Here is a 57,671-nt window from a genome sequence, read left to right on the forward strand (position 1 = left end):
GCACAAGAAGTTTTACCAACACCTCTAGGACCTGTAAATAATAAAGCTTGTGCTAAATGGTTGTTTTTTATAGCTTTTTCTAACGTGTTTGTAATGGCTTGTTGCCCAACAACATCCACAAAATTTTGAGGACGGTATTTACGTGCAGAAACTATAAAATGCTCCATGTATTGAAATCTATTTAATTAAATAAAATTTTATGCATCAAATTAAATTCTAGTCAATTTTACAATTAAAAACAGTAAAATTTGTCTTGTTGATATTCTTTTTTAAACAAGTTTGAAGTTCCATTTTTATTGAAAAATCTCTCAAACTTACATTTAGAAAGTCATTATAAATTATAAATGCATAATTTAGATGTACAAAAATAAGTATCTATTCCAGTTTTTACAAGCAGGTTTGTTAAGAAAACACTAAAGTTGTAAACATGTTGTAAATACTTGTAATTTAATACGACTATAGTTGTAGTTTAAATTAAAGTTTTTAAAATTGTACTGAGAATATTAACGGTTGTTCTTGGTGCAATTTTTTATGAACACCTAAAATAGAATTAAAATGAATATTGTAAAGTCACTAACTTCCTTAAGTTTTTTATTATTATTAATTTCTTGTTTTGGCTTTACTGATACAAAACAAACCAATCAAAAAGCAATATATATTGCTAAAGAAAATACCAAAGTAGCTTATTTTGCAAGTGGTTGTTTTTGGTGTGTAGAAGCTATCTTTGAAAGTGTAAGTGGAGTAGAAGAGGCTGTTTCTGGTTATGCAGGAGGACATACTTTAAACCCTACCTACAATTCTATTGGAACAGGTAAAACAGGCCATTCAGAAACAGTAGCAGTATATTACAATCCTAAAATTGTATCTTTTAAAACTTTGGTAACGGTATTTTTTGGTTCTCATGATCCTACAACAAAAAATGGCCAACATCCAGATTATGGCTCTCAATACAGATCTATTGCTTTTTATACAAATGATGCTGAAAAAGAAATTATAAATGCTGCAATTATAAAACTAAATAAAGAAGTTTATGATGGAAAAATTGTAACTGAAGTTACAAAGTTAGACTCGTTTTATAAAGCAGAAGCATATCATCAAGATTTTGAACGTAGAAATCCAAACCAAGGGTATGTAAAAGCAGTTTCTATTCCTCGTTTAAATCGTTTTAAAAAGAGGTTTCCTGAGTTATTAAAAAAAGAGGAACACCATTCTGAAAACAAATAGCTTTTTAAGACTCCTTACATATTTAGGTTATTGAATGCTAAAATAGAAGGTTTCTTTGCTTTTATAGATGAAAATAAAAAAGACATTTTTTTTGAATGAAAAGAACTTTTAAGACAAGAAATTTTACAATATTTGTAGGATTTAAATAGCGATAGTTTTTGTTTAAAATGACAAGTTTTAGTTCTAGTAAATTAGATGAAAATATTTTGAGTGTGTCAATTTTTCGCTTTTAAATTTAATGAAAAAGTAATTTGTTTCATAATAATGAAATTGCTAAATCAATTTTAAAGTTTGATTGGCAATAACAATTCAATAAAAATGGCAAAAAGAGAAAATGATTCCTTTTCAATAGAAGATTTAATGAAAACTTTTATCAAGGAGAATAACTTGAGTAAAGGAATGCAGAAAATAAAAGTTGAAGAAACATGGGTAAAAATGATGGGTCCAGGTGTTGCAACACATACAACTTCTATTAAACTACAACACAAAACTCTGGTCATTCAATTAAGTTCTTCTGTTTTACGTGAAGAATTAAGCTACGGAAAAGATAAAATTATTAAAATGATGAATGAGGAAGTTGGAGATGAGGTGATTACTAAATTGATTTTAGTTTAGATGATTATAATAAATCAAAAAAAATCTTCAATAATATTATAAAACTTGATGCATTTTTAACAAGTCTTTTTTCTTGAGTCGCTTCATCAAAGAGCTTTATGTGTTTTAAGAGAGTGTTAGAGACATTATTTATCTACCAAACGTTGTATTTCAAATTCTACTCTTCTGTTTATTTGTCTCCCTTCATCTGTTTTATTGGTTGATAAAGGTTGTGAATTTCCAAATCCAAAAGATTGAATTCTGTTTTTATCTATTCCAGATTTTATCAAATAAGTTACTACAGATTTTGCTCTTTTTTCAGAGAGAATTTTATTGTAGCTATCGTTTCCTAAAGCATCAGTATGTCCTAAAATAGCAACTTTAGTATTTTTATTTGCACTTAAATAATCATAAATAATAGTAATCTCTTTTTTTGCAATTTCAGAGAGGTTAAAACTGTTAAACTCAAAATTTATATTTTGAAAAGCAACTTTTTTATTTAGTTCAATATTATTTTTAGTTATTATTTCTGATTCGTTTGTATCATCAATATTAATAGTTTGGTTGTTTTGTGATACAGAAACCATATCAATATAATAATAGCAGATGTCTCTTTTTTTTGCTCCTAAAACTTTTTTTAATTTGGTATCAACATTATTTTTAAAGTTACCAATTGTAATGTAATTTTCTCCTCCTTTTGCTATAATTTGTTTAGAAATTAGCGTCCAGTTATTTTTATCATCAAAAGTATTGCTGTTCACAATATCATTCATAGAAAAACTATCTGTTAGTTGATTTTTTATTTTATTAGGCATTATAGGTGTCCAATAAGGGAAAATAATCATTTTTTGAGTGAGCATAAAACTAATTTTTTCTAGTGCAAAATTAGATTTATCTGCTAAATTGATATAAAATGAAATGGTATATGCTTTTCCTTTTTTTAAAGGATTTTTAAAAGAACCCTGTATGTATTCTCTATAATCTTTTGGTGCATAGAAAAAAATACCAGCATAATTATCGCCAGATTTTGCTTCTTGATATCCGTTAAAATTAATAGGAATTCCTGTTTCTCCATTAGTACTACAAGCATTAAATAAATCTGTAGTTCCTAAGGAAGGAATAGACCAATTACGTACATTTTTATTAAAAGTACTGGCTTCTTCTACACAGGTTTTTGTAGTTTCGAAACTTGGGTTTTTAATTAAATTCTGAGCAGTAACTGGTACAGAAATAAATAGTATAAATAGGGTAATTAATTTCAAGTATGATTGATTATTCTATTTGTGATTTTATTCTTTCATCCAAATAATTTATAAAAGCGAATTTATAATTTATTGTTTAGAAAATAGTTAAAGAATAAAGTTAAAATTAATCAAAAAAAACTCGTAAGTTTTTTTCTTACGAGTTCTAGATTATGTAAACTAAAAATAATATTATTTTTAAAAATTACTGATGTATTAATTTCAATATTCATAACTAATATAAAAAAAACTTATAAGTTTCCTTACAAGTTTTTTTAAGATTTATTTAGTTAAAAGTTTTAAAATATCTTAAAACTGCTCTCTTCCAGAAAAGTGAAAATTTCCTTCAATTGCTGCATTTTCATCAGAATCAGAACCATGTACAGCATTTTCTCCCATAGAAGTTGCGTATAATTTTCTAATCGTTCCTTCTGCAGCATCAGCTGGGTTTGTAGCACCAATTAAAGTTCTAAAATCTTCTACAGCATTTTCTTTTTCTAAAATGGCAGCTACAATTGGTCCACGTGTCATAAACTCCACTAATTCTCCAAAAAACGGACGCTCATTATGCACAGCATAAAAAGTTTCTGCATCTGCTTTTGTCATTTGTGTTTTCTTTAAAGCTACAATTCTAAATCCTGCAGCATTTATTTTTTCTAAAATTGCACCAGTATGTCCGTTTTCTACTGCATCTGGTTTTAGCATTGTAAATGTTCTATTTGTTGCCATTTTGTTACTTTTTTATTTTCTTTTAGTTTTTGTGAAAGTAATCACAAATTCGCGGCGAAATTAAACAAAATTTTTAATAAAAGTGTATATTCGCATCTTATGATTTTAAAAGGTTTTACAGCGTTAAATAACTTTTTGGAAAAACCAAGAAACATAGTTGTTGTTGGGCATAGAAACCCAGATGGAGATGCTATGGGTGCTACATTGGCTTTAAAACACTATTTAGATAAAAAAGGGCATAGTGCAACAGTAGTTGTACCTAATGAATACCCTGCATTTTTACATTGGTTGCCAGGTTCTGAAACCACTTATCGTTTTGATTGGCAAAACACTCAATCTCAAAAAGCAATTAATGCTTCTGAAATTATTTTTCTTTTAGACTTTAATGCATTGCATAGAGTAGGAGATGATATGCAAAATACACTAGAAAAATATCCAAATGATTTTGCAATGATCGATCATCATCAACAACCAGATGATGTAAAATATATGTATTCTGATGTTACTATTTGCTCTACTTGCCAAATGGTATATCAATTTATAGAAATGAATAACGATTTAGATTTAATTGATGCAGCTATTGCAACTTGTTTATATACAGGTATTATGACAGATACTGGTTCTTTTCGTTTTAGAGCAACTACAAGTACAACCCACAGAATTATTGCAAATTTAATTGATAAAGGTGCACAGAATGATAAAATTCATAACAATGTTTATGATGCCAATTCTTACAATAGATTATTATTATTAGGGCAAGCACTAAGTAATTTGCAGATATTACCAAGTTATAATACAGCTTACATCACTTTAACATCCGAAGAAAAAAAACGTTTCGATTTTCAAAAGGGAGATACTGAGGGCATTGTAAATTATGCACTTTCTTTAAAAGGAATTATTTTAGCCGCAATTTTTATTGAAGATAGTGAACAAGGAATTATAAAAATTTCTTTTAGGTCTAAAGGTACTTTTTCTGTAAATAAATTTGCTAGAAATCACTTTAATGGAGGAGGACATGATAATGCTGCAGGAGGAAAATCTAATATTTCTTTGGCAAAAACAGTTACAAATTTTGTTAGCTTATTACCACAATATCAAACAGTATTAGAAACATCTTATGAGAATTAGCATTTTATTTTTTATAGGTATATTGTTGATTGGATGTTATGAAGTAACCCCAAGAAAACCCATCAATCCTAAGAAATCAACTACAATTTTAAAAGAAACAATTAAACAATCTAAAAGATTAAATAAAATTGAAGAAGATTATATTTTAGCACTTATTAAGGCAGACTCTACCAATACTTATCAAGTATCTCCCAATGGATTTTGGTATACCTATATCAACAAAAATGAAGAGAGTACAATAACGCCAAAAGAAGGAGATGTTGTTACTTTTCAATACAATATAACTGATTTACAGGGTGCTGTAATTTATAGTAAGGATTCTTTAGGGATTAAAAAAATGAGTGTAGATAAAGAAGATTTTATTTCTGGCTTACAAAGTGGAATAAAGTTGATGAAAATAGGAGAAACCATTACATTTGTAATTCCATCTTACAATGCTTTTGGTATTTCTGGCGATGGAAAAAAAATAGGAATTAATCAATCAATTAAAAGTACAGTAACATTAATCAATATAAATAATTAAGTAAAAATGAAAGTAATTAAAAGTGTATTAGTAGTTGCAGTTGTTGCATCAATGTTTTCTTGTGGAAACCAAGTAAAAGAAGTAAAAACTTTAGAAACAGAAATAGATTCTGTGAGTTATGCTATTGGTTTAACAATGTCTAGCCAATTAAAAAGTGGTTTTAAAGAAGTAAATGAAGCAGTGCTTTTACAAGCAATTAGAAATGGGTTAGATTCTACTAATTTATTAATAGAGATTAAAGATATTCAGCAAGTAATTAGCCCTTATTTTCAAAAAAAACAAGCTGAGCAAATGAAAGAGCAGCAAGAAAAACAAGCTAAAGAGGCTGAAGCTAATTTTGGAGAAAATAAAAAAGCAGGTGAAGATTTCTTAGCAGCAAATAAATCTAAAGATGGCGTTGTAACTACAGCTAGTGGTTTGCAATACATTGTTTTAAAAGAAGGAAAAGGTAAAAAACCTGCTGGTCCAACAGCTAAAGTTAAAGTACATTATCATGGTACTAATTTAGAAGGTAAAGTTTTTGATAGCTCTGTAGATAGAGGAACACCTGCTGAATTTGGTTTAAACCAAGTAATAAAAGGTTGGACAGAAGGTGTACAGTTAATGAATGTTGGTTCTAAATATAAATTCTTTATTCCACAAGATTTAGCTTATGGAGCACAAAATAAAGGAGCAGATATTAAGCCATTTTCTACATTAATTTTTGAAGTAGAATTGTTAGAAGTTAAATAATTATATTTAATGATAGGTCTAAAATATTTATTATTTCTGGCTATTACAATAACATCTTGTAAATCTGCTAAATATAAAGATTTACAAGATGGTATTTATGCTGATGTACAAACCAATGTTGGAGACATTTTGGTAACCTTACATGCACAAAAAGCACCTTTAACAGTGGCTAACTTTGTTTCTTTAGCAGAAGGTAATCATCCTAAAGTAGCAGGTTCTTTAAAGGGCAAACCTTTTTTTAATGGTATTCTTTTTCATAGAGTTGTTCCCAGTTTTATGATTCAAACAGGTGATCCTACAGGAACAGGAAGAGGAAATGCAGGATATCAATTTGCAGACGAGTTTCCTTTAGATTCTCTTGGTGGCTTAGTTTATAAGCATGATGATAAAGGTATTTTATCAATGGCTAATTCTGGTCCAAAAACAAACTCTAGTCAGTTTTTTATTACCCATAAAGCAACACCTTGGTTAGATAGAAAACACTCTATTTTTGGTAAAGTAACCAAAGGATTAGAAATTGTAGATAGCATTCAAAAAAATGATACCATTAGAAAGGTAGATATTATTAGAATTGGTAAAACTGCCAAAAATTTTGATGCTCCAACTGTTTTTATATCAGAAATTAAGGGGGCAGAGCAAAAGAAAAAGGAGTATGCTAAAAAGTTAGAAAGTATAAAAAAGGCTTTTTTAAAAGATCAAGGTATTGAAAAAGCTATAAAAACCAATTCTGGCCTAAAAATTTTAACATTGAAAGAAGGAAATGGTAAAAAATTTAACAGAGCAATTTCTACAACCATCAATTATAGCATTTCTTTAGCGTCAGGAAAACTAATTCAATCTACAGACAATACCTCAAAACCATTAGTGTTTATATTAGATAAACAACCAATGATTGCTGGTGTTAATGAAGCTCTTTTAGAGATGAGAGTTGGTGATAAAAAAAGACTTTTTATTCCTTATTATTTAGGATATGGAGAACAATCATATGGGCCTTTCCCAGCAAAATCAGATTTAGTATTTGATCTTGAAATTTTAAAAATAGGAAAATAGTTTGTTAGAAAAAATTATACACTTTGATAAAAACCTCTTAATTTTCTTAAATAATTTAGGAAACGAACAATGGGATATTATTTGGTTAACAATTACCAATCAATATTCTTGGACCCCATTATTTGTTTTTATTTTGTTTTTAACATTTAAAACCTTTGGATGGAAACGTGGAGGAATTGTAGTTTTATCTATGATAATATTGGTTGCATTTTCAGATCAGTTTACAAATTTGATTAAAAATACAGTACAACGTTTAAGACCAAATAATGATCCTGAAATAAACCATTTATTAAGAACGCTTATTAACCCTCAGAGTTATAGTTTTACATCTGGTCATGCATCAACATCAACATTTTTTTCAATGTATGTAATATTACTTTTTAAAGATAAATACAAATATATATGGTTTGTTTTATTTTGGCCACTATTGTTTGCTTACAGCAGATTGTATTTAGGCGTCCATTTTCCTATTGATATTTTAGTAGGTATTACAGTTGGTGTAACTTTTGCAAATATTTATTACTTCTTTTTTAAGAAGGTAGATAAAAAAATATTTACTTAATTTTTTTATTGTTAAAGTATAAATATTTTGTTGCATGATAATAGCCACTCAATAAACTATCCATTTTTTTGGCTCTTATTGGATTTTCTTTTTGAATATCTTTTATATCAGAAGTATTTAAGTTAAAAAGACCTGTTGTTTTACTAATCTTAGTTTTTGCATACAATAAGCTGTCTTGAATTAAGCCTGATGCAGGTTCTCCATTAAATTGATAATACACAAATGAAGACGATTTTTTAGGAATGCTATCTAATAAATTATTACCAAGAGTATAATTTGTGTGATTTACTTTCGCCAAATTTGCTAAGGTTGGAAATAAATCGATGAGTTTTCCATTTTTAGCAATCGTTTCACTTTTAACAAAATTTGGCCCATGAATAAAAAAGGGAACATGTTGCAATTCAATATTTAAATCATATTCTATTGTAAAGTTTTCAGTTCTTTTCATTGTTGTATTATGGTCACCAAAAAATGCAAATATGGTATTGTCATAATATCCAGATTTTTTAGCTCTCTCTAAAAATTTACCAATATTAAAATCTAAATATCTTAAAGCATTTAACTGAGCAATAGATTTAAAACCAGATTTATCTAATAAATCATCATTAATTTCAGTGTCCTTTAAAGGAGTAAAACTTCCTTTTTGATCTGGCACAGTAAAAGGCATGTGATTAGATGCTGTTTGAATATAGGCAATAAAAGGTGTATTTTCTTGGGATAATTTTTCTAATTCTTTATTAGATTCTTTAAATAATTCATAATCATCAATTCCCCAAACATCAGCCCTTTTTTCTGTTTGATAACTTCCTTCTTCAAATATTTTTAATCCTTTAATATTCGATTGAAAAACACTTCTAATATTTGCCCAATTGGCACTTCCACCTAAAAAGTATAACTTTTCATAGCCTTTAAATTGATCAAAAATAATTCGTTGATTTTGAATTAATGGGTTTCTAGAAGCTGTTCTAACAGATTCAATATCAGGTAAACCTGTTACACTAGCAAAAACACTTGCTGCTGTTCCAGATTTATGAACATAAAAGTTAGAGAATAATAAACTCTTTTTTATAATAGAATCCATTTTTGGAGTACTATTTATAGGGTTTCCAAAATAACTCATTGGTCTAACACCTACAGATTCCATCATTACAATTACCACATTTGGTTTTTTTGTAAATGTAGTATCAAATACCACTTTTCTTTCAAAAGAAATTTTATCTTTTGGCAGGTTTAAATAATCTGCTATAACAGGGTAATATTTGTTAAACTCCTCCATATCAACCCCTTCGTTTCTAAAGGCAAAACTATCAAAAAAGTATAATACAGGGTTTAGTGAAAATTGATTTACAGCATTTTTTTTAGAAAAAAAGGCTTCACTCCATCTTAGAGGATAATGTGAAATGCTGTTATAAATTCCGTAAGATAAAAGTAAAATTGTACCAATAAAATAAACCGCTTTTAATTTTTTTGTGATGTTATTTTTCTGATTAGAAAACCAAGAATAAACATAATTAATAAATTTGTAAACCAAAAAACAAAGTACTAATAACCCAAAGATACCTTTATAAACAGGATAACTTTCAACTAAAACTTGGCTAGATATTTTTAAGTTGCTCAAAAAACGGAGTGAAGAACCATCTAAACGAATGTTTAAATAATCATAATATCCAAAATCAAAAAGATAAAATAATGTCAACGTTAAATAGGCTAAAATTAAATAGATATTAGCAGTTATTTTATAAATTTTTCTTTGTAAAAAACGATAGTTAACAATTAAAATTAAAATTGCCAACGGAAAAATTGTGATCACAGCCAATTTTATATCAAAACGAATACCAAGTGCAAAAGCTTTTTGTAATTCTTTAGATGAAACTCCCTCTAATTGTGCAAAAAACTGATAAAAAATGATTCTAAATAGAAAAGCAAATACAAATAAAAATAAAAAATTTGTAAAAATGTATTTGATATAATTTGGTATTTTATTGACCATTGTTTGTGTTTAAGTGCACAAAGGTATTTATTTTATAATTATTTAGAATAAACTTTCTTTTTTAAAATGAAAAAGGAGAATAAAAAGTAGATTTTAAGTAAATTTGCAGCTAACAAACCTAGAAAACGAATATGAAAATATCATACAATTGGTTAAAACAATTTTTGCAGGTAGATTGGGAACCTGTTAAAACAGGAGAATTGTTAACCGATTTAGGACTAGAGGTAGAAGGAATTGAAACCAAAGAATCTATAAAAGGAAGCTTAAAAGGCATTGTTGTTGGTAAAGTTTTAACTTGCATACAACACTCAGGTGCAGATCGTTTAAAAGTAACAACTGTAGACTTAGGTTTGGCAGAACCTGTACAAATTGTTTGTGGTGCACCAAATGTGGCAGTAGGTCAAAATGTACCCGTAGCAACAATTGGTACAACTTTATATGATGAAAAAGGAGTGAGTTTTAAGATTAAAAAAGGCAAAATTAGAGGTGTAGAAAGCTATGGAATGATTTGTGCTGAAGACGAATTAGGTTTAGGTAAAGGGCATGAAGGAATTCTTGTTCTAGAAAAAAATCTGAAAGTAGGTACCCCTGTTGCAGAAGTTTTTAAAATAGAAACAGATTACGTTTTTGAAATTGGTCTAACACCAAACAGGTCAGATGCAATGAGCCATTTTGGTGTTGCTAGAGATTTAAAGGCTGGTTTAATGCAGCAAGATGTTAATTTAGAATTGATTTCTCCTTCTGTAAGTGATTTTCATGTAGATGAAAGAACACTTCGCTTTGATGTTGAAGTTGATAAAAAAGAACAAACCCCAAGATATTGTGGAATTTCTATTACAGATATTCAAGTAAAAGATTCGCCAGAATGGATTCAAAATAGATTAAAAGCAATTGGGTTAACACCCAAAAATAATATTGTAGACATTACAAATTATGTATTGCATGAATTAGGACAACCTTTGCACGCATTTGATGCTCAAAAAATAAAAGGGAATAAAATACTTGTAAAAACTTTAAAAGAAGGTACAAAGTTTACCACTTTAGATGAAGTTGAAAGAACATTATCATCAGAAGATATAATGATTTGTGATGCAGATGCTAACCCAATGTGTATTGCAGGTGTTTTTGGTGGAAGTAAATCTGGCGTTACAGAAAATACAACTTCTATATTTTTAGAAAGTGCTTATTTTAATCCTGTTAGTGTTCGTAAAACGGCTAAAAGACATGGTTTAAATACAGATGCTTCTTTCCGTTTTGAACGTGGAATAGATATTAATCTTACAAAATATGCTTTAAAAAGAGCTGCCTTGTTAATTGAAGAATATGCTGGAGGTAAAATGGCATCTGATATTTCTGATTTTTACCCAGAAAAAATTGAAGATTTTCAAGTCTTTTTGTCCTATGAAAGTGCTTATAGACTAATTGGTCAAGAGATTCCTAAAGAAACCATTAAAAATATTTTAGCCTCTTTAGAAATTAAAATTAATAGTGAAACTGAAGGTGGTTTGGGGTTAACAATCCCTTCATACAGAACAGATGTTCAAAGAGAAGCAGATATTATTGAAGAAATTTTAAGAGTGTATGGCTATAATAATATTGAGTTTTCTCATAAATTAAACACCTCTATTTCTTTTGATTCTAATAAAGATACAAAAATTGAAAACATTATTGCAGATCAATTAACTGCTTTAGGTTTCAATGAAACCATGGCAAACTCTTTAACAAAGCCAGAGTATACTTCATTATCAGAAAATATTAATGAAGATGCTAATGTTGAAATGTTAAATCCGTTAAGTAACGATTTAAAAGTAATGCGTCAATCTTTATTATTTAGTGGTCTTGAATCTGTTGGCTATAACATCAACAGAAAAAATACTTCTTTACAGTTTTATGAGTTTGGTAAAACATACCATAAATACAATGAAAAGTATGAAGAACATAAGCATTTAACCCTCTTTGTTACAGGAAATAGAACTAAAGATAGTTGGAGTCTTGTCAATAAAACTACAGATTTCTTTTATTTAAAAGGTGTTATTACTTCTTTATTAGGTAGGTTAGGTATAGACAAAGTAAAATCTACACCAACAAAACAAGATGTTTTTTCTGAAGGAATTTTACTTGGTTTAGGAAAAATGAAATTGGTAGAATTTGGAGTTGTAAAATCTACTATTTTAAAAGAATTCGGAATTAAGCAAGAGGTTTTATTTGCTGATTTTAATTGGGATACAATTTTAAAATTAGTAGGTAATAAAAACATTAAAGTAAGTGAAAATTCTAAATTTCCTGCTGTAAAAAGAGATTTAGCATTATTATTAGATACTAAAGTACCGTTTAATGAAGTATATAATCTTGCATTTCAATCTGAAAAGAAATTATTAAAAGAGGTCGATTTGTTTGATGTGTATGAAGGAGATAAATTACCAGATGGTAAAAAATCGTATGCAGTTAGTTTCTTATTACAAGATGAAACTAAAACCTTAGCAGATAAACAGATTGATAAAATAATGCAGAAATTACAGCAAACTTTTGAGAAAAATTTAGAAGCTGTTTTAAGATAAACTTTTATCAATAATAATAACTAAAAACACTTTCAAAAAATATTTTTGAAAGTGTTTTTTATTTTTAATACTCGTCAAGAAGTAGGAGAGATATCTAATATTTTTCTAACAGATTTTATAAGTAATTAGTAAATTAGCATTTGTAAAATAAGGATATATATGAAGTTAGATATTTTAGCATTTGGTGCACATCCTGATGATGTAGAATTGAGTTGTGGAGCAACAATTGCAAAAGAAGTTTCTTTAGGAAAAAAAGTAGGTATTATAGATTTAACTCGTGGCGAATTAGGAACACGTGGTTCTGCAGATTTAAGAGATATAGAAGCAGCAAATGCCGCTGAAATTTTAGGAGTTTCTGTAAGAGAAAATTTACGTTTTGCAGATGGTTTTTTTATAAATGATAAAAAACATCAGTTAGAAATTATAAAAATAATTCGTAAGTATCAACCAGAAATAGTTTTGTGTAATGCTATTGATGATCGTCATATAGATCACCCAAAAGGTAGTAACTTAGTTTCTGATGCTTGTTTTTTAAGCGGATTACTAAAAATTGAAACAGCAATAGGAGGTAAGCAGCAAGAAAAATGGAGACCAAAACAGGTGTATCATTATATACAATGGAAAAATATTGAACCTAATTTTGCGGTTAATGTCACTGGTTTTATGGATGTTAAAGAAAAAGCTGTATTAGCCTATTCTTCTCAATTTTATGACCCAACTAGTAATGAGCCAGAAACACCAATAACAAGTAAGAATTTTATAGATAGTATTAAGTATAGAGCTAAAGATTTAGGGAGGTTAATTGGAGTAGAGTCTGCAGAAGGCTTTACCTCAGAACGTTATATTGCAGTAAATAATTTAAGTAAATTAATTTAAGATTTTATTTCTAAGAATAGAAAAAAGAATTATATTTGCACCCGAAATTACATGGTGGTTGTAGCTCAGTTGGTTAGAGTATCGGTTTGTGGTACCGAGTGTCGCGGGTTCGAGTCCCGTCTTCCACCCAAAAATAAAGTCCTTCTCTTTTGAGAAGGATTTTTTTGTTACACTATTTTTAAGTGTTTTTCTAGTATCACTATAAAATAAAAATACCATCTAAAAAATTAATTTTTGATGGTATTTAATACAATTTATAAATCCCCCAACTTATGAATTGCAATAAATGCATTTACACACATTTACACTACAAATAAACAATATTATTTGATTGTTAATTTTAATTTTAGATAAACAGTGTTTTTTTGTCGTTGAAATGCATAAAATTGATGTTAAATAAATTAAATTTTAAAAGTAGATGAGAACTATTTAGAAAACTAATTTCTCCGCCAAATATTTAGCGGTGTAAGAATCTTTATTTCGTGCCAATTCTTCTGGAGTTCCCTGAAAAATAAGCTTTCCACCATTTTTACCTCCTTCTAAACCTAAATCGATAATATAATCTGCACATTTAATCAATTCTATGTTGTGTTCTATGACAATTATAGAATGTCCACGTTCTATTAAGGCATTAAAAGAAGCCAATAATTTTTGAATATCATGAAAATGTAGACCAGTGGTTGGTTCATCAAAAATAAATAAAGCTTTGTCTTTGGTATTTCCTTTGACTAAAAAGGATGCTAATTTTATACGTTGTGCCTCTCCACCAGAAAGAGTAGAAGAAGATTGCCCTAACTGAACATAACCTAAACCAACATCTTGTAAAGGTTTTAATTTATTAGCAATTTTTGGTACTAAATTTTCTCCAAAAAACTGAACAGCATCATCAATAGTTAAATTTAAAATATCGTCAATAGATTTTCCATCGAATTTTACTTCTAAAACTTCTTTTTTGAAACGTTTTCCGTTACAAACATCGCATTCTAAATGCACATCTGCCATAAATTGCATTTCTATGGTAACTTCGCCTTCTCCTTTGCAAACTTCACATCTGCCTCCTTCTACATTAAAAGAAAAGTGTTTTGGTTTGTAATTTCTTATCGTTGCTAATTTTTGATTAGAAAACAGTGCCCTTATATCATCATAAGCTTTGATATAAGTTACTGGGTTTGATCGGGAAGAACGTCCAATAGGATTTTGATCGATAAATTCTACGTGTTTTAAAGTGCCAAAATCTCCTTTTACCTCTGTATGTTGTCCAATTTTATCTCCAAAACCATTCAGATTTTTTTGCATTGTTGGGTATAAAATACTTTTTACTAACGTGCTTTTTCCTGAACCAGAAACACCAGTAATAACAGATAAACAATTTAAAGGAAAAGTAACATCTATATTTTTAAGATTGTGTTCTCTTGCACCAATAATTTGTATTTTATTTTTTGATGTTCTACGTTTTGTAGGAACTTCAATTTTTAAATCTTCATTTAAATACTTTGCTGTTAAAGAATCTGATTTTAAAATTTCATCGAAATTTCCTTCAGCAACAACATTTCCTCCAAAAGTACCTGCTTCTGGGCCAATATCTATAATATAATCAGCCTCTCTCATAATATCTTCATCATGTTCTACCACTACAACTGTGTTGCCCAAATCTCGTAAGTTTTTTAAAACACCAATTAAACGTTCTGTATCTTTTGGATGCAAACCAATACTAGGTTCATCTAAAATATACATAGAACCAACCAAAGAACTTCCTAGCGAAGTAGCTAAATTGATACGCTGACTCTCGCCACCAGAGAGTGTGTTAGACGTTCTGTTGATAGTTAAATAATTCAACCCAACATTAGTTAAAAACTGCAATCTATTATTGATTTCTGTGAGTAAACGTTTCCCTATTTTTTTTTGATATGTATCTAATTTTAAATTTTTAAAGAAAATAGCCAATTCATCTAAAGGAAGTGCAACTAAATCAGAGATGCTTTTTTCGTTTATTTTTACAAAATTGGTTTCGTGTCTCAAACGCTTTCCATGACAAGAACTACATTTTGTTTTTCCTCGATAACGAGAAAGCATGACTCTGTTTTGTATTTTGTAACTTTTTTCTTCTAAAACAGTGAAAAAATGATGAATTCCATGAAAACTTTCATTTCCATTCCAAACTAACTGTTGTTGTTCTTCAGAGAGTTCAAACCAAGGTTTGTGAATAGGAATATCAAACTGGTAAGCAACCTCAATTAAACTCTCTTTATAATGAATATAAGAAGGAGTTTTAAAAGGGAAAATACAATCTTCCATAATAGATAAACCAGTGTTAGGTATTACTAAATCCTCATCAATACCAATTACATTTCCATAACCTTCACAGGTTGGGCAAGCTCCATAAGGGTTATTAAAACTGAACAAATGTGTGTTGGGTTCTAAAAAAGACATGCCATCTAAATCGAATTTATTGCTAAATTCAGCCACTTTATTGTCTGTTAAATTTTCAATAAAACAAATGCCTTTCCCTTCAAAAAAAGCAGTCTGAATTGCATCTGCTAATCTGTTGTAAAAATCCTCATCATCTTTGGTAATTATTCTATCAACAACTAAAAGTAAAGGTTCTTTTTTGTACTCCTTTTGTGGAAAATCAGAAATTCTATATACTTTATCATTCCATTTTAAACGAGCATAACCTTGCTGCTCTAATACTTGTAAAACGGTTTTTAAATCTCTATTTTCATCAATAATAACAGGAGCAAGGAGTAAGAGTTTTGTTTTGACGTTAAACTTTTTAACAAATTTAACAACATCAGTAACTGTGTCTTTTTTTACCTCATTTCCAGAAATAGGCGAGTAGGTTTTACCAATTCTGGCATATAATAATTTTATATAGTCGTAAATTTCTGTTGATGTACCTACTGTAGATCTTGGGTTTGTAGAGTTTACCTTTTGTTCTATAGCAATTGCAGGTGCAATTCCTTTTATATAATCTACTTTAGGTTTGTGTAATTTGCCTAAAAACTGGCGTGCATAAGAAGATAAACTTTCTACATAACGTCTTTGACCTTCTGCATACAAGGTGTCAAAAGCCAAAGAAGACTTCCCAGAACCAGAAAGTCCTGTAATTACCACCAATTTATTTCTTGGTATTACTACATCTATGTTTTTTAAATTATGGAGGCTGGCTCCTTTGATTATAATGTTTTCTTTAGGATTTACTTCAGAAATATCGATCTTCATTTATTTAAAAATATAAGTGATAAAAATACCTTTTTTTTACACCAATTTAAAAGAAATATGAATAAAAGATGTTAAATTATTTGTGATATATAAATATATTGTACATATTTGTAAATCATAAACCGCAATAAATTAAACGCATATAGACCAAAACTACTTTTAAATTATTAATTTAATACAAACCAGAAGAGCCACTTGTTCTTCTAAAAGTAGTTATGATGCAAACAAACTCAATTACAGATAGTATTTTAGTAAGCGATTATATAAAAGGAAATGAGTCAGCTTTAGCTGTTTTAATCAAAAGACACAAACAAAGACTTTATAGTTTTATATATAGCAAAGTAAAAGATAGGGATATTACTGAAGATATTTTTCAAGATACTTTTATTAAAGTAATTAGAACCTTAAAAAAAGGTAATTATAATGAAGAGGGTAAGTTTTTACCTTGGGTTATGAGAATTGCTCATAATTTGGTTATTGATCATTTTAGAAAAACAAACAGAATGCCAACTTTTAAAAATACAGATGAATTTGATATTTTTTCTGTAATTGGTGATGGAAATTTAAATGCTGAAAAAAAGATTATACAAGAGCAAATTTACGATAATGTTAGAGAGCTTGTTAATGAGTTGCCAGAAGAGCAAAAAGAAGTTTTGGTAATGCGTATGTATAAAGATATGAGTTTTAAAGAAATAAGCGAAAATACAGGTGTTAGTATTAATACAGCACTGGGCAGAATGCGTTATGCATTGATTAATATGCGTAAATTAATTGAAAAGCATAATATTATTTTAGTAAATTAACAATAAATTAAAAAATGCATCGTTATTAATTTACAATCTAACAAACTAAATTAACTATATGATGCAAATTTACTCTAAAAAGTCCTCAAATTTTAAGAGGCAACCTAAACAAGAAACAATTCAATTTTTGATTAATTTTTCCAAATCGCTAACTTTTGTTAAAACGAAATCAAATAACACCATTGAGTTGAATTTGAATTAAGAGAGGAAAAAGCTTCAACATTGTTGGAGCTTTTTTTTGAGCACAACTTAAGTTATTTAAAAGGAAAGTGTTTCTAATCTTTTTCTATATAAAAATCTCTGTGTAACTGAGTATTTTTCTCTATGAGTCTCTTTGAAACAACTATTTTTTAGTTTTATAGTAGCTATCTAAAACCGTTTTTCTACCCACAGTTTTGGTAATAATATCCTTCTCTAAATTCCAACCTCTTGCAGGTGAATACTCTCTACCATACCAAATAATTTGTAAGTGTAAATCGTTCCAGTTTTCTTTTGGAAACAAACGTTTTGCATCTTTTTCAGTTTGTGCAACACTTTTTCCGTTACTTAAATTCCAACGAAACATTAAACGTTGTATATGTGTATCTACAGGAAAAGCAGGTACACCAAAAGCCTGACTCATAACAACACTTGCTGTTTTATGACCAACTGCTGGTAACTCTTCTAGACCTTCAAAAGATTGTGGTACTTCGCCATTGTATTTTTCAATTAAAATTTTAGATAATCCGTAAATTCCTTTGCTTTTCATGGGTGATAATCCACAAGGACGAATAATTTCTTTAATTTCATCTACAGACATTTTCACCATATCAAAAGGATTATCCGCTTTAGCGAATAACAAAGGCGTAATTTTATTAACACGAACATCTGTGCATTGAGCAGATAACAAAACAGCAATTAACAACGTATAAGGATCTTTATGATCTAAAGGAATAGGGATTTCTGGGTATAATTCATCTAGTTTATCGATTACAAATTGTACTTTTTCTTTTTTGGTCATACTTTTAATTAGAAAGTTTCAGAGTTGGCAAGTTACAAAGTTAAAATAGAATTAAAATTTATTTTATCATCAAAAAAAAACTTTTCGAGGTTGTATATTTACAAAAATTAACAATATGACATCATTAAAAATAGGAGATAATGCTCCACAATTTGAAGCAAAAGACAATGCAGGTAACATTGTAAAATTATCTGATTATGTAGGTAAAAAATTAGTATTATTCTTTTATCCAAAGGCAAGTACACCAGGTTGTACAAATGAAGCGTGTGATTTACGTGACAATTACCAGTCTTTTTTAGCAAAAGGATATGCTATTTTAGGAGCCAGTGCAGATTCTGCCAAAAGACAACAAAATTGGATTGACAAACACGGACTTCCTTTTCCTTTATTAGCAGATGAAGATAAAGTTGTTATCAACGCTTTTAATGTTTGGGGACCTAAGAAATTTATGGGGAAAGAATATGATGGAATTCACAGAACTACCTTTGTAATTGATGAAAAAGGAGTTATTGAAGACATTATTTTAAAGGTTAAAACAAAAGCACATGCAGCCCAAATTTTGGGATAATTTTTTGTTTTAGCAAAATGTAATAGAAACGAGTTGATTAAAATCAGCTCGTTTTTCTATTAAAATTTCATACCAACTTTAAAGTTTAAAACTCTCCCTGTCATAAAATTAGGAATTCCGAATTGCGTTTTAGTATCAACATCTCTAACCCAAGTATTGGTAATTGAATTTTGAATATCAAACATATTAAATAGCTCTAAACCTGCACTTAATTCTTTAAATTTAGAAAGCCAACCAGTTTTGTATTGTTTAGTTGCATCAGCAAAAACATAAGAAACTCCTAGATCTGCACGTTTATAGTCTCTTAAACGCTCTTGATATAAATAAACATCAGCATAAGAAGGAGAACCTCCAGGAAGACCTGTATTATATACCAAGTTTAAATAGGCTTTTAAATTTGGTAAATTAGGTACGTAATCTTGAAAAAGGATTCCAAATTTTACACGCTGGTCAGAAGGTCTGGCAATATAACCTCTATCATTTATGTTTTCTTCTGTTTTTAAATATCCAACACTTACCCAACTATCACTACCAGGTACAAACTCTCCATTTAAACGCAGATCTAAACCATAAGCATAAGCAACAGCATCATTATCTGCTCTATATCTAATTCTAACATTGTCTACAGTATAACTGTTTACGTTGGTTAAATCTTTGTAATATAATTCTGTGGTTAATTTAAAAGGTCTTTCCCACATATCAAAACTATAATCCATACCAGTTACATAATGGATTGATTGCTGTGCTTTTAAATCTACATTTACCAATCCATCTGCATTTCTTAGTTCTCTGTATGATGGAGGTTGAGAATACCAACCACCAGAAAGTCTAAACAACATATCTTTATCCCAATTTGGTTTGATGGCAAATTGAGCTCTTGGGCTAACAATAGTTTGGTTTTTAGATTCAATTCCGTTTCCAGTAACATTCCAATTTTGAGCTCTTACGCCTAAATTGTAAAAAATTTCATGTTCATTCCAAAAAGAACGTTGGTTGAATTGCACATAACCAGAAATACGACTAATTTGTACTTCATTGTCTTCTCTAATATTTTGAAACGTTTCAATTTCTTCATTAAAAGGTTGGTAAGGTTGTTGGTTACCAACACTATTTGGTGGTCTGATTGAAAAGCCTAAAGAATCTATTACTTCCCATTCTCTGATACGATCTCTAATATCTTCTTTTTGATATTTAACACCAAAATCTATTTGGTGTTTTGCTTTTTTATAAGTTCCTTTTACTTGAGCATTGGTAATTAGTGCATCTAAATCATTACGAGCATGATTTAATTGAGAACCAATACCTTGAGTAAAATCTACTTCGCCAAAGTTTTCAGAACCAATATTAGTATCTACTTCACCTAAACGATATGCCGCAGAAATATCAAAATATTCTTCTTCTTGAGTATTATATCTAGAGAGCGTTGTTGTGAGTGATAAATTATCATTTATTTTATATTGAGAAGAAAGTGCTCCAAAAATAGTTAAATAGTTGTTTTGTTCTTGGCCGCTATAAAATACAGTTAATTCTAAAGGATCTGCAACAGTACCAAAACGAGTTCTTCTAGATATTGGCTCATAATTGTATTGGTTTGAAGAAAAGTTTCCTAAAAAATTAAATGTTAATTTATCTGAAGCCTTGTAAGACAAAAAGGTTTGAAAATCTATAAAAACAGGTCTGAAATTAACTTCAATTTGTTTACTATTTACAAATAGGCTGTTATCTCTATATCTAAAACTACTAATTGAGGTTAGTTTATCACCTAATAAAGGTGCTTCAAAAGTAACACTTGCCCCTAAAAAACTTAGATCTACAGTGGTTGCAATTTCTGTAGGATTTCTATAGGTAATATCTAAAACAGATGACAGTTTATCTCCATATTTTGCTTGAAAACCACCTGCAGAAAAATTGATGTTTTGTACCATGTTTGGGTTTATAAAACTTAAACCTTCTTGTTGGCCAGATCTTATTAAAAAGGGTCTGTATATTTCAATACCGTTTACATAAACTAGGTTTTCATCAAAATTACCACCTCTAACATTGTACTGAGTACTTAATTCATTATTATTACTTACACCAGGCAAGGTCATTAAAATGTTTTCTACACCAGCATTTGTACCAATTACATTTTTAACAACAGCGACATCTATTTTCTGAATTCCCTGTGCATTTTTTAAGTTATCTTTAATTATTACTTCTTTTAATTCTTCTGTTTTTGATGTTAAAATAACAGAAAAACGTTCTCCATTTCTATTAGTAGCAGTATATTTTTTTGTATAAGTTCTATGAGATAAATGGCTAAAAACCAACGTAATTTCTTCTTTAAAAGGAACTCTAATTGAATATCTACCATTTTCATCAGTAGTAGTACCTGTATTGTTATATTTTATAGAAACTTTTTCTATAGGCTGTTTGTTTTTATCTCTAACAGTCCCTTTTAAAATAGTTGTTTTTTGGGCAAAAGTAAAAATTGGGAGCAATAATAAAAATAGAAAGGCTTTTTTCACGTAAGATTTAGTTTACTTGTTTCTTAAAGAACGTTGTAGAAAGTGTATTCGTATTTCCAACATTGTCCGAGACTACAATTTTAAAGATATGTTTGCTACCAACCAATTTTTTATCACTAAAATTATAAGTTAATATTCCTTTTTTATGATTGTATTCCATTAAAACCCATTCTCCATCTATTGTTGCTCTGTAATCTTTAATTCCAGAACCAATATCAGAAATTTTGACTTTAATGGTATTTCGTTTTGTAATCCATTGGTTGTTTTTAAAATAGAGTACGTTTACTTTTGGTTTTTGAGTATCAGAAACCAAACTATAGTTTCCTAATATTTTTGTTGTTGTGTAAAATATGCTATCTTTTTTTCTAGTGTATTGATATCTTGGATATTTTGAGTTGGCTAAATTAGCAATGTAAAGTTGCTTTTTTTCTGTTTCAGAATATTTAGAAACATTAAAAGTTAAAGTAAAACTTTTATCTAAAGGAATAGTAGGGTTATGTATTTTAGCAACGCCTTTATCAACTTTAAAATCTAAAAATAAATCATCATAAAAAGTGTTTTTAGGGAAAGCGATGGTAACATTTCTCTTTTTAAAGCGATGAAAATTTTGTGCAATTATTTTGTATGCAGTTGTGTCTTTTGGAGATGAAAAAATAGGATTACTCTTTTTACCTAAAACAGGTATTTTTAAAGAACTTGTATTGCCTTTAAAATCTTTTACTATAATTGAGATTGTATAGTTGAAACCGTTTTCAATATTTATTTTACCACTATTTACAAGGTTTTTATAGGTTGATAGTTTGTTCGCTCTTTCTTTGTATGTTTTCTGATATTTTTTTCGATACTTTTTATAATGAGGATAATCAATATGTAAATTGATATACTTACTCTCGTCAAATGAAAATGTTTCTACATCATGATAATAAATAGGTTTGCCATTTACTTGCATTTCTAAGCTATAAATGCCGTTGTTATTTGTAGCTTTATCTAATAAATCTATCGTTTTTATACCAAAGCCAATATTGCCAGAAGCTGTAATTTGATTAGTACTATAGGCTGTTTTTCCATCCTTTTTTAAAGGAAGAATAAAACTTTTATTTTGATTATTTACTCTTGAATCGTTTTCTAAAGCATATACTTTTAATGCTTGAATTATTGGAGGAGTTGTATCATCTACCTTTAAACCAAAAAGTAACGGATTAATAATATGTTCTGTTTTGGTATTTCTAATTTCATAATGTAAATGAGGTGCACCAGAACTACCAGAATCTCCAGAAAAAGCAATAATATCTCCCTTACTTACAGGGAATTTATCTTTTTTAAAGAATAAATTACCTGTTTGATAATTTTCTTTTTGGTACTGAACTTTTTTTATATATTTTTCAATTTCATCAGCATACTTACTTAAATGAGCATATACAGTTGTAAAACCATTAGGATGATTAATGTAAATAGCTTTACCAAAACCAAACTGAGCTACTTTTATTCTAGAAACATAGCCATCTGCAGCAGCATAAATATTTAATCCTTCCTTACCTTGGGTTTTAATATCGATGCCAGAATGAAAATGATTAGACCTTAGCTCTCCAAAAGTGCCAGATAAAATAGTTGGTATGTTTAAAGGAGACCTAAAATAATCTTGTGGATATTTTTCTTGAGAAAAAATACTAAAAGTCGAAAAAAAAAGGAATAGCCAAAAAGGATGTTTCAAAGTCAATTTGTTTTTTGCAAAAATAGTAAAAATCATTTTTTAGCTAAAACACTAGTTATTAGTTGATTGTTAAAAATGCAACAAAATGTTGTTAAATATAAAAAGAATGCTAACTTTGTAAATATAGTTTTATTCCTAAAAGTTAGATGAGTAATACAGTAGAAGCAATTCATTTACTGGAAGATAAGTTAAAAAACTTACTTTCTAATTATGAGTTTTTAAAGAATGAAAATGAGATATTGCTTCAGAATGTAAATAATTTACAACATCAGCTATTTGAAACAAAGCAATTACTAGCAGCACAAAAAAAAGAATATGATGTGCTTAAAATTGCAAAAACTATAGAAGGCAGTAGTACAAATACAAGAGATACAAAACTCAAAATAAATGCTTTAATTCGAGAAATCGATAAATGTATCATTCAGTTACATAAATAAAGTTCTTTAAGATTGTGGAAAAACTTAAAATTAATGTTGTTATAGCAGGTAGAACCTATCCTTTAAGTGTAAATAATACAAAAGAGGAAGAAGGAATGAGAAAAGCTGCAAATGCTATCAATAAATTAATTTCTATGTATGAAGAAAATTATGCAGTTAGTGATAAACAAGATGTTTTAGCGATGTGTGCATTACAATTTGCTTCCAAAGTAGAAATTTCATCAATAGAAAAAGAGTCCACAAGTAGAGAAGTAGTAGAAAAAATAAAAGAGTTGACTAATTTAGTTGATTTTCATTTAAAATAAGTTCTTTAAAATATACATTAACAACACACTGCCTACGTTAGTAAATTGTTTATTAAACTCAACACGATTCAATTATGAAGGATGAGTCTTAACTACAAAAGTAAGCCACTATTGCTGGATTTATACCGAACTTGTTTCCGTATTTCAGTATTTTAGGTGGATTCTTGAACAGTTAGTTAGTCCTATAAGTAACCATATTTGGAGTTTAAAAAACCTGACTAATGTAGGCTTTTTTTATATACAAAAATTAAATTATGGATGGAATAGTACTGCCAATAATAGCAGCAATAATAGGAATAGTTATAGGTTTTTTAATAGCAAAAGCTATAGAAAAATCAAAAGGGAAAAAGTTACTGAATACAACTAGAAAAGAAGCAAATTCAATTTTAAAAGAAGCTAAAATTGATGCCGAAGCTGTTAAGAAAGATAAAATACTACAAGCTAAAGAAAAGTTTATTGAGCTAAAATCTGAGCATGAAAAAGTAATTTTAAGTAGAGAAAAGAAAATTTCTGACGTTGAAAAACGTATTAGAGATAGAGAATCTCAAGTTGCCTCTGAAGTAGATAAAAGCAAAAGACTTAATAAATCTTTAGAGCAAAAAGAAAACGAATTTGATAAAAAACTAGACTTTTTAGAGAAGAAAGAAAGTGATTTAGATAAAATGCACAAACGACATGTAGATATGTTAGAGCAAATTTCTGGTTTATCTGCAGATGAAGCTAAAAAAGAATTAGTAACTTCTTTAAAAGATGAAGCTAAAACAGAAGCAATGGCTTTTGTACAAACCTCTATTGAAGAGGCAAAGTTAACAGCAGAACAAGAAGCAAGAAAAGTAGTTTTAGGAACTATACAAAGAGTAGGTGTAGAACAGGCAGTAGAAAACTGTGTTTCTGTTTTTAACTTAGAGTCTGATGATGTTAAAGGTAGAATTATAGGTAGAGAAGGGCGTAACATTAGAGCAATTGAAGCTGCAACAGGTGTAGAAATTATTGTTGATGATACACCTGATGCAATTATTCTTTCTTGTTTTGATCCTATTCGTAGAGAAATTGCACGTTTATCACTTCATAAATTAGTTACTGATGGAAGAATTCACCCAGCAAGAATTGAAGAGGTTGTAGCGAAAACAGAAAAACAAATTACCCAAGAAATTATTCAGGTTGGTAAAAGAACTGTAATAGATTTAGGTGTTCATGGTTTACATCCAGAATTAGTAAAAGCAGTAGGTAGAATGAAATATAGATCTTCTTACGGGCAGAATTTATTACAACACTCTAGAGAAGTTGCTAACTTATGTGGAATTATGGCTGCAGAAATGGGGTTAAATTCTAAAGTTGCTAAAAGAGCTGGTTTATTGCATGATATTGGTAAAGTACCCAATGAAGAAAGTGAATTGCCACACGCATTATTAGGGATGGAATGGGCACAAAAATATGGTGAAAAACCAGATGTTTGCAATGCCATTGGAGCTCACCATGATGAAATTGAAATGAAAAGTTTAATATCACCAATTGTACAAGTTTGTGATGCTATTTCTGGAGCAAGACCTGGTGCAAGACGTCAAGTATTAGATTCTTACATTCAACGTTTAAAAGATTTAGAAGATATTGCTTTTGGTTTTTCAGGTGTTCAAAAAGCCTATGCAATACAAGCAGGTCGTGAATTACGTGTAATGGTAGAAAGTACCAAAGTAAATGATACCAAAGCAGCAGAATTATCTTTTAGTATTTCTCAGAAAATTCAAAATGACATGACCTATCCAGGTCAAGTTAAAGTTACTGTAATTAGAGAAACAAGAGCTGTTAATGTGGCTAAGTAGCAGTATTCAGTTTTCAGTAGTAGTAAATCAGTAGACAAATCTCTGTGAACTTTTGTATTTTAAATATATTCTTAAATCCTTCCATATTTCTGGGAGGATTTTTATTTATAAATAATTTTGCTATTAATAAGGTAATGGTGCCAAAAATAGTTTGTGAAAACCTATTAATGGTAATATTAAGTAACAATTGGCTGTAAACTGTTACTGAAAACTGAAGACTATTAAATACGTCTTGGATGATATTTCTCTACAACTTTCTGTAAGTAACTTTTATCTAAATGCACATAAATTTCTGTAGTTGTAATACTTTCATGACCTAACATTTGTTGAATTGCTCTTAAATCTGCACCATTTTTTAATAAATGTGTAGCAAATGAATGTCTTAAAGTATGTGGACTTATTTTCTTTTTTAAGTCTATATGTATTGCTAAATTTTTAAGAATAATAAAAATCATTTGCCTTGTCAATCCTTTTCCTCTTCTGTTTAAGAAAATAGTATCCTCAAAACCTTTCTGTGTTGCTATATGGTTTCTAATATCATTTATATAAAATAATAGGTATTTTTGTGTAGTATAATGTATTGGCACAAAACGTTGTTTGTTTCCCTTACCAATAACCCTTATAAAGCCTTCATCAAAAAATAAATCAGATATTTTTAGTGTAATTAATTCGCTAACACGTAAACCACAACTATACATGGTTTCTAAAATTGTTCTATTTCTTTCTCCTTGAGGATGACTTAGATCTATAGCACTAATTAGGCTATTAATTTCATCTTCAGAAAGAGTATCTGGTAATTTTCTACCAATTTTGGGAGCCTCAATCAAATCTGTAGGATTCGTTACTCGGTAATCTTCAAAAATTAAATAATCGAAAAAACTTCTTAAGCCAGATATAATTCTTGCCTGACTTCTAGGGTTTACATTTTTAGCAATTTCATAAATAAATTGTTGAAGGGTTGTTTCATCAATTTTAATAGGATTAAAGTCGATTTGATTTTCTTCTAAAAATAAAGTTAGTTTTTCTAAATCTCTAGAATAACTATCAATAGTGTTTTGTGATAAACCTCTTTCAATTTTTAAAAAAAGTTGAAAATCTTTAATTGCGTTTTGCCAATTCATAGGATAAAGATATTAAAACTATCAATTAAATATGATGTAAAAATTACTGTATTTAAATTATAATTAATAATATTTTTATTAATTATGAAAGCCTATAAAAAATAATAATGTTTGCTTTTTATCTATTATCAAAAGGTATTTTTTTTGAAATTTATCTTACGAATTGTGTTTTTTGATGTTTGCCAAAAAATCAAATCAATTTTTTATCATGAAAAAAATGAGATAAAATTTTTTAAATCAAATATTTATATTAATTTTCCTTTAATTTTAAAAATAAATTTTATGAAAAAAATATTACTTATTGCAGCTTTTACATTATTAGGGTTAAATAGTGTAGTTGCACAGAATGGAAGTTTTAATATTGGTGGAAACATAGGGCATCCAACAGCAGATGCTGATGAACTGCTTGCTACAGCGATGTCTGGTGAAGTTAACTTTTTATTTGATGTATCAGATAAATTTAAAGTTGGTCCATCTGTTTCTTATCTTTATTATGTAGGAAAACAAGGGGTAGCAGATTTTACTTATTTACCACTTGCAGGGGTTGCACGTTATGCTGTTTCTGAAAAATTCACTGTAGGAGCAGATTTAGGTTATGCATTTGGTGTTTTTCCAGAATCAAATGATAATTCTTTTTATTACAGACCAATGGTTGGTTATGAATTTATGAAAAATGTAACAATACAGGTAACCTATTCTAGTATGAGTATAAATAGCGAAACAATCGCTAACATAGCATCTGGTGTTGTATATCATTTTTAGAGTAAAATATTATATTAAAAACGGAAGCAATTTGCTTCCGTTTTTTTATGTTTAAAATTTAATATATTTACACAATGAAATTAATTATAATAAACGGCCCCAATTTAAATTTACTAGGAAAACGAGAACCAGAAATATATGGTTCTAAAACTTTTGCTGATTTTTTTGAAGAGCTAAAATCAAAATTTAACAATATTGATTTGTCTTATTTTCAATCGAATATAGAAGGCGAAATTATAGATAAATTACATGAAGTAGGTTTTGAATATGATGGAATTATTTTAAACGCAGCTGCTTATACACATACCTCAGTTGGTATTGGTGATGCTGTAAAAGGTATTACAACACCTGTTGTAGAATTACACATTTCTAATGTGCATGCTCGTGAAGATTTTAGACACCATAGCTTTATTGCTCCAGCTGCAAAAGGGGTTTTATTTGGTTTTGGTTTAAAAGGGTATGAATTGGCGATACAGAGTTTTATATAATCTTTTAGTTATTTCTTTATTTTTAGTTAGTATTTTGGTTTTATCATCTTTTTTATTCTACAAAAAGCCGGATTTTATTTTTTATTTAAAAAAAATATTGAGTGTAACTATCTTATTCTTAGTTTTCTTTAAAACTTCAATTTGTTGTCAACAATTTGCTTTTTAATTGTGTATAAAAAGAAGTATTTTGAAAAGCATATAAAGTTTTAATTTCTTTAAATAAATTATATTTGTTTGTCTTAGTAATGTATATAAATGAACAAAGAAAAGTGGCTTTTTGAAATAACGCCAAAAAATAATTTATTCGATTTAAACCTTAAAGAAGTTTGGCAATATAGAGATTTGTTAGTTCTTTTTGTAAAAAGAGATGTTGTAACCTTATATAAACAAACTGTACTTGGACCACTTTGGTATTTAATTCAACCACTTCTTACATCTGTAATATATACTGTTATTTTTAACAATGTTGCTGGTATAGAAACCCCTGGTATGCCATCATTTTTATTTAATTTAGCGGGTGTTACTTCTTGGAATTATTTTAAAGAATGCTTAACAGGCACAGCAGATACATTTAAGAAAAATCAAAATATTTTTGGTAAAGTATATTTTCCAAGAATTATTATGCCTTTATCTGTAGTGGTTTCTAATCTTGTTAAATTTGGAATTCAATTATTAATTTTTATCTGTTTTTATATTTATTATGTTTCTACAGGGTGGATTATAGCTCCTAATAAATTTATTATATTATTACCATTATTAATTTTATTAATGGCGTTTTTTGGTTTAGGATTAGGTATGATTATATCCTCGATGGTAACAAAATATAGAGATTTATCTTTTTTAGTAACATTTGGTGTTTCGCTATTAATGTATATTTCTTTAGTAAACTTACCTTATAGTAAATTTGAAGAGAAAGGAGTTACCTATTTAGTTGATTATAATCCGATGGCTCATTTGATAGAAATGTCAAGGTTCATGCTAATTGGTCAAGGTAATTTTACAATTGATAATTTAATCTATGTTACTTGCTTTTCTATAGTTGTTTTGGTTATTGGAATTTTAATTTTTAATAAAACTGAAAAAAGCTTTATCGATACAATTTAAGATGGATGAACACATAATTTTAAAAATAGAAAATGTCTCTAAACAATATCGTTTAGGAATTTTAGGTACAGGAACTATTAGTCATGATTTAAATAAATGGTGGCATAGAATTAGGGGTAAACAAGATCCTTATTTAAAGATAGGTGAATCTAACGATAGGGCTTCAAAAGGAAATTCTGAATATGTTTGGGCTTTAAAAGAAATTAATTTTCAAGTAAAAAAAGGTGAAGTTCTTGGTATTATTGGTAAAAATGGTGCTGGAAAATCTACTTTATTAAAAATATTATCTAAAGTAACTGGACCTACAACAGGCACTATAAAATATAATGGTAGAATAGCTTCTTTGTTAGAGGTTGGTACAGGCTTTCATCCAGAAATGACGGGTAGAGAGAATATTTTTCTAAATGGAGCTATTTTAGGTATGACCAAAAAGGAAATTAATACGAAAATTGATGAAATTATTAGCTTTTCTGGTTGTGAAAGATATATAGATACACCTGTAAAACGTTACTCTAGTGGAATGACTGTACGTTTAGCTTTTGCAGTAGCAGCACATTTAGAACCAGATATTTTAATTGTTGATGAAGTATTAGCTGTTGGTGATGCAGAGTTTCAAAAGAAAGCAATTGGTAAAATGCAAGATATTTCGGGGACAGATGGTAGAACTGTACTCTTTGTTAGTCATAATATGGCTGCTGTAAAAAGTTTGTGTACAAGAGGAGTTGTTTTAAATAATGGTCAGTCTGTTTTTGAGGGTTCTAGTGATGATGCTATTGAGTTTTATAAAAATAATAATGGACTAAATTTTATAGGAAATCAAGGGATATTTGATTCATCTAGACAAGATATTGGAAATAATGATGTAAAACTTTTACAGGTCGCTTGTTCAGACTCTAAAGGAAGAATTAGAAGTAATTATTTTCATGATGAAAGTATAACTGTAAAAATCACTTTAAATATTTTAAAAAGGATTGAAAATTCTCGTTTTGCTCTTATTGTAAAGACATTATCAGATGATATTGTATTTGTAAGTAGCTCTTTTGATATTACTAATACTAGTATTAGTAAGGGAGTTATTACACTTAGCGTAAAGATACCAGGTTCTCTTTTAAATAATTCAAACTATATTATTGCTGTTAGTGGTGCAATACCTGGTAAAAGATATTTTTTTGAAACTACTAATTGCCTAAATATAAAGGTAGAAAGTATGGAAAACAAAGGTTTTGGATTTAATGAAAAATGGCCTGGTACTGTTCATCCTGTTTTAAATTGGACTGTAAAATAACACTAAAGGAGCTTTTTAAATGATAATTAATGTTTTAAAGAAATTTTATAGTCAACTTAAAGAATTAATTAAGTTAAAAAAACAAGAAAAACTTATTTTAAATATAAATAAGAAACCAAAAGTTTTAAACCTTAATATAATTGATAGTTGTAACTCTAAATGTACAATGTGTAACATTTGGAGGCGTGATGAAGAATTAGAAATATCTCCAGATCAATTAGGTATCATTTTAACAGATCCATTATATTCAGAATTAACACATGTAGGTGTTACAGGTGGAGAACCTACTTTAAGGGAAGATCTTTATGAAATTTATGAAAAATTAATAAAAGTATTGCCTAATTTAGTAGGCCTTAGCATAATAACAAATGCAATCAAAGAAGATGACGTAAAATTTACCATCAAAAATATAAATAATTTATGTAAGAATAATGGAATTCATTTTTCAGCCATGGTTTCTATAGATGGTGTTCATGAAGTTCACGACAAAGTTAGGGGAGTTAAAGGTAATTTTCAATCTGCTATAAGGGTATTAGAATATTTAAAAAATGAACTAAAAATACCAGTATCTTTTGGAGCTACAATTTCAAAAATTAATGCTTGGGATGCAGATGATCTTTTATATTATGCTGAAAAGAATGGTATTTATGGAAGGTTTAGAATAGCAGAAACAATTAATCGCTTATATAACCAAAATAGAGGTAAAATTATCCGTAATTTTGATGAAGATGAAGCATATAATTTAGTTATACTCTTTGAAAAAATCAAGTTCAGATTTGAAAAAAATATGGACTACAAAAGAACATACAGTAGTACACAAAATATACTTTTAGGAGGTAATCGATTAATAGGTTGTCCTTATCATAGTAATGGAATTGTTTTAGGTTCTAAAGGTCAAATCAACTATTGTGCACCTCAAGCAACAGATTTAGGTAACGGAATTAAAGATTCATCACTAAAAATATACAAAGAAAATTTTTCGAAAAAACGAAATATTCTTCAAAATAAATGTAAAAACTGTATACATGATTATCACGCTCCAATTACTTACAACGAAAAATTAAAACAGATTAAAGACTATTATTACAAAAAAATATTAACCATTTCAAAAGCAGATTTAGCTTTATATCTTTCATATATTTTAAAAAAAATACCTAAGAATAGCAATACTTATAGAATTTTTATACTAGGATGGTATGGGACTGAGACAGTAGGAGACAAAGCTATTCTTGGTGGAATATTAAACTATTATCAACAAAAATACAATGATCGGGTAGAGTTTATAATTGGTAGTTTATATCCTTTCATAACAAATAGAACTTGTTTAGAATTAAATATTGACGCTAAGGTTGTATCAACAAGTAATTTAGACTTATTAAGATATTCTGCTAGTTCAGATGAAATAGTTATGGGAGGAGGACCTTTAATGGATTTAAATGAATTATATGTTCCATACATTGGTTTTAAAATAGCTAAAAAATATAGAAAAAAAACTACAATTTTTGGATGCGGTATTGGACCTCTTAAAACTGATTTCTTTTCTCAAGTAGTTAAAGAAATATGTAAACTATCTGATGATACAAAGTTAAGAGATAAAAAAAGTATTGAAATATTTAACAACTATAATTTTAATAAAAAAGCCTCTTTTTTTGGAGATCCCGCTAAAGGTTACATAGAAAAAATATCAAATAATTTTACAGATGTAAAAGAAAATATTTTAAGCTGTTATTTAAGAGATTGGACATTTGAATATTTTTTAGGCGAAAAAAAAGATTTTAAAGAAAAGAAAAAGCTTTTTGAACGTTCAATCGCTAACTTAATAAAAGAAGAGGCTGATAGGTTAAATGTTGATAGAATTGAATTTCACCATATGCATAATTTTGTTTTAGGAAGTGATGATAGAGATTTTTCAAGATATTTTGTAGATCAATACTTTAAAGGCGATCAAAGAATTTTTATAAACAAAAAACTATCTACTGTAGATAGTATAGTAAAAGTGATGAAGAAATCTAAATTAAATATTTGTATGAGATTTCATTCTGTTTTATTTGCCCATACTCTTAAAACTAATTTTATAGCTATAGATTATACATTAGGAGGTAAAATACATTTGTTTTTAGAAGAAATGAATATATTAAAGAATAAGAGATCTTTAGAGTATTTAATAGAAAATTATAGTGAAATTTAAACACTTTGAAGATACTTATAGTAAATACATATGATAATGGAGGTGCCGCTAAAGCAAGTTTAAGACTTGCAAATGGATTGAGAAAACGAGGCGTTAAGGTTGATTTTCTTTTAAAAAGAAAGATTGATTTAACCTTGAACACTCATGTTTTAGAATTAAAAAGAACTACAATTTTTAAAAAATATATTTCTAAAGTTAAAAGAAAATTAAAAAAATATAATTTTTATCAATCCAAATATGATAAATTTTTAACAGAAAGGTCAAATAATTTAGAATTATTTAGTTTACCAAATTCATCATTTGATATTACTGCATCTCCTTTATATAAAGAGGCTGATATTATTAACCTTCATTGGGTTTCTGAATTTTTAGATTTTTCAACGTTTTTTAAAAACAATTCTAAACCAATTGTTTGGACTATGCATGATATGAATCCTTTTTCAGGTGGAGAGCATTATGAAGAAATATATTTGGGTATTAATGATAATGGATTTCCAAAAAAAAGAATATTATCAACTAAAGAACTTTCTTTTTTTGAAAAAATTAAAAAAATTAAAAAAACAGCTTTATTAGATGTGAATAATTTACATATTGTATCTCCCTCACAATGGTTAGCAAATAAAGCAAAAGAAAGTGAGTTATTTAAAAATATGCCTATACATTGTATTGCTAATAGTATAGATACAAGTATATATAAACCGAAGAACATAAAAGAATCAAAAGAATATTTTAATATACCAGAAGAAAAAAAAATTATACTTTTTGTTGCAGACTCAATAACAGCAAATAGAAAAGGTTTTGTCTTTTTAGAAAGAGCTATTAAAAGTATTAATAACAAAGATGTTGTTTTGTGTGTTATAGGTAAAAATAATTTAAAAACCAATTTCTCAAACATCATAGAATTAGGTGTTTTAAAAGAAGATCATTTAATGAGTTTGGCTTATTCTGCAGCAGATGTTTTTGTAATACCATCTTTAATGGATAATTTACCAAATACGGTTTTAGAATCATTAATGTGTGGTACACCTGTGATAGGATTTCCTGTTGGTGGAATACCAGAGATGATACAAAATGGAGTTAATGGGTTAATAACTAAAGAAATTAGTGTTGGGGCATTAATAGAAACTATAAATCAGTTTTTAGATAACATATATAAATATAAAAGAGAAGATATTTTTAAAGACGCTTTTGATAAATATAATTTAGATATTCAAGCAAAAGCATATGAAAATTTATTCAAGAGTATTACAGAAAAACAATAAAAACTATAGTTTATGAAAATTAGTGTTTTAACTCCTAGTTTTAATTCAGGAGACTATATTGAGCGTAGTATTCAGAGTGTGTTATCTCAAACTTATAAAAATTGGGAACATATAATTATTGATGGAAATTCTACTGATAACACAGTAAATATCTTAAAAAGACATAAGCATTTAAAATGGGTTTCTGAATCAGATAAAGGTCAGTCAGATGCAATGAATAAAGCTTTTAAAATAAGCAAAGGAGATTTTATTGTTTATTTAAACTCTGATGATTATTTTTACCCTGATGCTTTTAAAACTTTAATTACTAATTTTACTAAAAACCCAAAAATAGATATAATAGTTGGAAATTTACATTTAGAAAAAAAAGGTTTAAAAGAGCCACGGGTAAATGCAACAATTTCTTGGAAAGATTTATCTGTACTTAAAGGAAGGTTTCCTTTAAACCCTGTTAGTTATATGTACAAAAGAAAAGTACAACAAAAGATTGGTGATTTCCCTGTAGATGAACACTACACAATGGATTATTGGTTTTTACTAAGAGCTTTTTATTTTTTTAAAACTATAAAAATAGAAGAATTTTTAGGTTGTTTTGTTTTTGTAGAAAATAATAAATCAAGTAGAATAAATGGTGAGTTTGATGTTCAATCACCTCATGCATTAAAGTTTTGTTTAAGATATACTCCATTAAGGTTTTTTTATGTTTATGCAAAGCTTTTAATACATCACAACAACCCTCAGCCTAATAAAGTAGTATTATATTTAACAAATTTGTACGTTAGTATAAAAAAAATAATAAAGCAATAAAATTGAAAAAAATACTTTTTATTACACATGAGTCAAGTCGTACTGGCGCCCCTCTAGTTTTACTAAACTTTATAAAATGGTTACGATTAGTAGAAACAGAACTACAAATAGATTGTTTAAGTCTAGCTTCAGGATATTTAGATAATGATTTTAAGGAAATAGTAGATAACTTTTATTTACTTGATAAAAAAGAAAAACAATCAATTCTAAAAAAAATTTATTTCAAAATTATTGGAACAACTTACAAGAAAGAAAATAAAAATTTTTTAATACGTCAATTAAAAAAACAAGGATATCATTTAATCTATGCTAACTCTATCTTAAGTTTAGATTTTTCCTCTCAATTAAAAAAAGAATTTAAAAATACAAAACTTATTTTACATTTACACGAATTAAGTGTTAGTGTAAAATTATATAGTCCTAGTTTTTTTAATCAAAGTAAATTAGTTGATTTTTTTATTTGTGTTTCTTCACTCGTACAAACAAATATTGTTTACAATTATAATGTTCTAATTAACAAAACAAAAATTATTCACCCTTTTTCAAAATTGAAAAAAATCAATTCTTTAGAAAAACAAAATAAAAATGATCAGAAAAAAATGATCGTAGGAGCCTCTGGTAATATCAATCATAGAAAAGGGTATGATTTGTTTATTTGTGTTGCAAAAGCAGTAATATCTAGGTTACCTAATGCCAATATTGAATTTAATTGGATAGGAAAAAAATCGAATAAAAAAATAGCTTTAGAATTAGAGGCAGATATTATTAAAGCAGATTTAGAAAAAACAGTTTTTTTTAAAGGTGAATTTAAAAACCCAGAAAAAGAATTTAATTTGTTTGACATATTTTTAATGACTTCTAGAGAAGATCCTTTTCCATTAGTATGTATAGAGGTTGGTAATTTAGGAACACCAATTATTTGTTTTAAAGGAGCTACAGGTACAGAAGAAGTTCTAAAAAAAGGTGGAGGAGTAATTGTACCTTACTTAAGTATTTCTAGAATGGCAGATGAGGTTATTAATTATTATAACAATCGTAAAAAAATAATAGATGATGGTTTAATAGCTCGTGAAAATTTTAAAAATTACACAATTGAAGAACAATCACCTAAGATTTATAATGTTATAAAAGAATTAATTTAATATATAATACCAAGTTTAGGTTTGAAAGAAGTTTATATTATTATTGTTACCTATAATGCAATGACTTGGATAAAAGAATGTCTAGATAGTTGTAAAGGTTATAAAGTTATCGTTGTAGATAATAACTCTAATGATAAAACGGTGAGTTATATTTCTGTAAATTATCCTGAAGTTATTATTTTAAAACAAAAAAATAATTTAGGTTTTGGTAGAGCAAATAATATAGGCATAAATTATGCAATAAATACTGGTTGTGATTATGTTTTTTTATTAAATCAAGACGCTTATTTAGTTGGTAATGTAATAGATAGATTGGTTAATGTACATTTAAATAATTTAGACTACGGCATTTTAAGTCCTATTCATATAAATAAAAAAGAAAATTTATTAGATGAAAAATTTTCTAATTACTTAAATAGCCCAAAAAATAAAAATTTTTATTCAGATTATGTATTAAATAATGATTTAAAAGATGTCTATAAAGTGCCATTTGTAAATGCTGCTTCATGGTTAATTCCAATAAAAGTTTTATTAGAAGTTGGTGGGTTTGATACTATGTTTTTTTTGTACGGAGAAGATGATAATTTATGTCAAAGAATGGAATTTCATAAATATAAAGTGGGTGTAGTTAGTAAAGCAAAGGTTATTCATGACAGAGAGTTTAGAAATAAAACAATAATTAAAAAGTACTCCAAAGGTTATTTTAAGCAACAGTTAATTAGCTATAAAGTTAGTTTTGGAAATATTAATAATAACGGACTTTTAAAAATAAAATCAAAAAAGACTTTTATTTATAAACAAGTTTTAAAAAATGTATTTTTTTTAAAATTTAAAACTGTTTTAGGAGAGTTTAACAATTTAAGATTGTTAAGACTAGCTGAATTAGAAATTAGAAAAAGCTATCAAAAAAATAAATTAAAAGGACCTCATTATCTTAAATTAAAATAATTTAGAATGAATAGTAAACCTCTAATTTCAATAATAATACCTGTTTTTAACAGGGCAAGTATAATTAGCGAAACTTTAGATAGTATTATTAATCAAACCTATGAAAATTGGGAGTGTATTATTGTTGACGATGGTAGTGTAGATAATTTTAAACAAATAATTAATAAATATAAAGATTTAGACGCTAGGTTTATTTTTGTTAAAAGACCCGCCAATAAATTAAGAGGTGGAAATGCAGCAAGAAACTATGGATTGAAACTTAGTAAAGGGGCTTATGTAAATTGGTTTGATAGTGATGATATAATGCTACCCAATTTTTTATCAGATAAAATAAAAGTATTATTATTAAATAAAGATTATGACTTTTGTGCCTGTTTAGGGGCTTCATTTTTAAATAGTATTGATAATATAATTGAGGTTTATAGGCCTTTGGTTATAAATTCTACAAATTATATCGAAGATTATTTACTAAACGGACTTTCTTTTTTTACACCATCTCCATTATGGAAAAAAGATTTTCTTATTAAACATAATTTACTTTTTAATGAAAATTTAAAAAGATCTCAAGAAAAAGAGTTTCATTTAAGAGTTTTGGGCAAATCACCGAATTACTTTTATTTAGAAAAACCATTGTTTTTAATTAGGCTATCTACAAATGGAGGTATAACAACTAATTTTAAATCAAACCACAGATTACAAATGTCTGATATGATTTATTTTGATATTGCTTATAAAACTGTTAAATCTAGTAAAATTAAAAATAAAGTAAATATTTATAAATACTTATTTTATAGACAGTCTGTTAATTTTTATAACATTTTAATTATTAAAGGATTAGGATTTAAAAAAAGATATTCTTTTAGTGTAAAAGAAATAAAAAAACTTTATAGTTACTTTAGGTCATCACAAGTAAGTTATAAATATTTTTTAAAAATTATTTTTGGAACCTTTTTAGTACTTTTTATAAAAAAAGGTTATAAATGTTTTTATTACCCTGAGTTTAATTATAGAAGTTATAAAGATTAATTTTTTAACCAAAAACTAACCCTTTTTTTAAAAAATATTCGAAAGTATCTATAAACATAATATTTTATTAAATATTTATAATTTTAAAATGAAAATAGCAAACGTAATTGTTTCCGAACAAAGTATCCCCAGCCATAAAAATGGATCATGGACTCAACGTATTGAATACTATTTAAAAAGTGCTAGTAATAATGTTGATTATGTAATTTGCAGTGAAACAAAAAAAACAATAAAATCATCTTCAAAATTTTACAATTCTAAAAATAAAAATTCAAGATTTGAACGTAAATTTTTTCCAAAAAAAAGATATTCAGATTTCCTTTTAAAAATAAGTTTAATTTTAGAAAATTATGACAAAATTATACTATGTGTTATTGATAATATTAAACTATCAAATGCTGTAAGTGATTATTTAGATATAAATTCTTTAAAAGATAAGGTAACATTAATATTTTATAGTTGTGGTTATTCCTATTTTTTAAAACCTAGAGAACATTTAAAATTTTCTAAAAATATTGATGAAATTATTTTTTTAACAAAATCTGCTTATCATTTTAACAAGGATATATATAATGAATTTACACCAGAAGTTTCAATTATTAATAACCCTATTAATAAAAATATTTTTTCAGCAATAAAAAGGGGTGGAGATGATGAAATTTCAAAAAAATATAATTTAAAAGGAAAAACAGTTTTCCTTTGGCTTTCTCATGACAGAAAGAAAAAAGGGTTGTCAATTATTTTAAATGCATGGAAAATATTTAATAAAGAAAATAGTGTTTTGTTGGTTGTTGGTGCAAAAAGAGATCTACAAATACCTAACGTTATTTTTGTAGGACAAGTAGAAAGTTTTAATGTTCATAAATATTATAAATGTGCTCATATATATTTATTCCCAACCCTTTGGAAAGAGGGTTTTGGATTAAGTTTATCTCAAGCAATATGTTCAGGGTGTTTTTCTGTGGCAGCAAAAAATGGTGGTGTAGAGGATTTTTTTACTAAAAGTGATGGAATTTTAATTGAAGAACCTAATTTAACAGAAAATTGGATAAATGCCATGGAAATTGCAAGGATTCAAATACAAAAAGGTTGGAAAAATGAATCGTTAGGCAAACAAATATTAACATTTGATGAATGGTCATTAAAGTTTAGTGAAATTTTTAATAAATGGCAAAAAAGACTAAAAATATAATTATATGTGTGCAATAAATGGTTATGTAAATTGGAGTGGAATAAAACCATTAGAATATGATTGTGTTAGTTTGTCTTTAAAAGCAATGACATATAGAGGTCCAGATTATTCAGAAATTTATTCAGACAATTTTGCTTTATTAGGCCATAATAGATTGTCTATTGTAGATTTAAATGCTAGATCTAATCAACCAATGACTAGTACAAATAATAGATTTACAATAGTTTTTAATGGTGAAATATATAACTATAAAGTTTTAAGAGAAGAACTAAAGCTTAAAGGTATTCCTTTTATTAGTGAATCAGATACAGAGGTTTTATTAAACGCATATATAGAGTTTGGTGTAAATGTTTTAAGTAAAATTAGAGGTATGTTTTCTTTTGTAATTTGGGATAAAAAAGAAAAAAAAATATTTGCTGCAAGAGATCGTTTTGGTGAAAAACCCTTTTATTATTTAAGAAGAAATAAGAAAGAATTTTGTTTTGCATCTAATTTATCTGGTATTGTTCAATTAGCTAAAGAAGAACTAGTAATTAATAACCAAGCAGTCCATGAGTTATTAAATCAACAATATATTGATGTTAATACTTGTATTTACAAAGGAATAAAAAAAATGGCTCCTAGCAGTTATATGATTATTAGTGAAGATGATATAGTAATAAATAAATACTGGGATTTAAACTACAAAGAAAAAATAGATTTAGATTTTAATAGTTCAAAATTAAAAGTTAAAGAAATTTTAAATAATGCTATTGAAGAACAATTAGAGGCAGATGTGCCAGTTGGTGTTTTTTTAAGCGGGGGAACAGATTCTTCTATTATTACTGCAATAGCCAGTAAAAAAAAGAAAGATATAACGGCTATAACAATATCTACACCAGATGATAAGGTTAATGATGAAAAAGAACATGCAGCTTATGTTGCTAATAAATTAAAAATAAATCATAAAGTAATAGAATTAAATAAAGATTGTGTTAATTATTTACCTCATATTTTAAGTACAATAGAACCAATTGCAGACGCATCATTAATACCTAGTTTTGCAATTACACAAAGTGCTAAAAAAGACTTTACAGTAATGCTAAGTGGAGATGGAGGTGATGAAGTTTTTGGAGGTTATAAGATGCCTATAACATTTAAAGACAATCCTTTTAAAGGAAACTCAATAACTACAGCAATTGTAAATAGTGTTATAAAAAATGCAGATAGGCCAGTATATAAATACTTTTTCTCTAAATTAAATTCAAAAAGAATATTTAAGTGGGGAGGGTTATCTAGTTATTACAACAATTTATCTCTTTCAAAATCTATAGAAAAAACGTTACTAAAAGAAAAACAATTTTTTTTTAGACCCCAAAATCAATATTTAAAAGATTCTCTGAATTATATTAAAAACAAAGAAGATGCCCTTCTTCATGTTGGAGTTAAATCTAAATTGCCAAATGATTTTTTATTTAAAATGGATAGCTCTAGTATGTTAAATTCAATTGAAACTAGAGCTCCTTTTTTAGATTATAGGTTGATAGATTTTACATCAAAATTAAATATTAATCAATTATCTCCGAATAAATTAGATAAAGAAATTTTAAAATCTATAGGTAGTGATTATTTACCAAAAGAGTTTTTTAATTTACCTAAAAAAGGGTTTTCTATCCCTTATTATAGTTATTTAAAAAAAGAATGGGGAACTATTTTACTGACTTATACAAGAGAAGGGATTTCTGCTGATTTAGGTATTTTAAATCCAGATGCAGTAGTTAAGCTATTAGAAGACTATAAATTAAAACCAAGTTTTAGAGTCGGTAGAATTTTATATAGTATTTTAGTGTTCGAAATTTGGTTAAGAGTATTTCATTTAAAAATGGATCCAAATAAAATTAATTTAAATATTGTTTAAACATAATTATAAATGATAAATAGTTACATAGAAATACAAGGAAGAAAAATAGGATTAGACTATCCTCCATTTGTAATTGCAGAATTAGGTATCAATCATGAAGGCTCCTTAAAAGTAGCAAAAGAAATGGTAGATGCAGCTTTTAATGCTGGTGCAGAATGTGTAAAACATCAAACTCATATTGTAGAAGATGAAATGAGTGGAGATGCAAAAAAAGTAATTCCGGGAAATGCTGATGTTTCTATTTATGAGATAATGAAAAGATGTGCTTTAAATGAAAAAGATGAATTTTCTTTAAAAGACTATGTAGAAAGTAAAGGAATGATTTTTATCTCTACACCTTTTTCTAGAGCAGCATCAGAAAGATTAGAAAAAATGAATGTTTCTGCATACAAAATAGGTTCTGGAGAATGTAATAATTATCCATTATTAGAACACATTGCTTCTTTTGGGAAGCCAGTGATATTAAGCACAGGTATGAATACCATTGAAAGTGTTTCTATAGCAGTTAAAATTTTTGAAAAAGCAAAAGTTCCACTAGCATTATTACACACAACTAATTTGTACCCAACTCCAGTTCATTTAGTTAGGTTTGGAGCTATGCAACAATTAGCAAATGCATTTCCAAGAAATGTATATGGTTTGTCTGATCATACCTTAACAAACCATGCTTGCTTTGGGGCAGTAGCCTTAGGAGCCTCTATTTTAGAACGTCACTTTACAGATCATAAACAAAGAACAGGACCTGATATTGTATGTTCTATGGATCAAAAAGATTGTAAAGACTTAGTTGAGGGTAGTCATTTAATTTGGCAAATGCGTGGAGGAATTAAAGAGCCTGCAAAAGAAGAACAGGTAACTATTGATTTTGCTTTTGCCACTGTTGTTTCAATAAAACCTATAAGAAAAGGAGATGTTTTTTCAAAAGAAAATATTTGGGTAAAAAGACCAGGAACAGGAGATATATTAGCAAAAGAATTTAATAAAATATTAGGTAAAAAAGCTCAAAAAGATATCAATAATGATACTCATTTAACCTGGGATGATTTCCTATCGTAAAAATTAATAGTAATGGATAAAAACGATATCATAAATTTTGTAGAGTTTTTACAAAAAAAAGTTTATAAACCAATACAAATTCCAAGTAAAATAATTGATTCAGCTCTAAAAACTACGATTAAAGATATTCAATATCATTTTAAAGAATTATCAAAAAAAGACATTATTAGAAAAATTTATTCTAATAGTAATGAATTAACTGTTTTTTTATTTAGATTAGGTAATGAGTTGCATTTAAATGATTTAGATGAGTTAAAAGGTCAAATACATTGGTTGTTAAAAGAACTTTGTTGTTGTGAAATATATTTTAATAACTTTATTGGAGAAGGTTTTTATGTTGTTCATGGAGAAGGAGTTGTTATTGGTAGTAGAAATACCATTGGAAAAGGATTTATAATACATCAAGGATGTACTATTGGGCATAAAATAAATGGATCAGGTAAAGGGAATATAATTGGTAATAATGTTACTTTGTATTGCAATTCATCTATTATTGGAGAGTTAAATATTGGAGATAATACTATTATTGGAGCTCATGTTTTATTAAATAAAGATTTGGAAAAAGGAGCTACAGCAGTAATGACAAGTAAAATGGTTTTAATATAATGAAAAAAATAATTTTTCTTACAGGTACTCGTGCAGATTTTGGTAAGTTAAAATCGTTAATAGAAATAACACAAAATAGTTCTAATTTCAACGTGCAAATTTTTGCAACAGGAATGCATTTAGATGATAAATATGGTTTAACAGTTAATGAAATTTATAAAAGCGGATTTAAAAATATTTCTACATTTCAAAACCATGTTGGCGAAGAATATATGGATAGAACCTTAGCAAAGACAATAGAAGGGTTTTCTGAATATATTGCCATACAAAAACCAGATCTAATTATTGTACATGGTGATAGAGTTGAGGCTTTAGCAGGCGCAATTGTAGGAAGTTTAAATAATATTTTAGTAGCACACATTGAAGGAGGAGAAATTTCTGGGACTATTGATGAACTTATTAGACACTCTGTAAGTAAATTATCTCACGTACATTTAGTTTCTAATGAAGAAGCTAAGAAAAGATTAATTCAGATGGGAGAATTAGAAAGTTCTATTAATGTAATAGGATCTCCTGACTTAGATTTAATGAATCCAATTAATTTACCAGACCTAGATTTGGTAAAAAAATATTACAATATTTCTTTTGATAATTTTGCAATAGCAATGTATCATCCTGTTACTACAGAATTTAGTGAAATAGAAATGCAGAGCAAATTTTTTGTAGATTCTTTACTAGCATCATCAAAAAACTATATAGTTATTTATCCTAATAATGATTTAGGAACAAATCAAATATTAAAAGAATATAAACGCCTAGAAAATAATGAAAGATTTAAAATATTTCCTTCATTACGTTTTGAGTTTTTTTTAAAATTATTGCAAGAGGCAGATTTTATTATAGGTAATTCTAGTGCTGGAGTTAGAGAAGCTCCTTATTATAAAGTGCCTACCATAAATGTTGGATCCAGACAAAGTAATAGATCCTTAGCTGATTCAATTATAAACGTTTCTTATAATTCAAATGAAATATTGACAACAATTAACAATATACATACTAGAAAAGAAAAAAATATTGTTACTAAAGAGTTTGGTAACGGTAATAGTTGTAAACTTTTTTTTAGTTTATTAAAATCAGATAAAATGTGGCGTGTAAACTGCCAAAAACAATTTCAAGATTTATAAATGAGAGTTATTGCTATTATACCTGCAAGAGGAGGATCTAAAGGGATTCCTCGAAAAAACATTGTAAACTTTAAAGGTTTACCTCTAATTCAGTGGTCTATAGATGCAGCTTTAAAATCTAAATATATTACAAATGTAGTTGTATCTTCTGATGATGATGAGATTTTAGAGTTAGCAAACAAAAGTAAAGATGTAGTAAAAATAAAAAGACCAATTGAATTAGCACAAGATAATTCTAAAACAGAACCTGTTTTAATACATGTATTAAATACTATTAAAAATGATTACGATTATTTAATTCTTTTACAGCCAACATCTCCATTAAGAACATCTGAAGATATAGATTTAGCTTTTGATAATTTACTAAAATCTAATGCAACTTCATTAATTAGTGTCTGTAAATTACAACACCATCCCTATAAAACGTTTAAAATAAATAATAATGGGTTTTTGGAAGGTATAATTAATAATTCGTTTCCTTTTTTACCAAGACAAGAATTACCAGAAACATATAGAGCCAATGGAGCTATATACATTGTTAAAGTTAATGAATTTTTGAAAGAAGGTAAGTTGTTAACACAAAAAACAATACATTTTGAAATGTCAGAAAAAAATAGTTTAGATATAGATTCTAAAAAAGATTTAAGATAATAATATGAAAATTATTTTGTTAGTTCCAGATGGTGTTGGTGTGCGTAATTATTTATTTTCTAGTTTTACAAGTAATTTAATTAAAAACAACAATGATGTTTTAATTTATCACAAATTAACAGCTTCATGTATCAATGAAATTAAAGCATACAAACCAGAAATTGATAACTTTGAAGAGATTCCTAATTTTATAGAAAATATAAAAATGAGGGTTTTGAGAGAAAGTTTAGCTTATGCTAGACTTCTCAGAAATAAAAAGATTCTTAAAAATAACACAATATTAAATTTTTGGTCACCAAGTAAAAAAGGGATTAAAAAAAAGTGCTTATATTTTTGTGCAGAGGTATTTGGTAAACTACTTTCAAAATCCAATCTATTATTAAAAAAAGGTGACACTTTGTATGAAAAAGAAATATTATTTAATAAAAACAATATTTTTATAGAACAAACACTACTTAATTTTAAGCCTGATATAGTTTTAAATCTTCATCAAAGATCGCCTTTAACAGCTCCAATAGTAGAAATAAGCAAAAAATTAAAAATAAAATTAGCTACTGTGATTTTTTCTTGGGATAATGTGCCTAAAGCAAGACTGATTTCTAGATATGATTTTTATTTTGTTTGGTCTAGTTTGATGAAAAAAGAACTTAATTTGTTATACCCAGACATAAATGAAAAACAAATTAAAATAACAGGAACACCTCAATTTGAGTTTTATCAAAATGAAAAATTAATTGTAAAAAAAGAAACTTTTTTTAATGAATATAACTTAGATCTTGGAAAAAAAACAGTATGTTTTTCAGGAGATGATGTTTTAACCTCACCAAATGACCCTGTATATTTAGAAGCCATAGCAAAAGCTATAACTTCTATGCCAAAAGAAAAACAATATCAAATTTTATTTAGAAGATGTCCTGTAGATTTATCAGGCAGATATGATGATATTGTTGATAAGTATTCAAATATAATAAAGTTAGCACCTCCTATTTGGAATTTTGATAAATCGAAAAAAAATAAATTTACACTTGTTTACCCAAAATTTGATGATATTAAGTTATTGGTAAATACTGTTAAACATTGTGATGTAGTTATCAATTTAGGTTCTACAATGGCACATGATTTTGCCGTTTTAAATAAGCCAGCAATTTATTTAAATTACGATGTAGCCACAAATAATAAATGCTCTGTAAAAACGGTATACAATTTTCAACATTTTAGAAGTATGAAAGGTTTACAGCCTGTTTTTTGGTTGAATAATGAGAAAGAAATTTTAAACTGTATTTATCAAAGCTTAAACAATTCATCAAAAGTGATAAAAGATTCACAAAAATGGTTAAATATTATAGCAAATCAAGAACAGGTATGTTTTAATAATGTTTTAAATGAAATATTAAATGAATAAAAAAAAACATATTATATATTTAACCAATGAATATCCTAAGGAGGGTTTAGATGGAGGAGGAATAGGTTCTTTTGTTCAATTTTTAGGCCATGGATTAACTTCAAAAAATATTAAAATATCTGTTATAGGGATAAATAATATTAATAAAGATGAACACGAAAAGGATAAAGAAATAGATATATATAGATTAGCAAGATCTAAATGGAAATTTGGTAAATTTTATCAAAATACTCAACGTATTTTATCTAAAATAGAAGAGATAAATAAACTGTATAAAGTTGATATTATAGAAGGAAGTGAGTTAAATTTTGCTTTTTTTCCTAAAAAAACAACATATAAAAAAGTAATTCGTTTACATGGAGGGCATCATTTTTTTGCTATTGAGTTAGGTAAAAAACCAGCATTATGGAGAGGTTTTCAAGAAAAAAGGTCTTTTAATAGAGCAGATAATTATGTAGCAGTTAGTAATTATGTTGGTAATCAAACACAAAAACATCTAAAAATTAATTTTCCATTCATTACTATTTATAATACTGTTAATACAAATAAATTTAAACCTAATTTATCAGCTAGCATAAAAAAAAATCAATTACTCTTTGTGGGTACAGTTTGTGAGAAGAAAGGTATAAGACAATTAGTTGAATCAATAGCAATTATCAAAAAAAAAATTAATAACGTTCATTTAAAAATTGTAGGTAGAGATTGGGTTTCTAGAGATGGAGTATCTTATGTATCATATTTAAAAACAATTATACCAAAAGAATTAAAAAAAAATATAGAATTTGTTGGAGCTGTAGCCCATAATAAAGTAACAAATTATATTGATGAAGCTCATTTATGCATTTTCCCATCACATATGGAAGCTATGCCAATTGCATGGTTAGAGGGTTTAGCAAAAGGTAAAACAGTTATTGCAGCTAATATTGGTCCTGGTAGAGAGCTAATAAAAGATAATAAAACTGGTGTTTTAGTAGATCCATATTCACCTGAAGATATCGCTAAAAAAATTATTTTGTTATTAACTAATAATGAAAAAGCATTTTTTTTAGCAAAAGAAGCTAGAATAGATATTTTAGATAGATTTTCTCCACAAAAAATTTTAGATAAAAATATAACCTTTTATAACTCTATTTTGAAGAACTAAATTATTATTAAAAATGAGATTTTGTATTATAACTCACGCAACTCATAAAGAGAAAAACGGTAATTTTTTTGCATACGAACCTTACGTTCGTGAGATGAATTTATGGTTAAAATATGTTGGTAACGTAGAAATTATTGCTCCAAAATTAGAAAGTGAACCTAATGCAATAGAGATAGAATATCAGTGTAATAATATTTTTTATAATAAAGTTTCTTCTATTCAATTTACTTCATTAATTTATGTTTTAAAGTCAATATTCTTATTACCCTCTATTTTTTTAAAATTATTTAAAGCCTGTAAAAGAGCAGATCATATTCATTTAAGATGCCCAGGAAATATGGGTTTATTAGGGTGTTTAGTTCAAATATTTTTTCCTAATAAAAAAAAGACTGTAAAATATGCTGGTAATTGGGATCCAGAAAGTAAGCAGCCACTAAGCTATAAATTTCAAAGATGGATAGTTTCTAATACTTTTTTAACTAAAAATTGTAAAGTTTTGGTTTATGGTGATTGGCCTAATCAAACAAAAAATATTGTTCCTTTTTTTACAGCATCATATTTTAAAAGTGAAATAACAGAAATTATAAAAAAAGATTTCACATCAAAAATAAGGTTGCTTTTTGTTGGAGGTTTAACAGAAGGTAAACAACCATTATTAACTGTTATTGCTACTCATGAATTAATAAAAAAAGGATATAATGTAAGTTTAGATTTATATGGAGATGGTATTAAAAGAAATGAAATTCTAACATATTTAAGGTTATATAAACTAGAAAAAAGTATAATTTTACATGGAAACGTGAGTAAAGAGGTTGTTAAAAAAGCTTTTAAAGAAGCACACTTTTTAATTTTTATTTCAAAATCTGAGGGATGGCCTAAAGTTGTTGCAGAAGCAATGTTTTGGAGTTGTTTGCCAATATCATCGAATGTTTCATGTATAAATTATATGTTAGGTAATAATAAACGAGGTACTGTTTTAAATGCAAATGTATTTAAAGAAGATATTGTTATAGAAATAGAAAGTTATATAAAAAATAAAATAATTTACAAAGAAAAAGTTTTAAATGCCAAAAGGTGGTCACAAAACTTTACTTTGGATAAGTTTGAAAATGAAATTAAAAAAATAATTGATGCGTAACAAAAAAGGGGTTATTCAGGTTATAGATTCATTAAATGCAGGAGGTGCTGAGGTATTAGCAGTAAATATTGCCAATGGTTTGGCTGATAAAGGAAACAATTCGCACATTTGTACAACCAGAAATGAAGGTGTTTTAAAAAGTAATGTTAGTAAAGGAGTTGGATATTTATTTTTAAACAAAAAGAAGGCAATCGATATTTCTGCTATTATTAAATTTATAAATTATATTAAATTAAATAATATTAGAATTATTCATGCTCATTCTAGTTCTTATTTTTTTGCATTTTGTATAAAAATATTGCACCCACAAACTAGTGTTATTTGGCATGATCATTATGGGAAAAATTTACAAAATAGAAAGTTGTACCCTTTAAAAATATGTTCCTATTTTTTTAAGTCTATAATTTCCGTAAATAGAGATTTAAAAAAATGGGCTCAAATAAAACTAAATTGTAAACAAGTTTATTTTTTAAATAATTTTCCTGAATTTATAAAAAAAAAAAACACAACAGTATTAAAAGGAGTAAAAGGCAAACGTATAGTTCATCTTGCTGCTTTTAGAGAACAAAAAGACCATTTAAATTTACTAAAAGCATTTAAAGTTATACATATTAAATATTCTGAATATACACTGCATTTGGTAGGGAAAATAAATACTGGTAGTTATTCTACAGAGATCATAAATTTTATTAAAGAAAATAAATTAACAAATGTTGTTTTTTTATATGGTGTTTGTACCGATATAAAAAATATTCTTAATCAATCTGATATAGGAGTATTGTCTTCTAAGTCAGAAGGTTTACCTGTATCACTTTTAGAGTATGGATTAGCAAAATTACCTGTATTGGTGACTGATGTAGGGGAATGTAAAAAAGTTATAAATTGTAATAAAGCAGTAGTTATTGCAGAAAATAGTAATATTTTTGCAGAGTATTTAATGAATTTAATAAAAAGTGAGAATTTAAGAAATAAAATTTCTTCTACTTTAAATAAAAATGTCGAAAAAAATTTTTCTAAAAATAGCTTTATTTTAAAAATTGAAAAATTTTACAAAAACTCATGATAGAAAAAATATTAAATTTTAAACTTTTATTTATAATACTCCATATTTTTTTAGGATTTATTGTAACGTTTTTACCAGTTTCTAAAATTTATACACTACTTATTATTTTTATTGGAATTTTAACCATTTTTAAAACTAAAAATAAGGGAGAAGAAGCCTTGTATTTTATAAGTTATTTAAGTGGGGCTGAGGTTTTTATTAGAATGATTAGTGGTACAATACTTTATGAAACAGGTAAGTATGGTGTTATTTTATTTGTTTTATTAGGTATAATTCTTGGACCAATAAAACAAAAAGCAACTGTGTCTTTTGTTTTTTATATTTTACTTTTATTAATTGGCATTGTTTTTACGCAAGTTCCTGCAGGAGAATCTATTAGAAAGGCGATTGCCTTTAACCTAAGTGGACCTGTAACATTGGGTATTTTTGCAATATACTGTTATAAAAGAATTGTAACTATAGAGCAGTTAAAAGCAGCTCTTTTCATGGGGTTATTTCCTTTATTTGCTATGATAAGTTATATTTATTTTAGAACCCCAAATTTAGAAGAACTAGTCTTTAATACTCAATCTAACTTTAGTACTTCTGGAGGCTTTGGTCCTAATCAAGTTTCTATAATGATTGGCTTTGGTGCTTTTATTCTAGTACTATTTTTGTTTTTAAGAGTTAAAACTTCTTTGTATATATTTTTAGACGCATTATTTTTAGCATATTTTATATACAGAGGTTTACTAACTTTTTCTAGAGGAGGAATGCTAACAGCTGCTATTGCATTTTTAAGCTTTAGTTTTTTTATGTTTAGATATCAACAAATTACAATTGTAAAAATTTCTAAATATGTTTTTATTTCTTTAGTATTATTTTTTGGTATTTGGTTGTACACATCAAATATTACTGGAGGAATGTTAGCAAATAGATATGCAGGTAAAAATGCTTCAGGTGTTGTAAAAACAGATGTTACAGCAGGTAGAGGTAAAATTATCGATTCGCAGTTAGAAAACTTTAATAAATCCCCAATTTTTGGAATTGGAGTTGGGAATGGTAAATATAGTAGAATTGAGAGTGGTAAAAATATTACGGCTGCTTCTCATAATGAAGTTACGAGATTAATTGAAGAACATGGTTTATTAGGGATTGTTGCGCTTTTAATTCTTTTATTAGTTCCACTTGAAAACATGTTTTTTAGTAATAATTATCAAAGAGCATTTTTAATGTCTTTTTATGTATTTTGGTTTTTAACTATCAATCATTCTGCGATGAGAATTGCATTTCCTGCATTTGCTTATGGGTTAAGTTTAATAAAAATTATTCCTGATGAAACCTAAAAAAATTTTATATATAGGCAATAACCTAACAAAAAAAACAAAATACAATTCTACTATAATTGTTTTGTCAGCTTTATTAGTAAGTGAAGGGTATTCTGTTAAAATTGCTTCAGATAAAACCAGTAAACTTTTAAGGCTTTTAGATATGTGTTACACATTATTTATAAATAGAAAAAAAGTAGATTATGTTTTAATAGATACTTTTAGTACTATTAATTTCTATTATGCTTTAATTATCTCTCAATTATCTAGAGTTTTTAATTTAAAATATATCCCCATTCTTCATGGAGGTAATCTTCCAGAAAGGTTAAATAAGAATAAACATTATTGTGATTTAATTTTTAAAAATTCGTACAAAAATATTGCACCTTCTAATTATTTAAAATCTGCATTTGAAGAAAAAGGATATGCAACAGTATTTATTCCCAATGTTTTAGAGGTAGAAAAATATAATTTTAAAAAAAGACATCAATTAAAACCCAATTTACTTTGGGTAAGAGCTTTTAAAGAAATTTATAATCCTACATTGGCAATTAAGGTACTTTATGAGCTTAAAAAACAATTTCCAAAAGCTAAATTATGTATGGTTGGTCCTTTTGTAGACAATTCTTATAAAGAAACTCTTAAATTAGTTAATAAATATGAATTAGTAAATTCTGTAGAATTTACAGACGTTTTACTCAAGGAAGATTGGCATAAAAAATCAGTAGATTATGATGTTTTTATAAATACAACAAACTTTGATAATACACCTGTAAGTGTAATGGAAGCAATGGCTTTAGGATTACCTGTAGTGAGTACAAATGTTGGAGGATTACCTTTTTTAATAAATAATAAGGTAGATGGTATTTTGGTTGAAAATAAAAATTCAACAAAAATGGTTGCAGAAATTTTAAATGTATTAAATGGAAATTATCCTAGTATCTCAGAAAAAGCAAGAGAGAAGGTAGAAGGGTTTTCTTGGGAATTTGTGAAAAATAAATGGTTTAAATTATTAAAATGATTTATAATATTTTATTAGAAAAATTAATTTTACCAATTGGTGACTTTTTTTTGAAGACTTCATATATAAAACGTCTAAAATATTGGAGAAGTATTGATAAGTTAAGCCTTAAAGAAATAAATTTAGAGCAACAAAATAACTTAAAAAGAGTATTAAATTTAGCCAAAGAAAAATCAATATTTTATCAGAATATTAATTTTAAAGGTACCGATGTTTATAGTTGGTTAAAAGAGTTTCCTATCTTAACAAAAAAGATGTTAAATGAAAATATAGACTATCTTTTAACAGAAGAAAAAAAAAGTTTAATTAAATTCTCTACTAGTGGTTCGTCTGGTTATAGGGCAGATATATACATGAATAAGGAAGATTTGTCTTCTTTTAGAGCAGGTAATACAAGATGGTGGGAGTGGGTAGGTTATAAAATAGGGTCAAATCTATTACAAACAGGTATGACCTTGGATAGAAAGTTTGTAAAATCAGTTAAAGATACTTTATTTAAGACAGTTTACATTAATGCTTTTTCTTTATCAGAGAAACAAATGTATAAAGTGCTTCATAAAGTTAAAAATAAAAACTTCTATTTACTGGGTTATGCTTCTTCATTAAATGTTCTTGCTGAATTTGCCTTAAAAGAAAATATTGAAGTTCAATTCTGTGGAATTATTAGTTTAGGAGACAAATTATTTAATCATTACAAAACAAATATAAAAAAAGCCTTTAAAGCTAAAGTAATTGAAACCTATGGAACCTCAGAAGGGTTTCTTATTGCATGTCAGTATGATTTAGAGTATTTGTATATTAATTCTGCCCAAGTATATTTAGAAATTCTAGATGAAAATAATCTTCCTGTTTTAGATGGTGAAATAGGGTATGTAGTAGTTACAAGGCTAGATAATTCTGCAATGCCGTTAATTAGATATAAAATAGGTGATTTAGCAATTAAATTACCTAAAAAAGATTACCCTAAAAATAGAAAACTTAACTATCCGTTGTTAAAAAAAGTAATTGGTAGAGATACTGATATTATTCTTCTTCCAGATGATAGGAAATTAATAGTACATTCCTTTACAGGTATATTTGAATATTTTGAAGAAATAAAACAATTTAAAGTTATTCAATATAATAAATTAGGAATTACAATTGAATTTATTAAATCAAACAAATATCAAACTAAAGTTTTAGACAAAATATTAATGAAACTTCAGCAAATTATTTTAAATCCTAATTTTAAAATTGATTTTAAAGAAGTAAAAGAAATTAAGCCAACCAAATCAGGGAAACCACAAATTATAGAATCATTTTTAAAATTTAATAATGAATAATCTTGTTTCTATTATTACTCCTAATTACAATTCTGAAAAATTTATTTCAGATACTATAAACAGTGTTTTAAACCAAACCTATCAAAATTGGGAAATGATTATTATTGATGATGTTTCTTCTGATAATAGTTTAAATATTATTACTGCTTACTGTAAACAAGATACTAGAATTAAACTGCATAAATTGTCTAAAAACTCAGGAGCTGCAATTGCTAGAAATAAAGCAATTTCTTTAGCTAATGGTAATTTTATAGCCTTTTTAGATAGTGATGATTTATGGTTGCCTCAAAAATTAAAACTTCAGTTAAATTTTATGCTGAATAATAATTATGCTTTAAGTTATACATCTTATGAAATTATTAATGAACAAGGAGTTTTAAAAGATAAAATTATTTTATGTAAAGAAAAATTAGATTATAATAGAATGTTGTATTCTAATGAAATAGGATGTTTAACGGCTATGTATAATAAAGATCTTTTGGGTAAAGTTTTAATGCCTAATATTAGAAAAAGACAAGATTATGGTTTGTGGTTAAAGATTTTAAAATCAGAAAAATATGCTTATGGTTTACAACAAGTTTTAGCACTATATAGAGATAGAAGTGAATCAATATCTAATAATAAAGTAGAAATGCTTAAATGGAATTGGAATTTGTATAAAGATGTTGAAAAAATGTCTTATTTTCGAGCAACCTATTATACAATGTGTAATATCATTAACAAACTCCTAAAATGATTTCAAAATCATCCTATAATATTTCTGAAAGGAAAATACTATTGATTATAGTTGATGTTGCAATAATTATTGCAAGTCTTTTTTTGTGTTCTAAATTTTTAAATTTTAATTATTTATTCTTTTCAAGTCCATCAATTTTAAGATGGACTCTTTTAGTTGTTTTTTACTATTTAATTTTTGGAGAAATTTTTCTATTATACAATTTAAAAATATCAAACAATAAATATACTATAGTTAGAAGCGTAATTTTAACCGCTTTTTTCACTACATTTTTTTACATTTTTACACCTTTTATTTCACCAGAATTACCTTCAAATAGATTCCAAATTTTTTACCTTTTTTTAATACTTTTTTTGCCAGTTTTAGCTTGGAGGTTTTTGTATTTGTGGTTAATTTTTTCTCCAAAATTTTTTAAAAATATCCTTATAATAGGCAAATCAGATATTATTAAAAGTTTAATAATAAAAATAAATAAAGATAATCAGCATAACTTACAAGCCTATTTATCAGATAAAAAAGTAGATGAAATAGAAGGGTTTTATGATGTTTCTAAAGTAGATATTTTCTCTTTAATTAATCTTGATAATACAACAGAAGTTATTATTTCTACAAAAGACTTACCATCAGAAGTAGTAGAAAAATTGAATAAAGAGTTGGTTGAATTATTTGAGCAAGGTGTTCATATTATTAGTTTTGAAACATTTTATGAAGATGTAAATTTACGAGTACCCAAAGAGTATTCTAAAAATAGTTTTTATAAACATCTAAGTTTTAGTAGAAATAATAACAATCGTTTTTATCTTTTTAGCTCTAGAGTTTTAGATATTATTTTTTCAATTATTGGTCTTGCCTTTCTAGCTCTTATAATTCCTTTTTTATTGATTGGAAATCTTTTGGGTAATAGAGGGTCATTGTTCTACAGCCAAAAAAGAGTAGGTAAAAATGGAACCAACTTTAGTATTTACAAATTAAGATCGATGGTGCAAAATGCTGAATCTGGAGTTGCAGTTTGGGCAGTTAAAAATGATGTTAGAATTACTGCTTTTGGAAAATTTTTAAGGAATACCAGGTTGGATGAATTTCCACAGTTTTACAATATTTTAAAAGGAGATATGAGTATTATTGGTCCAAGACCAGAAAGACCAAAATTTGTAAATGATTTAGAAAAAGTGATTCCTTTTTATTCTATTAGAAATGCGATAAGACCTGGTTTAACAGGTTGGGCTCAAGTAAACTACCCTTATGCAAACACCATAGAAGAGCAAGAAACGAAGTTGCGATATGATTTGTATTATATTAAAGAAAGAAGTGCTTTTTTAGACTTTAAAATCCTTATCAAAACAATTACGACTGTTTTATTTTTTAGAGGTCAGTAATCTATTTGCTAAATAGAAATACCTGATTAAAAGTAATATTAATAAAGGAATTATTATAACTGGAAAAACCTGAAAATTAATAATCCATAATATTGGTATCATCATTAAAAAAATCATTAGTAGCCACATATATTTTTGGACCCATTTACTTGGACTTTTTTTGAGTAACAAAAAGGCAACAATTACATTTAAAGGAAAAGCCCATAAAATATTAAAGTTATTTGGTGCTGTAGAATGACTTGAGAAAAACCAAAGAAAAAAGAGAATACTACCTATTAATCCTGTGATAAAAAATAGTATAAAATCTAATGATTTTGTTCTCTTGTTATTTTTAAAATCTTTATAAGTAACAAATACTCCCCAAAATGCAAGAATACTAAAAATTAATAAAGGATTAAATATAGAAATAGCAGTTTTTTTTTCTTCGAAATTTAAAAGATTAACTTCTTTTATTACTAACTTTTCAGGTTGATTTTTAATGAAAATAGATGCATTTTTAAAAAAACTATACAAATAATCTGGTAAATACATATATTCTTCAAAAGATGCTATTTGATCTAATTTTGTACCAGCAATTAAGTTTAAACCAAAGGTTCCCCAAGAATTCCAATGAATTTCATTATTGGTTAATTGTCTAAATGATAGTTCTTTTTTTGGATTATTATCGTTAAAAATAATTTTATTCCCTAAAATGTTCTTTGTAATATCTCTTAATATGGTGGCACAATTATCAAAATAAGGGTCGTAATTATAATTTCTATTTTTTGGTAAAGCGTTGTTTTCTAAAAAATTATAATAGGCTTGTTTTTCTTTTTGTGTTAAATTTAAAATCTGCTGTTTTAACCAACGTTGATCTCTTTTATAGCTTGCAAAAAAATATTTAAAATCATAGCGAGCTAAACTATAGATCATATTTCCTTTTGCAAAATTTGTATAAAAATTTGGCTGGTTAAAATCAAACATTCCATAGTTGTAAATTAAATCAAAATTTAAAATAGAATCTTTAATTCTAATGGCAGAATGCCCAAAGGCTTCATATAGTTGCTCTCCTGGTCCAGCAGTTACAATACTTACTTCTGCAAATTCAGAAAGTTGTTTTTGAGCTTTAAAATGAGTGTAAACAGAGAGTAGAAGTAGTAATGAAAAGTATTTTTTTTGCATAGAAGTTAGTTTCTAAAAAAACTATAATCAAAAGTTATCGAAAAAATATTAGAATACAAAGCATTACCAACACTACCAATATTGGTTAATGCGTAATCTATTTTAATACCATTGTATTTAAAACCAACACCAAAATTTGGCTGTAATGAGAGCGAATTTGTGTTGTTAGGTTCACTTATGTATTGAAAATTACCAACTCCAGTTCTTAAATATACCAATTCATCAAAATCTAACTGAAACCCTATTGCAGGATCTATACTTAGAGCATCTGTAGAAAAAATATCATTGGTTTTTCCAAAACGCATATTTGCATTTACTTCTGATAGTAAGTTAAAAAAACGACCTATTCTAAATTTTTTAGCAACCCCTAATTGTAGTTTAGGCTTGGTAATTTCTGTGGTTTCTGGTAATTCTTGGTTTTGACCAGGAATTGCATTTTTAATTTTATCAAACTCCTCTTCATTAATTGCCCAACTATTAAAAGTAGTTGTAATATCTCTTGCCATTAATCCAAATTTCCAAGAATTACGTTCAAATTGTATTCCTGCATCAAATCCAAATCCCCAAGAAGATGCAAAATCGCCAATAACTCTTCTTACAATTTTTGCATTTATACCCAATTGAACATCCTTAAAAATTAAATCTCTTGCATACGCAAAATTAAAGGCATAATCTACCGATGAAAACAAGCTGATGTTGTTAAAATCTATATTTCCATTACTGTCAATTAACTCAGTTGTATTTAAAATATCATCCACACCAAAACGAATTACAGAAATACCTATGGCACTCATATCATCAATAGGCATTGCAAAACTTGCGTGGTTGTAATTAGCGATACCTGCAAAGTAAGTTGCGTGCATTAATGAACCTTGATTATCTTCAATACCAACTAAACCTGCAGGATTCCAGTAAATTGAGTTTACATCGTTTGTTGTAGCAACTATACTTTTACTCATACCCAAACCTGCTGCATCTACACCTATACTTAAAAATTCATTCGAATAATTTCTAAATGCTTGTGCAGATAAAAATAAGGGTGTACAAATTAAAAAAAATAATATTTTTTGTTTCAAAGGGTATCAATTATATAGAACAAATATCTAAAAACATACTAAAATAACAGTAGTTTTTTAAAGTTATTGTTTATTGTAAGTTAATTTGAATATTTTCTCTAATAAATCGTTCAATTCTTTTTTCTAACCAAGTATTTTCCTTTGGTTTAAAAGATGTCATAAACCCAACATGACCACCATAATTGGGACCTTCAAAAAAGAAATCATCAGAACTATGAGCTTCTTCAAAAGGAAAACATTCTTTAGATAGAAATGTATCATCTTTAGCATTAATGAGTAAAGTAGGCTTTTTAATTTTTGATAAATAGGGTTTAGAACTTGCTTTTGCCCAATAATCTTCTGGACTTTCAAAGCCAAAAACAGGTACAGTATATAAATGTTCTAGGTGTTTAAATTTTGTAGCTTTAAATAACTTGTCTTTATCTAAATTATAGCTTGGAAATTTATGAGCTTTTTCTAGCAGTTTGTTCTTCATCGTTTTAAAAAAAACTTCTAAGTATAACTTATTTTTTAATTTTTCCAATTCTTTTTCTGCGGAAGCAATATCAATAGGTACAGAAACAGCAACTGCTCCTTTAATTTTGTTTGATATAGCCTCAGATTTTTCGCCTAAATATTTTAGGGTTAAATTACCACCTAAACTAAAGCCAACAATAATAATATTTTCATAAGCGTAATTTTTT

Annotated in this window: 51 protein-coding genes and 1 tRNA gene (2 of these 52 cut by a window edge); 40 read left to right on the plus strand and 12 right to left on the minus strand. The window is 27.1% G+C overall.

The genetic code is table 11. The features are described 5' to 3' along the window. Positions 1-167: the 5' end (the start) of a DNA polymerase III subunit gamma/tau gene (gene dnaX, locus Q0731_RS04565; RefSeq protein ID WP_299060513.1), read on the minus strand. Its footprint begins 1,522 nt before the window's first position; the window shows 167 of its 1,689 coding nt (coding positions 1-167); the start codon lies at positions 165-167; its stop codon lies off the left edge, out of view. A 388-nt stretch (positions 168-555) separates the two neighbouring features. On the opposite strand from dnaX, the gene msrA reads away from it, so the two are divergent. Beyond that, positions 556-1,224 (plus strand): peptide-methionine (S)-S-oxide reductase MsrA, encoded by a 669-nt coding sequence (gene msrA / locus Q0731_RS04570; RefSeq protein WP_299060516.1) that lies wholly within the window; start codon positions 556-558, stop codon positions 1,222-1,224. A gap of 318 nt (positions 1,225-1,542) precedes the next feature. After that, the gene (locus Q0731_RS04575; protein WP_299060519.1) at positions 1,543-1,839 is read left to right on the plus strand and encodes a DUF721 domain-containing protein; all 297 of its coding nucleotides are present in this window, start codon (positions 1,543-1,545) and stop codon (positions 1,837-1,839) included. A gap of 125 nt (positions 1,840-1,964) precedes the next feature. Here Q0731_RS04575 and Q0731_RS04580 read toward each other — a convergent pair whose 3' ends face one another. Both Q0731_RS04580 and Q0731_RS04585 read right to left on the minus strand, forming a co-directional pair. Next, positions 1,965-3,080 carry an OmpA family protein gene (locus Q0731_RS04580; protein WP_299060522.1) on the minus strand — a complete coding sequence of 372 codons (1,116 nt, stop codon included), beginning with the start codon at positions 3,078-3,080 and terminating at the stop codon, positions 1,965-1,967. A 288-nt stretch (positions 3,081-3,368) separates the two neighbouring features. Further along, complete coding sequence (locus Q0731_RS04585) at positions 3,369-3,788, minus strand: nucleoside-diphosphate kinase (protein WP_299060525.1); 420 nt, start codon at positions 3,786-3,788, stop codon at positions 3,369-3,371. 99 nt (positions 3,789-3,887) lie between these two features. Between Q0731_RS04585 and Q0731_RS04590 the strand changes: the two genes are divergently transcribed. The 5 genes from Q0731_RS04590 to Q0731_RS04610 are packed head-to-tail and all read left to right on the plus strand — an operon-like array spanning position 3,888 to position 7,783. Then, on the plus strand, positions 3,888-4,916 hold the full coding sequence (locus tag Q0731_RS04590; RefSeq protein WP_299060528.1) for a bifunctional oligoribonuclease/PAP phosphatase NrnA: 1,029 nt from the start codon (positions 3,888-3,890) through the stop codon (positions 4,914-4,916). Then, the gene (gene gldI, locus Q0731_RS04595) at positions 4,906-5,439 is read left to right on the plus strand and encodes a gliding motility-associated peptidyl-prolyl isomerase GldI (protein WP_299060531.1); all 534 of its coding nucleotides are present in this window, start codon (positions 4,906-4,908) and stop codon (positions 5,437-5,439) included. The genes Q0731_RS04590 and gldI overlap by 11 nt, the downstream gene beginning before the upstream one ends. 6 nt (positions 5,440-5,445) lie before the next feature. Then, the gene (locus Q0731_RS04600) at positions 5,446-6,171 is read left to right on the plus strand and encodes an FKBP-type peptidyl-prolyl cis-trans isomerase (protein WP_299060533.1); all 726 of its coding nucleotides are present in this window, start codon (positions 5,446-5,448) and stop codon (positions 6,169-6,171) included. Between the two features lie 9 nt (positions 6,172-6,180). Further along, a complete protein-coding gene (locus Q0731_RS04605; protein ID WP_299060535.1) occupies positions 6,181-7,221 on the plus strand; it encodes a peptidylprolyl isomerase in 1,041 nt (346 codons plus the stop codon). A gap of 1 nt (position 7,222) precedes the next feature. Then, positions 7,223-7,783, plus strand: a complete 561-nt coding sequence (locus Q0731_RS04610; RefSeq protein ID WP_299060538.1) for a phosphatase PAP2 family protein — start codon at positions 7,223-7,225, stop codon at positions 7,781-7,783. Here Q0731_RS04610 and Q0731_RS04615 read toward each other — a convergent pair. Then, positions 7,776-9,773, minus strand: coding sequence for an LTA synthase family protein (locus tag Q0731_RS04615; RefSeq protein WP_299060540.1), 1,998 nt, complete (start codon positions 9,771-9,773; stop codon positions 7,776-7,778). The two genes, Q0731_RS04610 and Q0731_RS04615, sit on opposite strands and share 8 nt — an antisense overlap. A 131-nt stretch (positions 9,774-9,904) precedes the next feature. On the opposite strand from Q0731_RS04615, the gene pheT reads away from it, so the two are divergent. The 3 genes from pheT to Q0731_RS04630 all read left to right on the plus strand — a co-directional run bounded on the left by pheT (position 9,905) and on the right by Q0731_RS04630 (position 13,336). Further along, the gene (gene pheT / locus Q0731_RS04620) at positions 9,905-12,331 is read left to right on the plus strand and encodes a phenylalanine--tRNA ligase subunit beta (RefSeq protein WP_299060542.1); all 2,427 of its coding nucleotides are present in this window, start codon (positions 9,905-9,907) and stop codon (positions 12,329-12,331) included. 159 nt (positions 12,332-12,490) lie between these two features. Beyond that, on the plus strand, positions 12,491-13,207 hold the full coding sequence (bshB1, locus tag Q0731_RS04625) for a bacillithiol biosynthesis deacetylase BshB1 (RefSeq protein WP_299060544.1): 717 nt from the start codon (positions 12,491-12,493) through the stop codon (positions 13,205-13,207). Between the two features lie 53 nt (positions 13,208-13,260). After that, a tRNA-His gene (locus Q0731_RS04630) sits at positions 13,261-13,336 on the plus strand. A gap of 300 nt (positions 13,337-13,636) precedes the next feature. On the opposite strand, the gene uvrA is transcribed toward Q0731_RS04630, so the two are convergent. After that, positions 13,637-16,429: an excinuclease ABC subunit UvrA gene (uvrA, locus tag Q0731_RS04635; RefSeq protein WP_299060546.1), complete on the minus strand. Its 2,793-nt coding sequence runs from the start codon at positions 16,427-16,429 to the stop codon at positions 13,637-13,639. 218 nt (positions 16,430-16,647) lie between these two features. Here uvrA and Q0731_RS04640 point away from each other — a divergent pair, with 218 nt between their 5' ends. After that, positions 16,648-17,232 carry a sigma-70 family RNA polymerase sigma factor gene (locus Q0731_RS04640; protein ID WP_299060548.1) on the plus strand — a complete coding sequence of 195 codons (585 nt, stop codon included), beginning with the start codon at positions 16,648-16,650 and terminating at the stop codon, positions 17,230-17,232. Between the two features lie 343 nt (positions 17,233-17,575). On the opposite strand, the gene nth is transcribed toward Q0731_RS04640, so the two are convergent. Continuing rightward, positions 17,576-18,232 carry an endonuclease III gene (gene nth, locus Q0731_RS04645; RefSeq protein WP_299060550.1) on the minus strand — a complete coding sequence of 219 codons (657 nt, stop codon included), beginning with the start codon at positions 18,230-18,232 and terminating at the stop codon, positions 17,576-17,578. Positions 18,233-18,347: 115 nt separating this feature from the next. On the opposite strand from nth, the gene bcp reads away from it, so the two are divergent. Next, a complete protein-coding gene (gene bcp, locus Q0731_RS04650) occupies positions 18,348-18,800 on the plus strand; it encodes a thioredoxin-dependent thiol peroxidase (protein ID WP_299060554.1) in 453 nt (150 codons plus the stop codon). Positions 18,801-18,859: 59 nt separating this feature from the next. Here the strand turns inward: bcp and Q0731_RS04655 are convergent, their stop codons facing one another. Together Q0731_RS04655 and Q0731_RS04660 are read right to left on the minus strand one after the other, a co-directional pair. Further along, on the minus strand, positions 18,860-21,307 hold the full coding sequence (locus tag Q0731_RS04655) for a TonB-dependent receptor (protein ID WP_299060556.1): 2,448 nt from the start codon (positions 21,305-21,307) through the stop codon (positions 18,860-18,862). A gap of 7 nt (positions 21,308-21,314) precedes the next feature. Next, on the minus strand, positions 21,315-23,054 hold the full coding sequence (locus tag Q0731_RS04660) for a M23 family metallopeptidase (protein WP_299060559.1): 1,740 nt from the start codon (positions 23,052-23,054) through the stop codon (positions 21,315-21,317). 110 nt (positions 23,055-23,164) lie between these two features. Between Q0731_RS04660 and Q0731_RS04665 the strand changes: the two genes are divergently transcribed. From Q0731_RS04665 to rny, 3 genes are all read left to right on the plus strand, one after another. Then, entirely contained in the window at positions 23,165-23,455 is a 291-nt protein-coding gene (locus tag Q0731_RS04665) for a hypothetical protein (protein WP_299060562.1), read from the plus strand. A gap of 14 nt (positions 23,456-23,469) precedes the next feature. Continuing rightward, complete coding sequence (locus Q0731_RS04670) at positions 23,470-23,760, plus strand: cell division protein ZapA (protein WP_299060565.1); 291 nt, start codon at positions 23,470-23,472, stop codon at positions 23,758-23,760. Between the two features lie 254 nt (positions 23,761-24,014). Further along, positions 24,015-25,580, plus strand: a complete 1,566-nt coding sequence (rny, locus tag Q0731_RS04675) for a ribonuclease Y (RefSeq protein WP_299060569.1) — start codon at positions 24,015-24,017, stop codon at positions 25,578-25,580. Between the two features lie 221 nt (positions 25,581-25,801). Here the strand turns inward: rny and xerD are convergent, their stop codons facing one another. Then, a complete protein-coding gene (xerD, locus tag Q0731_RS04680; RefSeq protein ID WP_299060573.1) occupies positions 25,802-26,701 on the minus strand; it encodes a site-specific tyrosine recombinase XerD in 900 nt (299 codons plus the stop codon). A 282-nt stretch (positions 26,702-26,983) separates the two neighbouring features. Between xerD and Q0731_RS04685 the strand changes: the two genes are divergently transcribed. From Q0731_RS04685 to Q0731_RS04805, 25 genes are all read left to right on the plus strand, one after another. Further along, a complete protein-coding gene (locus Q0731_RS04685; protein ID WP_299060576.1) occupies positions 26,984-27,463 on the plus strand; it encodes a hypothetical protein in 480 nt (159 codons plus the stop codon). A gap of 74 nt (positions 27,464-27,537) precedes the next feature. Continuing rightward, positions 27,538-27,951, plus strand: a complete 414-nt coding sequence (aroQ, locus tag Q0731_RS04690; protein WP_299060579.1) for a type II 3-dehydroquinate dehydratase — start codon at positions 27,538-27,540, stop codon at positions 27,949-27,951. Between the two features lie 255 nt (positions 27,952-28,206). After that, the gene (locus Q0731_RS04695; protein WP_299060582.1) at positions 28,207-29,055 is read left to right on the plus strand and encodes an ABC transporter permease; all 849 of its coding nucleotides are present in this window, start codon (positions 28,207-28,209) and stop codon (positions 29,053-29,055) included. Position 29,056: 1 nt separating this feature from the next. After that, complete coding sequence (locus Q0731_RS04700; protein ID WP_299060585.1) at positions 29,057-30,340, plus strand: ABC transporter ATP-binding protein; 1,284 nt, start codon at positions 29,057-29,059, stop codon at positions 30,338-30,340. Positions 30,341-30,359: 19 nt separating this feature from the next. Beyond that, positions 30,360-32,528: a polysaccharide pyruvyl transferase family protein gene (locus Q0731_RS04705; RefSeq protein ID WP_299060588.1), complete on the plus strand. Its 2,169-nt coding sequence runs from the start codon at positions 30,360-30,362 to the stop codon at positions 32,526-32,528. 5 nt (positions 32,529-32,533) lie between these two features. After that, the gene (locus tag Q0731_RS04710; RefSeq protein ID WP_299060591.1) at positions 32,534-33,790 is read left to right on the plus strand and encodes a glycosyltransferase; all 1,257 of its coding nucleotides are present in this window, start codon (positions 32,534-32,536) and stop codon (positions 33,788-33,790) included. 12 nt (positions 33,791-33,802) lie between these two features. Next, positions 33,803-34,597: a glycosyltransferase family 2 protein gene (locus Q0731_RS04715; RefSeq protein WP_299060594.1), complete on the plus strand. Its 795-nt coding sequence runs from the start codon at positions 33,803-33,805 to the stop codon at positions 34,595-34,597. A 2-nt stretch (positions 34,598-34,599) separates the two neighbouring features. Beyond that, positions 34,600-35,739 (plus strand): glycosyltransferase, encoded by a 1,140-nt coding sequence (locus Q0731_RS04720; RefSeq protein WP_299060596.1) that lies wholly within the window; start codon positions 34,600-34,602, stop codon positions 35,737-35,739. A gap of 21 nt (positions 35,740-35,760) precedes the next feature. After that, positions 35,761-36,687 (plus strand): glycosyltransferase family 2 protein, encoded by a 927-nt coding sequence (locus Q0731_RS04725; protein WP_299060598.1) that lies wholly within the window; start codon positions 35,761-35,763, stop codon positions 36,685-36,687. A 6-nt stretch (positions 36,688-36,693) separates the two neighbouring features. Continuing rightward, positions 36,694-37,713, plus strand: coding sequence for a glycosyltransferase family 2 protein (locus Q0731_RS04730; protein WP_299060601.1), 1,020 nt, complete (start codon positions 36,694-36,696; stop codon positions 37,711-37,713). Between the two features lie 88 nt (positions 37,714-37,801). Continuing rightward, entirely contained in the window at positions 37,802-38,905 is a 1,104-nt protein-coding gene (locus Q0731_RS04735; protein ID WP_299060604.1) for a glycosyltransferase, read from the plus strand. Between the two features lie 4 nt (positions 38,906-38,909). Then, complete coding sequence (gene asnB, locus Q0731_RS04740; protein ID WP_299060607.1) at positions 38,910-40,802, plus strand: asparagine synthase (glutamine-hydrolyzing); 1,893 nt, start codon at positions 38,910-38,912, stop codon at positions 40,800-40,802. A gap of 12 nt (positions 40,803-40,814) precedes the next feature. Further along, positions 40,815-41,861: an N-acetylneuraminate synthase gene (gene neuB / locus Q0731_RS04745; RefSeq protein ID WP_299060610.1), complete on the plus strand. Its 1,047-nt coding sequence runs from the start codon at positions 40,815-40,817 to the stop codon at positions 41,859-41,861. A 12-nt stretch (positions 41,862-41,873) separates the two neighbouring features. Continuing rightward, positions 41,874-42,467 (plus strand): hypothetical protein, encoded by a 594-nt coding sequence (locus Q0731_RS04750; RefSeq protein WP_299060612.1) that lies wholly within the window; start codon positions 41,874-41,876, stop codon positions 42,465-42,467. Continuing rightward, positions 42,467-43,591, plus strand: a complete 1,125-nt coding sequence (gene neuC / locus Q0731_RS04755; RefSeq protein WP_299060614.1) for a UDP-N-acetylglucosamine 2-epimerase — start codon at positions 42,467-42,469, stop codon at positions 43,589-43,591. The genes Q0731_RS04750 and neuC overlap by 1 nt, the downstream gene beginning before the upstream one ends. Further along, positions 43,592-44,242 carry an acylneuraminate cytidylyltransferase family protein gene (locus Q0731_RS04760; protein ID WP_299060616.1) on the plus strand — a complete coding sequence of 217 codons (651 nt, stop codon included), beginning with the start codon at positions 43,592-43,594 and terminating at the stop codon, positions 44,240-44,242. It abuts the gene before it with no gap. A 4-nt stretch (positions 44,243-44,246) separates the two neighbouring features. Beyond that, on the plus strand, positions 44,247-45,644 hold the full coding sequence (locus Q0731_RS04765) for a hypothetical protein (protein ID WP_299060619.1): 1,398 nt from the start codon (positions 44,247-44,249) through the stop codon (positions 45,642-45,644). Then, positions 45,637-46,788, plus strand: a complete 1,152-nt coding sequence (locus Q0731_RS04770; protein WP_299060621.1) for a glycosyltransferase family 4 protein — start codon at positions 45,637-45,639, stop codon at positions 46,786-46,788. Before Q0731_RS04765 ends, Q0731_RS04770 begins: the two co-directional genes overlap by 8 nt. Positions 46,789-46,801: 13 nt before the next feature. Next, positions 46,802-47,926, plus strand: coding sequence for a glycosyltransferase (locus tag Q0731_RS04775; RefSeq protein WP_299060623.1), 1,125 nt, complete (start codon positions 46,802-46,804; stop codon positions 47,924-47,926). Beyond that, complete coding sequence (locus tag Q0731_RS04780) at positions 47,919-48,989, plus strand: glycosyltransferase (RefSeq protein WP_299060625.1); 1,071 nt, start codon at positions 47,919-47,921, stop codon at positions 48,987-48,989. Before Q0731_RS04775 ends, Q0731_RS04780 begins: the two co-directional genes overlap by 8 nt. After that, a complete protein-coding gene (locus tag Q0731_RS04785; protein ID WP_299060628.1) occupies positions 48,986-50,314 on the plus strand; it encodes an O-antigen ligase family protein in 1,329 nt (442 codons plus the stop codon). Before Q0731_RS04780 ends, Q0731_RS04785 begins: the two co-directional genes overlap by 4 nt. Further along, complete coding sequence (locus Q0731_RS04790; protein WP_299060631.1) at positions 50,304-51,317, plus strand: glycosyltransferase family 4 protein; 1,014 nt, start codon at positions 50,304-50,306, stop codon at positions 51,315-51,317. The genes Q0731_RS04785 and Q0731_RS04790 overlap by 11 nt, the downstream gene beginning before the upstream one ends. Continuing rightward, positions 51,314-52,639, plus strand: coding sequence for a hypothetical protein (locus Q0731_RS04795; protein ID WP_299060634.1), 1,326 nt, complete (start codon positions 51,314-51,316; stop codon positions 52,637-52,639). The genes Q0731_RS04790 and Q0731_RS04795 overlap by 4 nt, the downstream gene beginning before the upstream one ends. Next, positions 52,632-53,375 carry a glycosyltransferase family 2 protein gene (locus tag Q0731_RS04800; protein ID WP_299060637.1) on the plus strand — a complete coding sequence of 248 codons (744 nt, stop codon included), beginning with the start codon at positions 52,632-52,634 and terminating at the stop codon, positions 53,373-53,375. Before Q0731_RS04795 ends, Q0731_RS04800 begins: the two co-directional genes overlap by 8 nt. After that, a complete protein-coding gene (locus tag Q0731_RS04805) occupies positions 53,372-54,751 on the plus strand; it encodes an exopolysaccharide biosynthesis polyprenyl glycosylphosphotransferase (RefSeq protein WP_299060639.1) in 1,380 nt (459 codons plus the stop codon). The genes Q0731_RS04800 and Q0731_RS04805 overlap by 4 nt, the downstream gene beginning before the upstream one ends. Here the strand turns inward: Q0731_RS04805 and Q0731_RS04810 are convergent. From Q0731_RS04810 to Q0731_RS04820, 3 genes are all read right to left on the minus strand, one after another. Further along, on the minus strand, positions 54,731-55,912 hold the full coding sequence (locus tag Q0731_RS04810; protein WP_299060641.1) for a DUF4105 domain-containing protein: 1,182 nt from the start codon (positions 55,910-55,912) through the stop codon (positions 54,731-54,733). The two genes, Q0731_RS04805 and Q0731_RS04810, sit on opposite strands and share 21 nt — an antisense overlap. A 5-nt stretch (positions 55,913-55,917) precedes the next feature. Continuing rightward, complete coding sequence (locus Q0731_RS04815; RefSeq protein ID WP_299060644.1) at positions 55,918-56,988, minus strand: PorV/PorQ family protein; 1,071 nt, start codon at positions 56,986-56,988, stop codon at positions 55,918-55,920. Between the two features lie 70 nt (positions 56,989-57,058). Continuing rightward, positions 57,059-57,671, minus strand: the 3' portion of a protein-coding gene (locus tag Q0731_RS04820) for an alpha/beta fold hydrolase (protein ID WP_299060647.1). The gene runs 371 nt beyond the window's last position; the window shows 613 of its 984 coding nt (coding positions 372-984); its start codon lies beyond the right edge, outside the window; the stop codon is at positions 57,059-57,061.

The sequence above is a fragment of the uncultured Polaribacter sp. genome, assembly GCF_947497695.1.
Taxonomy (GTDB): Bacteria; Bacteroidota; Bacteroidia; order Flavobacteriales; family Flavobacteriaceae; genus Polaribacter.

Coding starts and splice junctions, on each gene's coding strand:
- msrA (WP_299060516.1), top strand. CDS start 556: ATGAATATTGTAAAGTCACTAACTTCCTTAAGTTTTTTATTATTATTA.
- Q0731_RS04575 (WP_299060519.1), top strand. CDS start 1,543: ATGGCAAAAAGAGAAAATGATTCCTTTTCAATAGAAGATTTAATGAAA.
- Q0731_RS04585 (WP_299060525.1), bottom strand. CDS start 3,788: ATGGCAACAAATAGAACATTTACAATGCTAAAACCAGATGCAGTAGAA.
- Q0731_RS04590 (WP_299060528.1), top strand. CDS start 3,888: ATGATTTTAAAAGGTTTTACAGCGTTAAATAACTTTTTGGAAAAACCA.
- gldI (WP_299060531.1), top strand. CDS start 4,906: ATGAGAATTAGCATTTTATTTTTTATAGGTATATTGTTGATTGGATGT.
- Q0731_RS04600 (WP_299060533.1), top strand. CDS start 5,446: ATGAAAGTAATTAAAAGTGTATTAGTAGTTGCAGTTGTTGCATCAATG.
- Q0731_RS04605 (WP_299060535.1), top strand. CDS start 6,181: ATGATAGGTCTAAAATATTTATTATTTCTGGCTATTACAATAACATCT.
- Q0731_RS04615 (WP_299060540.1), bottom strand. CDS start 9,773: ATGGTCAATAAAATACCAAATTATATCAAATACATTTTTACAAATTTT.
- pheT (WP_299060542.1), top strand. CDS start 9,905: ATGAAAATATCATACAATTGGTTAAAACAATTTTTGCAGGTAGATTGG.
- bshB1 (WP_299060544.1), top strand. CDS start 12,491: ATGAAGTTAGATATTTTAGCATTTGGTGCACATCCTGATGATGTAGAA.
- uvrA (WP_299060546.1), bottom strand. CDS start 16,429: ATGAAGATCGATATTTCTGAAGTAAATCCTAAAGAAAACATTATAATC.
- Q0731_RS04640 (WP_299060548.1), top strand. CDS start 16,648: ATGCAAACAAACTCAATTACAGATAGTATTTTAGTAAGCGATTATATA.
- nth (WP_299060550.1), bottom strand. CDS start 18,232: ATGACCAAAAAAGAAAAAGTACAATTTGTAATCGATAAACTAGATGAA.
- bcp (WP_299060554.1), top strand. CDS start 18,348: ATGACATCATTAAAAATAGGAGATAATGCTCCACAATTTGAAGCAAAA.
- Q0731_RS04660 (WP_299060559.1), bottom strand. CDS start 23,054: ATGATTTTTACTATTTTTGCAAAAAACAAATTGACTTTGAAACATCCT.
- Q0731_RS04665 (WP_299060562.1), top strand. CDS start 23,165: ATGAGTAATACAGTAGAAGCAATTCATTTACTGGAAGATAAGTTAAAA.
- rny (WP_299060569.1), top strand. CDS start 24,015: ATGGATGGAATAGTACTGCCAATAATAGCAGCAATAATAGGAATAGTT.
- xerD (WP_299060573.1), bottom strand. CDS start 26,701: ATGAATTGGCAAAACGCAATTAAAGATTTTCAACTTTTTTTAAAAATT.
- Q0731_RS04685 (WP_299060576.1), top strand. CDS start 26,984: ATGAAAAAAATATTACTTATTGCAGCTTTTACATTATTAGGGTTAAAT.
- aroQ (WP_299060579.1), top strand. CDS start 27,538: ATGAAATTAATTATAATAAACGGCCCCAATTTAAATTTACTAGGAAAA.
- Q0731_RS04695 (WP_299060582.1), top strand. CDS start 28,207: ATGAACAAAGAAAAGTGGCTTTTTGAAATAACGCCAAAAAATAATTTA.
- Q0731_RS04700 (WP_299060585.1), top strand. CDS start 29,057: ATGGATGAACACATAATTTTAAAAATAGAAAATGTCTCTAAACAATAT.
- Q0731_RS04705 (WP_299060588.1), top strand. CDS start 30,360: ATGATAATTAATGTTTTAAAGAAATTTTATAGTCAACTTAAAGAATTA.
- Q0731_RS04715 (WP_299060594.1), top strand. CDS start 33,803: ATGAAAATTAGTGTTTTAACTCCTAGTTTTAATTCAGGAGACTATATT.
- Q0731_RS04730 (WP_299060601.1), top strand. CDS start 36,694: ATGAATAGTAAACCTCTAATTTCAATAATAATACCTGTTTTTAACAGG.
- Q0731_RS04735 (WP_299060604.1), top strand. CDS start 37,802: ATGAAAATAGCAAACGTAATTGTTTCCGAACAAAGTATCCCCAGCCAT.
- asnB (WP_299060607.1), top strand. CDS start 38,910: ATGTGTGCAATAAATGGTTATGTAAATTGGAGTGGAATAAAACCATTA.
- neuB (WP_299060610.1), top strand. CDS start 40,815: ATGATAAATAGTTACATAGAAATACAAGGAAGAAAAATAGGATTAGAC.
- Q0731_RS04750 (WP_299060612.1), top strand. CDS start 41,874: ATGGATAAAAACGATATCATAAATTTTGTAGAGTTTTTACAAAAAAAA.
- neuC (WP_299060614.1), top strand. CDS start 42,467: ATGAAAAAAATAATTTTTCTTACAGGTACTCGTGCAGATTTTGGTAAG.
- Q0731_RS04760 (WP_299060616.1), top strand. CDS start 43,592: ATGAGAGTTATTGCTATTATACCTGCAAGAGGAGGATCTAAAGGGATT.
- Q0731_RS04765 (WP_299060619.1), top strand. CDS start 44,247: ATGAAAATTATTTTGTTAGTTCCAGATGGTGTTGGTGTGCGTAATTAT.
- Q0731_RS04770 (WP_299060621.1), top strand. CDS start 45,637: ATGAATAAAAAAAAACATATTATATATTTAACCAATGAATATCCTAAG.
- Q0731_RS04775 (WP_299060623.1), top strand. CDS start 46,802: ATGAGATTTTGTATTATAACTCACGCAACTCATAAAGAGAAAAACGGT.
- Q0731_RS04780 (WP_299060625.1), top strand. CDS start 47,919: ATGCGTAACAAAAAAGGGGTTATTCAGGTTATAGATTCATTAAATGCA.
- Q0731_RS04785 (WP_299060628.1), top strand. CDS start 48,986: ATGATAGAAAAAATATTAAATTTTAAACTTTTATTTATAATACTCCAT.
- Q0731_RS04790 (WP_299060631.1), top strand. CDS start 50,304: ATGAAACCTAAAAAAATTTTATATATAGGCAATAACCTAACAAAAAAA.
- Q0731_RS04795 (WP_299060634.1), top strand. CDS start 51,314: ATGATTTATAATATTTTATTAGAAAAATTAATTTTACCAATTGGTGAC.
- Q0731_RS04800 (WP_299060637.1), top strand. CDS start 52,632: ATGAATAATCTTGTTTCTATTATTACTCCTAATTACAATTCTGAAAAA.
- Q0731_RS04805 (WP_299060639.1), top strand. CDS start 53,372: ATGATTTCAAAATCATCCTATAATATTTCTGAAAGGAAAATACTATTG.
- Q0731_RS04810 (WP_299060641.1), bottom strand. CDS start 55,912: ATGCAAAAAAAATACTTTTCATTACTACTTCTACTCTCTGTTTACACT.